The organism is Streptomyces tailanensis (genome assembly GCF_008386495.1).
Lineage (GTDB): Bacteria > Actinomycetota > Actinomycetes > Streptomycetales > Streptomycetaceae > Streptomyces > Streptomyces tailanensis.
This window is the reverse complement of record NZ_VTHJ01000021.1, coordinates 1-57671: the sequence shown is the minus strand read 5'-3', so window position 1 is coordinate 57671 and position 57671 is coordinate 1. Positions and strand designations below refer to the sequence as shown.

Sequence of the window (57671 nt, the reverse complement as noted above, 5' to 3'; positions counted from 1 at the left end):
CCTCCCCTGTCTCTTCGCCTGTCTCTTCGCCGGTCTCTTCGGCGAGCGCGGGCGGCGGCGGGATGCGCTACCGGCTCCTGGAGACCGTCGCCGAGTACGCCGGCGAACGCCTCGCCGAGGCCGGCACCCGCCCCGCCGCCGAACGCGCGCACCTCACGTACTACCGCGAACTCGTCCGCACCACCGACCCGTTGCTGCGCGGCGCGGGACAGCGCGCGGCGATCGACCTCCTGGAGCTGGAGTACGAGAACATCCGCACCGCGCTGCGGCACGCCGTCGCCGGGCGGGACGAGCAGGAGGCGCTCTGCCTGACGCTGTCGCTGGCCTGGTACTGGCAGATGCGCGACCTGAAAACCGAGGCCCGGTACTGGTCCGCCCAGGTCAAGGAGCTCGGCCCGGACCCCTTCACGGCACCCGCGCGCCCGGTCCCGGACCTGCCTGAGCGCATCGTCGACAGCCCGCCGCCGATGCGCCCCGACGTCCTTCAGGAGGCCCGGCGGGCGGTGCATCTGCTCCATATGGCCTGCATGGACATGGAGTTGACGGCCTGGGAAACCCCCGAGGCCAAGGAGAAGATCCGGGTCATCGCCGAGACCTACCGCCCCGGCCAGCCCCAGACCTGCCGCTTCCCGGGTTTCATGTGGTTCTACGCCGTACTGCTGTCCGGCGACATGGAGCGTATGCGGGAGATCCTCGACGAGAACATCACCACGTCCCGTGAACTCGGCCTCACCTGGGAGCTGGCGCAGGCCCTGCAGCTGCGGGCCAACATCCTCGCCAACCGCGGCGACTGGGCGGGCGACGCCACCCGCGACGCCGACGAGGCCCTGGAGCTCTTCGACCGGCTCGGCGACGCCTGGGGCTCTGCCGAGGCGCTCTCGGCACGCGGCGAGGCCCTGGAACGCCAGGGCGACTTCACGCTCGCCGCGGCCACCTACCAGCGGGCCATCGAGTACGCCGAACGGCTCGGCGCCTTCGCCCAGTTGGGTCTCCTCAGCGTCCGCCTGGCCGCCGTGCTCATCGAGGGCGGCGAAGGCGAGCGGGGCGAGAAGATGCTGGTCGACGTGTTGGCGGACGGTCCCCACGCCACCCACGACGCCCTGCCCGCGGCCCGGCTCTTCCTGGCGGTCCGGCTCGGCCGCACCGGGCGCGCGGACGAGGCCCGCGAGCAGATCAGGCTGCTGCGCGAGGACTTCGAGGCGCACACCTTCGTCGTCTTCGCCGGGTACGTCCTCGGCGTCGAGGGTTGGCTGGAGACGGTCTCCGGGAACCACGACGAGGCCCTGGCGTTCATGCGCCGGGCGATGGAGCGGAGCCTGGACCCGCTGACCCTCCTGATCACGCCCCACATGCCCTCCATCCACCTCGTCACCGTCGCCCTCGCCCTGTCGCGCGCCGACGGCGGCTGCCGCGCCCTCGACGCGGCCCGCCTCCTCGGCGCCGCCGACGCGCTGCGCCCGCCCGGCCACTCCCCGAGTCCGCTGGAGGTCGAGAGCCGCGCCGACGCCGAGGCCGCCACCCGGGCAGCCCTGCCGGACGACGAGACGTACGACAGGGCGTACGCCGAGGGCGGCGCCCTCACGGTGGAGGAGGCCGCCGCCCTGATCTGACCGCCGTGTGGCCGTTTGTCGAATACTCGAATATCAGCTCTTCGTGTATCAGCTCTTCGTGCGGAACTTGTGGATCGCGATCGGCGCCATCACCGCCGTCAGGACCACCGACCAGCCGAGCGTGACGAACAGGTCGTGGGCGATCGGTCCGCCGGTCATCAGCCCGCGTGCGGCGTCCGCGAGGGACGACAGCGGGTTGTAGTCGGTGAAGGTCTGCAGCCAGCCCGGCATGGACTGGGTCGGCGCGAAGATCGACGAGCCGAACTGCAGCGGGAACAGCACCAGGAAGCCCATGGCCTGCACGGACTGCGCGTTCTTCATCGTCACGCCCAGCACCAGGAAGATCCACATCAGGGACGAGCCGAAGACGACGGCCAGGCCCACCGCACCGAACAGCCCCGGCCAGCTGGTGATGTCGAAGCCGATGAGGACACCGACGGTCAGCAGGATGGTCGTGGCGACCAGCATGCGCAGCAGCTCGACGGAGATCTTCGCGAGCAGCACCGAGGACCGGCCGATCGGCAGGGACCGGAAGCGGTCCATGACGCCCTTCTGGAAGTCCTCGTTGAAGCCCGTGCCGACGCCCATGGCGATGTTCATGCCCATCATCGCCATCAGCCCCGGCACCACGTACTGCACGTACTGCTCCTGGCCGCCGCCCAGCGCCTGCCCGATGGAGCCGCCGAAGACGTACACGAAGAGCAGCGTGAACACGATCGGCATCAGGACCGCGTCGAACATCGACTCGGGGTCCTGCCGGATCCACAGCAGATTGCGCCGGACGAGCGCACCGGTGTGCCGGGCGTGGGCCCGCAGCCCGATCCGTCCGTCGTCGCTCTTGAGGGGGACGGTGGCGGCGCTCATACGGCGACCTCCTCGTACGCGGGAGCCGGGGCGGCATCCTGGGCCGCACCGGTCTTGTGACCGGTGAGCGACAGGAACACCTCGTCCAGGCTGGGCAGTTCGGTGCTGATCGAGCCGATCGTGATACCGCGTGCGGTGATCGCGCCGACGACCGCGGTGAGCTGCTCGTCACTGAGGATCGGGACGAGCAGGGTGCCGGTCTCGGAGTCCACGGTGGTCGTGGCGAGCCCGGTGATGCCCAGATCGTCCAACTCCATGGCAAGCGGCCGAAGTTGAAGTGCGTCGGCAGGCCGTACCCGGAGCGTGCGACCACCGACCTGCGCCTTCAGCTCCTCGATACCGCCCTTCGCGGTGACCTTGCCCCGGTCGATCACGGTCAGCTCGGAGGCCAGCTGCTCGGCCTCCTCCATGTACTGGGTGGTCAGCAGCACGGTCACCCCGTCACCGACCATGCGCTTGACCTCGGTCCACACCTCGTTGCGGGTGTGCGGGTCCAGGCCGGTCGTCGGCTCGTCCAGATACAGCACGGCCGGGCTTCCGATCATGGACGCGGCGAGGTCGAGCCGCCGCCGCATACCGCCGGAGTACGTGGCGGCCGGGCGCCCAGCCGCCTCGGTCAGCGAGAACCGCTCCAGCAGACCGCTCGCCCGGCTCTTCGCCTCCTTGCGGGGCAGATCGAGGAGCCGCCCGATCATGTACAGATTCTCGAACCCGGACAACTTCTCGTCCACCGAGGCGTACTGCCCCGTGAGCCCGATCACCCGGCGCAGCTGTCGCGGCTGCCGTACGACGTCATAGCCGGCCACGGTCGCGTGCCCGGAGTCGGGCGTGATGAGGGTGGACAGACACCGCACAAGCGTCGTCTTCCCCGCCCCGTTCGGCCCGAGCACCCCCATCACGGTGCCCTCACGCACATCCAGATCGACACCGTCCAGCGCCCTGGTCTCCCCATAGTGCTTGACCAGCCCCCGCACGGTGACAGCGCCCTTCGCGCCGCTGGTTTCCTTGTCGATTCGCGTCATGCGGACGACGGTGTCAGGCTCCGCCGACAGACCACCGACAGACCACCGACAGCTCGCCTACACGGCCGACAGGGCGCCGACAACGGGCGGCAGTGTGTCAATCGGCGGTGAGGGCCGTGACGGAGCGGCTGCTCTTGAACGAGTACCTGTACTTCACGTTGTCGTTCACGTCGGTCGCGATGGCCGCCCACCGGTCGAGGGTGGCCAACCTGTAGCTGGCCTGGCAGTAGTTGAGGGAGTTGTTGCTGTGGTAGAAGCACACCTTGACTTCGCGAGTGGAGTCACTGGGGCTGTTGGTGATCTTCAGGTTGATGTCCTGGCAGGCCGATGAGGTCGTGAACATCTGGCTCACCGTCTGGTCGATGAGCTTCGTGAACTCCACCGCCCCGCCGTAGCAGGTCGCCGCACTCGCCGGACTGCCGGTGGCCAGGCCGAGGCCCAGGCCCGACACGAGCAGTGCGGCGGCGGAGGCGCCGGCTTTGGCGCGGGTGGCGATGGATCGCTTCATGGATTGGTTCCCCCTGGGTATGTCGGTGTCGATGTGACCGTGCGCACACGTCCCCTGCCGCGGGCAGCGGGTACGGGGCGCGGCTCAAGCCTGGCAGGGACCGAGACATGAGGGAGCCTGCAACTCTTGAGGTTGACTCCTGTGCTCTCCCGGCCCCGAGGCGCGCGACCAGCAAAAAGCAGCCCGCCGACGGGGGAAGATCGGCGGGCTGCTGTGGTGGTGCCGCAGTGGCTCAGTGGGCCTCGGGCCTAGTGGCCCTCGGGCTCTAGTGGACGGAGTGCTCCTCCAAGGGGAACGTACCGCCGATGACGTCTTCGGCGAAGGCCTTGGCCGCGCCGGTCATGACCTCGCGGAGGTTGGCGTACTGCTTCACGAACTTCGGTACGCGGCCGCCGGTCAGGCCGAGCATGTCGGTCCAGACCAGGACCTGCGCGTCCGTCTCGGGGCCCGCGCCGATCCCGACCGTCGGGATGTGCAGCACCCGCGTGACCTCGGCCGCCAGCTCCGCCGGAACCAGCTCCAGGACCACCGCGAACGCGCCCGCGTCCTGGACGGCCTTCGCGTCGCGCAGCAGCTGGGCCGCCGCCTCATCGCCCCGGCCCTGCACGCGGTAGCCCATCGCGTTGACGGACTGCGGGGTGAGGCCGATGTGGGCCATGACCGGGATGCCGGACTCGACGAGGAGCCGGATCTGTTCGTGCGACCGCTCGCCGCCCTCCAGCTTGACCGCGCCGACCCCGGCCTCCTTGACCAGCCGGGTCGCCGAGCGCAGCGCCTGCACCGGGCCCTCCTGGTAGGAGCCGAAGGGCAGGTCGCCGACGATCAGGGCGCGGCTGGTGCCCCGTACGACGGCTGCCGACAGCATGGTCATCTCGTCGAGGGTGACGGGCACGGTCGTGTCGTACCCGAGGTGGCAGTTGCCCGCCGAGTCGCCGACGAGCATGACCGGGATGCCGGCCTCGTCGAAAACGGACGCGGTCATCGAGTCGTACGCGGTGAGCATGGGCCACTTCTCGCCGCGCTCCTTGGCGAGGGCGATGTCGCGGACGGTGATACGGCGCGTGCCCTTGCCCCCGTACAGCGCCTTGCTGCCGTCGGAGGGCTTCGTCTGGGCAGCCGAAAGCTGCGTCATGGCTACAGCTCCTTCATGTCATCTCGAGGCACCCTTACGGCGTCCCCGGACCAGCTCCATGGTGGCACCTCGTGCCAGAGAGGGCCAGGGGAGGGGGGCGGTGTGACCGTTCAGGCACCGAGACATGAGAGACGCACCGGCACGTAAGACTCGGGTAAAGGATTTACGATACGAGACGGTGCCGTATCGAAATGCGATCACGCTCAACCGTATGACTACCGCAGTCCCTGACTCCCAGATACCCAGCGGCGCATTGGCGCCGCTGGGTGATTCTCGGTGTGCTGATGCTGAGCGTCTCTGATCGGCTTGGGTTTCCTGGGTCGTCCTGGGTGATCCGGAGCGACGTCGGGTGGTCGGCTCGCGGTGGTGCTCGGCGGGGGTTGGAGTCCCGTCGGGTGTGAGCCGGTGTCCGGCTGCGGGGCGCGGCCGGTGCCGATCGTGTTCGGTTCCTGCTGCCGTCAACGCCGCTGGATACGGCGGGTCTGGCGCGGTGGAGGCCGCCCTGCCGGACGCTTTCCGTTCCGGTGTGGACCCGGACGGGGCAGGGATCCCGCGCCGCTTCCCGGGCGCGGGGTGTTGTGTTGCGGGAGCGGTGTTTCCGGTCCCTGAAAGCGCCGCCGGTATGTTGATCCGGCGACCTGTGAACCAGCTTGACGTCGCGCGCCCCGCGCGCCTCCCCGATCCCGGACGCACCACTCGAATCGGCCACGCCCTGCACATTCGTGCGATCGCCTGGTGTGCGGAGAACCCAGGCATACCGACCCGAATCCCGGGCGGATCGATTCCGTCGGTGTGCTGCTGTCCGTCGTCGGGCTCGTGCTGCTCGTCTACGGCATCATCAAGGGCGGTCAGCTCGCCGACTTCACCGATGTCACGGTCCTCGGCACCATCGCGGCCGGGATCGCGGTCCTTGCCGCCTTCGTCGTGTTCGAGAAGCGCAGCGACCATCCGTCCATCGACATCACGTTCTTCAAGAACAAGGTCTTCTCGGCCGCGATCGGCGTCATCGGCCTGGTCTTCTTCGCACTGATGGGCGTGACGTTCTTCTCCGTCTTCTACACCCAGACCGTACGCGGCTACTCCCCGCTCCAGACCGGCCTGTTGATGCTGCCACTGGCCACCGCCCAGCTCCTCTTCGCGCCGCGCGCCCGGCTGCTCGTCGACCGCTTCGGCAACAGCGCGGTGTGTACGGCGGGCATGGGGCTGATCGCCGCGACGCTGGCCGCGTTCACCGTGCTGGACGCGGACACGCCGATCTGGATCCTCGAAGTGATCTTCTTCGTCATGGGCACGGGCATGGCCCACGTCATGACACCGCTGAGCGTCGTCATCATGCAGGCCCTGCCCCGGGAGAAGGCGGGCTCCGCGTCCGCGCTCAGCAACACCTTCCGCCAGGTCGGCGGCGCCCTCGGTATCGCCGTACTGGGCTCCGTACTGTCGGCCGCCTACCGCGGCGGCATCGAGGGCGAGCTGCCCGCCGACGCCCCGCACACCGCCGCCGAGTCCATCGAGGCCACCCTCGGCTTCGCCGCCCGCCTCGGGCAGCGGGGCGAGGCCCTGGTCGGCCCGGCCCACGACGCCTTCCTGCACGCCATGCACGTCACCGCGCTGTGCGGGGCGGGCATCGCCGCCGTCGGGGCGGTGGTCATGGCGGTGTTCCTGCCGGGGAGGACGAATACCGGCCAACGGGATGAGAAGGAGGCGGAGTTGGTGGCCGCCGACCGCTGATCCTCGGCCACCGGCACCGGGGACAGACCGTTGATCCTCGGCCACCGCGACCGTACCGGGCGCCCTTCATCACCGTATGCGAGATCGCCGTACGCGAGGGAGAATCGCCCCGCACGACGACAGAGAGTGGAGTGGACCGTGAACCTCGTCGAGAGCCGGGCCGGAGATGCCGGGGACGATCGGGTCGGGAGCCCGGTACGCGGGCGGCCCCGGAGCGAGGCCGTGGAGCGTTCCATCATCGAGGGCGTGATGAAGCTCCTCGAAGAGGGAGTACCGCTCTCGGAGTTGTCCATCGAGCGGGTCGCCCGCACCGCCGGCGTCGGCAAGGCCACCATCTACCGCCGCTGGAGCGGCAAGGAGGAACTCTTCCTCGACGTGGTGCGCGCCGCCGAGCCCCCGGACCCGGTGCTGCCCGGCACCTCGATGCGCGACGACCTCGTGGTCCTGCTCGAAGCGACACGCCAACGCGGGCTCCTCAACCGGTCGTCGGCGATCCTGCACAACGTCTTCGCGCAGATGAAGAGCAGCCCGAAGATCTGGAACGCGTATCACGCCACTGTCGTCGCCCCGCGCCGCCGGGCCGGGATCGAGGTGCTGCGCCGCGGACAGCGCGACGGCGAACTCCGTGCTGACGTGGACGTCGACCTCATGGGCGACCTGATCTTCGGCCCCATGCTCGTCCGCACGAGCCTGCGCCCGGACGCGGATCTCCCCGAGGATCTCGCGGAGCGGATCGTCGACACGGTGCTCGAAGGGCTTCGTCCGCCTGCGAGGTGAGTCACAGTCTGCGAGCTGAGTCACAGTCAATGTGCGCGTTTCGTTACAAGCGCGCCGCCCTGCGCGCTGGTTCGGAACTCCGAACTGCGACTTGTTCGTCCTCGTGCTTGTACGGCCGCCGCGGGGCGGCAGGATCGACGGCGATCATCCCCTAGGGTCTTGAGAAACGCGGGGGGACGATTGTGCACGGCAAGTTGTGAGGCGACGGTATGGCGCAGGCGTACATGACGGAGACGGGCGGCGGCGGCACGGAGCCGGGCCGCGAAGGATCCCGGCTTCGGCGCCTGTTCAGTCGGTTGTTCGATGGCTGGAGAGGGGACCGGCGGATCTGGCGGCGCGGGATCGTCGTCGCGGTCCTCGCGCTCCTCATCGCCCTGGTGATGGTGCTGCACGCCCAGGTCCCCAACGCGATCGGCAATCTCGGCAGTCTGACCGAGACGTTCCTGCCCTGGCTGGGCGCGGCGATCCCGCTGCTGCTGGTCCTCGCGCTGGTCCGCAAGTCCGCGACCGCGCTGATCGCGATCCTCGTCCCGACGATCGTCTGGCTGAACCTGTTCGGCGGACTCGTCACCAGCAAGACCGGCGGCGGCGGCGACCTCACCGTCGTCACCCACAACGTCAACGCGGACAACGCCGACCCCTTCGGCACGGCCCGTGACGTCGCCGCCTCCGGCGCGGACATCGTGGCCCTGGAGGAGCTGACCGAGGCCGCGGTGCCGGTGTACGAGGAGGCCCTGGCGGCGACGTACAAGTACCACAAGGTCGTCGGCACCGTCGGGATGTGGAGCAAGTACCCGATGGGCGGCACCAAGGCCGTCGACATCAAGCTGGGCTGGGAGCGCGCCATGCGCTCGACGGTGACGACGCCGGAGGGACCGGTCGCCGTGTACGTCGCCCATCTGCCCTCGGTGCGGGTGAAGCTGGAGGCCGGGTTCACCGCCCGCCAGCGCGACAGGAGCGCCAACGCCCTCGGTGAGGCCATCGCCGACGAACCCCTCCCGCAGGTCGCCCTCCTCGGCGACCTCAACGGCACGATGAACGACCGCGCCCTCAACGCCGTCACCGCCCAGATGCGCTCCACCCAGGGCGCCGCCGGCGACGGCTTCGGCTTCAGCTGGCCGGCGTCGTTCCCGATGGCCCGTATCGACCAGATCATGGTCAGGGGCATGGAGCCGATGGCCTCGTGGACGTTGCCGCAGACGGGCAGCGATCACCTGCCGGTGGCGGCACGGGTGACGATCGACACGTCGGAGAGCTGACGGGGCTGGTCGGGGCTGAGCTCGCCCGGTATCAGCCTCTCCACGCCCCCGGCACACCCTGAAAAGTCATAGGGACCACCCGAGTGGCAAGCCCCGTAGCTTGGCCATGACCGCACGACTGAACACATCCACGGGGGAGCCCACTCGGGCGAGTGGGTCGCGACAGTCCTTGCGCCAGGACTGTGGCCTGCGCGCGGCACCCCCATCAACGACCCAGGGGAGATCGGGACATGAGGACGACGACGAAGCGGCTGACGGCGGTCGCGGGTGGTCTGGTCATGGCGGCGGGCACGCTCACGCTCGGCACCGCGTCGACCGCCGCGGCCGCGACCTGCTACGGAGGCGCGGTCAACAAGACCTTCAACATGGGACAGGACGAGGCCGCGCACACCTTCGGTCGGTACACCACCACGTCACGGTGCAGCGACATCAACCTGAGGTTCACCGACTGGGGCAATGCCAACCCGTTGCTCGTGCGTGTGTGCTTCCACCCGTCCTCCGGCGGCACGACATGCAACTCCTGGAAGGAGTTCACGTCGAAGCACGTGGACGACTGGCGAGTGATCGCCGAGGACGTCAAGGACGGCACCAAGTACAGCATCCAGATGGACTTCGGCAGCAACACGTTCAAGGCCGATCTCGCCCACTGACCACGGCCTGACGGGGGAGGAGACCCGGCTGCCCGCGGTGCAGGTGACCGCGGGCAGCGGGCGTCGTCAGTTGACGATGGACACGACTTCGCAGGCGGCCTCCGCGAGCTGCCGTTCGCCCTCGACACGGGCCCGGCCCAGGCCGGTGGCGGGATCGATGCCGCGTGTGCACAGGCGCCAGGCGGTTTCCGCGTCCAGGTGTACCGAGGCGGCCGGTCCCGCGCCGCCCGGTTCGGATGCCGTCGGCCCGGCGCCGGGCGGTTCGGACAGGGTCCAGCGGTCCGCCGTGGCGGTGGCGGTCCAGCTGCCGCCGCCCGGCCCTTCGACGATCACCTCGACTTGGGTCCCGGCAGGTGCCGTCGTGTTCCGCAAGGTGTGCGGCAGGGCCCGCATGAAGGTGTCCAGGACGGTCGACAGGGCGTGCGGTTCCGGGTCGGTGGCGTGGCCGATGGCGTGGCGGATCTGTTGGCGGTGGGTCCAGTACTCGGTGTACTCCCGGGCGATGTCCAGCCAGGCCGGTGCGGGATCCACTCCTGCCCACGACACCCCCAGGGCAGGGGCGTCCAGGTCGGCCGTGGCGAAGCGGTCGACGAGTTCGGCCCCGGCCGTCGCCAGGGCGTCGATGAGTGGGGCGGGGCTGTCGTCGGCGCGGAGGTCGACCCATTCCTGGTTCGTGCGGTGGATGAACTCCTCCAGAGACTCGCCCGGCGTGAAAATCCGCTCGTATCCGCTCGGGCCGCGACCGAGGCGGCTGTAGAAGTCGCCGAGGATGTGGGCGGCGACGTCATGCACCGTCCAGCGGGGTAACGCCGGCCTGCTCCAGTCGGCGGGCCGCAGTTGCCGCAGGGTGTCGAGCAGTGCCTCCAGCTCGGGGCCGAACAGGGCGCGTGCGTCGATGGGGGTGCCCAGCCAGGAGGTGCTGGACATGCCGTTGGAGACGTTGGACTCGGGACTCATGGCGAAAGCCTGTCAGAGATGAGTTTCCCGATCCGGCGGAGTCTGTCCTTGTGACGGGGCCCTTGTGACGGGGCCTTGTGACAGGAAGGGGCACCCCATGCCGAACACCCCCCAAGCCCACCTCGACCCCCGCTACAGCGACCCCACCGCCACCGCACCCCCCTGGCCGGATACCGAGGAGCTGCTGGCCGGGGCCGAGCTGTTCTGGATCTCGACGGTACGACCCGACGGCCGCCCCCACGTCACGCCCCTGCCCGCGGTGTGGTCGGACGGCGCGCTGCACTTCTGCACCGGCCCGGAGGAACGGAAGGCGAAGAACCTGGCGGGGAACCCGCAGGTCGTGCTGACCACCGGCACGAACACTTGGGACAAGGGCTACGACCTGGTGGTGGAGGGCGAGGCCGTACGCGTGGCCGACGACGACAGGCTGCGCGAACTGGCCGCCGCGTGGGAAGCGAAGTACGGCAGTTTCTGGCACTTCGAGGTACGGGAGGGGTATTTCCACCACGGTCCGGGCCGCGCTCTCGTCTTCGCGGTGGCGCCCCGCACGGTTTTCGGCTTCGGTAAGGGAGAGCCGTTCAGCCAGACCCGCTGGCGGTTCGGCTGACATCCGACGCCGACGAAGGAGTCACGCCCATGGACTTCACTCTCGAAGTGATCCCCCTGCCCGTGAGCGACATCGACCGCGCCCGCGACTTCTACCGGGACAAGGTCGGCTTCCACGTCGACATCGACCAGGAGGTCATGCCCGGCATGCGGATCGTCCAGCTGACACCCCCGGGTTCGGGCTGCTCGATCGCCCTCGGCGACTCCATCTGGGAGATGGCCCAGGGCGCGAAACCAGCCCCCGGCTCCTACCAGGGCCTGCAACTCTGCGTCGCCGACATCAAGGCCGCCCGCGCCGAACTCGTCGAACGTGGCCTCGACGTCTCCGAGCCCGTCCAGTACGCCCCCGACGACGGCGCCACCTTCATGTACTTCAAGGACCCGGACGGCAACGGCTGGGCGATCCAGGAGTACCGCCGCCGCGCCACCGAACCGCTCCGCCAGGTACTGGCCGACCTGGCGGCCCGGGAGCAGTGAGGCGGGCCGCACGTCAGACGGTCCCGGTCGCGGCGTACTGGCAGCCTTCGAGGCGCCGGTACCACCAGGGGTCTCGAAGGGCGTCGGCGAGCGGGTCCGGCAGAGTGCGTGCGAGGTAGCCGACGTCCAGGGGCGCCACCAGGCGTCGCAGCTCGGCACGGGCCCGCGGGGGCAGGTCCCGCAGCACCGTGTCGAGCATGGCGCGGGCGTGTCTGACGTCCCGGAGAGAACAGCCCCGGCACGTGCAGTCGTCCAGGAACGGATAGCGGGGCCGGCGCCCCGGCGGCCGGAGGAAGGCCCGGTACCGCCGCAGCGCGCTGTCGGTGACGCCGGGGAAGACGTAGTAGTCGGTCGAGAGCGCCTCGTACCGGTGGACGGCGAGGCTGGTACGGGCCGAGAGCCCATGGACCCGGTCCGGAGCGGGGCTGTCCCAGTGCCGTGGACGGTGGTGTTGATGCTGCGGTGCGGTGCGCAGCGCGCCGGGCCGATTACGCGGCATCGGCCTTTCGCCGGGGTGCGTTCATGGAGATCATCATGCCGGTCCCGACCGGGTACGCGAAAGGCCCGACCGGTATGCGATCGGCCCCACCGGCACGCGAAAGGGGAGCCCGGACGCAGGGCTCTCCTGCGGCTGGCGGGCCGTGAGCGCACCCCACCTCGTCGCCCTCGGCAGAGCCGGAGCGGGAGCCGCTTGCGAACGCGGCGCGCTGGTTGAGCGCAGTGAAATGATCGCCGTATGAATCAGCCCAGTGCCGGCGCCGCGACCCCGACTTCTCCGTCTGGAAGGGTGATCGTCCTCACCGGTCCACCCGGCGCGGGCAAGAGCACCGTGGCCCGTTTGCTGGCCGACCGGCTGTCGCCCAGCGTCCACCTGCACTGCGACGACTTCTGGCACTTCATCAAGCAAGGTGCGATCGCTCCGTACCTGCCGCAGGCCCACCGGCAGAACGAGACCGTCATCGGCATCCTCGCCAACACGGCGTTCGGCTACGCCGCAGGTGGCTACCAGGTCATCTGCGACGGCATCGTCGGCCCCTGGTTCATCGACGCGTTCCGAACCATGGGTGAGACACGAGGCATCGAACTGCACTACATCGTCCTACGCCCCGATCAGGACACGACGCTGCACCGGGCGGCCGGCCGCAGCGACGACGCCTTGGGCGACCCTGAACCGATCCGTGCACTGCACCAGCAGTTCACCGACATCGAGGCATTCGAAGCCCACGTTCTCGACACGACGCGACTCACTCCGGAAGACACCGCCCGCTCCATCCTGAACGGCCTCGACGAATGTGCCTTCCTGCTCGAACCGAGGTCTCCCCTCCAACGTCGTTGATTCCCCTTGGCATGGGGCTCAGGACGGTCGCTGTCGAGCGCTGCAGGACGACTTGGACGACCTGTTGGGGTCGTGAGTCGTAGGCTTCCCCGGGTGATCGAGACCATCGTCCTCGATGTCGGCGAAACCATCACCCGCGTCCGAGCTGCGCGGGCTCGGCATCAAGGTCATCGACGCCGGGAATCAGACGCGCAGGGCGGGCGAGTTGTTGCGGGGCCTGAACCTGCCCGCCGATCTGATCGCGACGTCCGGCGAATGGGGTGTGGCCAAGCCCGCTCCGGCGTTCTTCGAGCGCGTACTTGAGGTGTCTCGGGCCGCGCCACACGGGACTCTCTACGTCGGCGACCACCCGGCGACGACCTGTACCCAGCCAAAGCCGCCGGTCTCCGTACGGCACATCCGCCGGTGTCCTTGGGGGGCATTTGTGGGCGGACGACCCTGCCGTCGTAGCGGCGGCGGACTGGCGGATCGACTCGTTGGCAGAGCTCACGACGATCGTCACGGGCTGAGGAGCGGGTCAACGCGTCCTACCGGGCGGGGCGTTGCCCACTACCGCGGTGTCGCCCCGCCGAAGTTGACGCAGCGGCAGCTCGCCGATGCCCTCCGTGTCGACCCCGTCAGGCTGCTGAGTGAGTGGTGTGCATCGTGAAGTTGCTGGTCACGGGCGTGGTGTGAGGCGTGGGAGAGATACTCACGCTGGTCGTCGGCCGGTGTCCACGGTGAAGATCGTCTGACCTGTCGGCCGGAGCCGTTCTCGGGTTCTGCTGCGCTCGCCGTTCTGCCGCTCCTACGATCCGTGACCGGTCCGGTACACCGGGAGAGTGCGGGGAGGACGCGGGGATGCAGGAGCTGGAGCGGATCACTGCTCGCCGGAGTGAACTGGACGCGCTCGCCGAGGAGTTGGCAAAGCAGCTGCAGGAAATCCAGGCCGAGCGGGAGGAGTTGGTGATCGTCGAGCATGTCCTGACCAGCCGTAGCCTGTCCCTGACAGTGGTAGGAACGCGATACGTAGCAAAAGCAGTGATCTAGTTAGCCTGCGCAAGACTTGACAGTCTTGCTGCCACGCAGGTCGCCGATCACGACAGCAGATGCCAGGCGCCGGTCGCCTCTTTCCCCACATCCGGCACTGCGCGACGGGTGTGAGCGCCCTGTTGACACGGTCGGAAACGAACAGAACAAACAGAGACTTGACATTCAAGGTCCGGCGTCGAACGCGGTTCGAACTTGGTCGAACCGTGCCCAGGCGCCGGGTCTCGTGCTTCCCCAGCAGAGAGGTCTTTCCTGCATGTCCAGCTTCCTCAGCAGACGACGTATCCTCGCCACGAGCGCGGGTGCCGCCCTCGGTCTCGGCGCCGCCGCGGCTCCGGCCACAGCCTCTCCATCCGCGCCCCGGTACTCCTCCGGCCCCGAGGAGACCAGGACGCTCGACGAGCTGCACCAGGCCGCCCTCGCCGAGGGCGGCAAGCTCGTGCTCTACGCCGGCGGTGACACGCCGAACCAGCTGGACGCCGTCAAGGCGGGCTTCACGCGGCGTTTTCCGGGCATGGACATGACACTGATCGTGGACTACAGCAAGTACCACGGCACCCGTGTCGACAACCAGCTCGCGACCGGCAGCCTCGTCCCCGATCTCGTCCAGCTGCAGACTTTGCACGACTTCGCGCGCTGGAAGGAGCAAGGCCGTCTGCTGCCCTACAAGCCCGCCGGGTTCTCCAAGCTGCACCACCGCTTCCGGGACCCGCAGGGCGCCTGGGTGGCGGGCGCGGTGATCGGCTTCAGCTTTATGTACGATCCGGCGGCGGTCGGTTCGGACGCGCCGCGCACTCCGCTCGACCTGCTCGACCCGAAGTGGAAGGGGAAGATCGCCTCGTCGTACCCGCATGACGACGACGCGGTCCTGTTTCTCTACAAGCTGTACGCCGAGCGGTACGGCTGGGACTGGGTGGCCCGGCTCGCCGCACAGGACGTGCGGTTCGGGCGGGGCACCGATTTCCCCGAGGACACGGTGAGCGGCGGCCAGGCGGCGATCGGTGTCGGCGGGTCGGGGTCCCTGGCGGCGTCGGCGTCGCAGCCCGTGCAGTGGGCGGTGGCCGACGGGCATCCGTTCGTGGCGTGGGGGCAGCGCCTCGCGGTCCTGAGACAGGCCAAGAACCCGACCGCGGCCAAGCTCTACCTCAACTGGCTGCTGTCCGCCCCACGGCAGCAAGCAGCCCGCTTCGGCTGGTCGGTACGGACCGACGTCACTCCCGCGGGCGGGCTGAAGCCGATCTGGGAGTACCCGAACGCCCACCTCGACGGCTTCCCCCGCTTCATGGCCGACCGTGCCGAAGTAGAGCGCTGGAAGCAGACGTTCGCCCTGTACTTCGGCGAGGTCAAGGGCGACCCCACACCGGGCTGGCTCGGGCTGCACCCCGGAGCGTGACCATGGGCGGGGCCGCAGGTCCCACCGGTGGGCTACGCCGCCAGGGCTGCGTCGTTCTCGCGGGGTGTCCGGTTTGATCACCTGATGTCCAAGGTGGCCAAAGGCCCGGCGGGGTTACGGGCGTGGTGGCGGAGGCCGACGGCGATGTTTGGGCGGCCGGTGAGCCGGAGGGGGCCGATGGCCAGTTCTCGAGGGCGGCCATGGCTTGGGGTGTGGCTCCGGTCCTCAGCCTCTCTATGGTCTGACCTGGTCACGTTCGGCGATGGCCTCGGACCGCCTGACCGTTCTACCCACGTCGTAGCGGGTGGCGGGCCGCCGGTTCTTCGATCCAAGTGGCCGTCCGGGACCGGGAGTTGAGGGTTTCGGCGCACGGGTCGGGCAGGCGAGGCGCGGGCGGAGGTTCCTGAACCCCCGGCGGACTCGGGCCGGGGTGAGGCGGCCGGGCCCGGCGGGCTTCTCCCACGGCCGTCGCAAGTCGGTGGCGGCCTGGCGGAGGAGGCGGAGCTGGGTGTGGGCGGCGATGACGCAATGCCGCGAAGTTAGGACTTGCGGAGAAACAAATCGTTGCTTCCCTGAGTGCTGGTCGTTGGCGTGGTATGGGGATGCTGGGCGGGGTTGAGGCGGATCTAGCCGCGAAGTTCGAGGCGTTGTTCCCGCATTTGGACGAGCGTCAGCGCCGGTTGGCCATGGGAGCGGAGGCCCGGTCGCTGGGGCATGGAGGGATCCGGGCAGTGGCCCGTGCAGCCGGGGTGCGTGAGGGCACCGTCTCCCGCGGAGTAGCAGAACTGGAGTCCGGGGTGGCCCCGTTGGATCGGGTCCGCCGGAAGGGCGGGGCCGCAAGCGGGCGGTGGATCTCGATCCCGGGCTGCGGCCTGCCCTGCTGGCCCTCGTCGAGCCGGACGTAAGGGGTGATCCGATGTCGCCGCTGCGCTGGACGACGAAGTCGACCCGCCACCTGGCCGGCGAGCTGACTCGGCAGGGCCATCGCATTTCAGCGGAAACCGTGGCCGACCTGCTGCGCGAGGAGGGCTTCAGCCTGCAGGGCAACGCCAAGACCATCGAAGGCAGGCAACACCCGGACCGCGACGGCCAGTTCCGCTATATCAACGAGCGGGCCAAGGAACACCAGGCCGCCGGGGACCCGGTGGTCAGCGTCGACACCAAGAAGAAGGAAGTGGTCGGCAACTACAAGAACGCCGGCGGCGAGTGGCACCGTGAGGGCGAGCCGGTCCAGGTGCGGACGCACGACTTCCCGGATCCGGAGCTGGGCAAGGCCATCCCGTACGGGATCTACGATCTGGCCGCGAACACCGGATGGGTCAGCGTCGGCACGGACCACGACACCGCCGCGTTCGCCGTGGAGTCCATCCGCCGCTGGTGGAACAGCCAAGGGCGCGGCGCCTATCCGCACTCCCGGCGGCTGCTGATCACCGCGGACGCGGGCGGCTCGAACGGCTACCGCACCCGCGCCTGGAAGGCCGAACTCGCCGCCCTGGCCCTGGAGACCGGCCTGGCAATCACCGTCTGTCACTTTCCGCCAGGTACTTCAAAATGGAACAAAGTGGAGCACCGGCTGTTCTCCCACATCACCATGAACTGGCGCGGCAGGCCCCTGACGAGCCACGAAGTCATCGTGAACAGCATCGCCGCGACGGCCACCCGCACCGGGCTGACGGTGCACGCCGAACTCGACACCACCACCTACGAGACCGCAGTCCGGATCGGCGACCGGCAGATGGATGCCCTGCCCCTGCACCGCCACGAGTGGCACGGCGACTGGAACCACACGCTGCGACCCGAGGCATACGCCCAGGCCAATGACGCACCGGACCCCTTCGACCAACCCAGCCCCGACCTCGCCTGGCTCTGCCACCCCGCCCTGACCGGAATGCCGGCCCACGAGTGGGACACACTGATCACCACGCTCACCGGCCTCCACGAGGACCAGCGAGAAGCCCACCTGGACAAGCGGCGCGGCCACCGGCCCCGTCTGGCGGCTCCCGGCACCGGACGGCGCCCCATGAACCCTCGCCGACCGGCTCCTGGCCACCCTCCTCCACTACCGGCTTGGACTCCCGCAGGTCGCCATCGCCCTCCTCTTCGGCGTCACCCCCGAAACCATCAACCGGCGCATCCGCGACATCCGCCAACTCCTCGGCACGGCCGGACACATCATCCACCCCGCCGACCACCAACTCGCCACCCTGGAGCACCTCTACGACCACACGAGCACGGTAGGCCTCACCGTCCCACACAAGATCAAGACAGCGAGTTAATAATCCGCAACCCCTTAAGGGACGTGGGGTGGTGTCAAGGTGTCGGCCGGGGTGATCTTGTAGGTGTTCGGTGCGGTGCGGGTCAGCAGAGCATCAGCCTGGGGTATCCCGCCTGGCCGAGCCGGCTGGCGGGGCGGCCCAGCCAGGCCCAGTTCCGTTCATGGCCGGGTACGGCCAGGCTGCTGCACCCGTCAAAGGCGACCGTCCGCCAGCGTCGGTAGCTCACTGAGCGCTCAGTGATCGGAGTACCACACATACGGCTGTCCATGAGCAACTGCCCATGCTGTCCTCCACGCTTGCCGTCTGCGAGATTCCCGAGGACGGTCCTGCTCGGCCCCTCCGCGAACTCCGCGCGGCCGTGGACGAGACGGTCACCTGGCGGCTGGCCGCCCAGTACACGCGCATTGCCCGCCCTGCCCGGTCTGCTCGTCGAACTGGCCCGTGCGAGCCTCAGCTGTTCTGGATGCGGCGGGCCGCAGCCACGAGGTTGGCAGGCAGGGCAGGACCAGCGCATGCGTGATCGATCAGCAGGCCGCGGTACGAGTCGTTCGGCAGATTCGGCGCCAGTTCGATGAGTTCGCTCAGTTCGGCGGGCGAGCCGGTAAGTCGTGCTCGGTAGGCGGCTCCGGCCGCGCGAAGTGTGAGCTCAGTCGGCTCGTGCTTCAGTCCCTGATCGATCAGCTGGACCGCCGCGGTGAAGTCGCCCTGTTCGGCGCGCACGTCGGCCAGGTCGAGACAGAGCGACCAGTTGGCCGGGTCCAGGGCAAGAGCGCGCTCGAACGCGGCCGCGGTCTGTTCAGGGTCACCCAGTTTGCGCCACGTACCCGCTCGCACGACTTCCGTCAGCATGATCCGCTCAATGGAGTCGGCCTGGTCGCAGAGGGCGAACGACGCATCGGTGAGACCGCATGCCCGCAGCAGGATCGCCATCTTGGCCAACGCCTCCGGCAACGGCTGGCGGGCAGAGACCGCGTCTATGGCATGGAACCAGGGCCGGAACCGTTCCCGCATGCTTTCGGTGTCCAGACCATGCCCATAGTCCATCGTCCGCATCGCGGCCTCGGCCAGCGCGTCGGAACTCACCACACCGAGAAAACGTTCATCGCTGAACCAGGGGGCTTTGGCCCATGCGATGTCGGGTTGCGCACCCGTAACCGATCCGATCGCCAGCGCCGCGTCGTCCATGTCGTCCTCAAGGAAGCTGATGTACGACTGCGCCAGTACCGCCCTCAACGAGCTGGCGTCCTGAACGACCTGGGCCAGTTCCGACGGCTTGTCCCTCCACAACTCGGCAAGAACCGTATAGGGCTCGGGATTCTCAGGCGCGGAGGCGATGGCACCCGCCAGATAGTGCACGGCTGCCGCTGGGCTGCCCCCGCAGTGCGCCATCACCCGCGCGAGACCTACTCCGGCTGCTACGGCCCGATGCGACACCGTCTGATCCACCCATCTCGAAGAACTACCGTGGGGCCGACGGTTCGCGACCGTCGGCCCCACATGCTTCTGGAGGGAAACCCCTCTGACCAGCGCCTACAGCACCGGCAAGTTCTTCCGCAGCTCGAACGCCGTGACCTCGCTGCGGTACTCCTCCCACTCCTGCCGCTTGTTGCGGAGGAAGAAGTCGAAGACGTGTTCGCCGAGGGTCTCGGCGACGAGGTCGCTGCGCTGCATGAGGGTCAGGGCCTCGCCGAGGTTCTGGGGGAGGGGCTCGATGCCCATGGCGCGGCGCTCGGCGTCGGAAAGGGCCCAGACGTCGTCCTCGGCGCCCGGCGGGAGCTCGTAGCCCTCCTCGATGCCCTTGAGGCCGGCGGCCAGGAGCATCGCGTAGGCGAGGTACGGGTTCGCGCCGGAGTCCAGGGAGCGGACCTCGACCCGTGCCGAGCCCGTCTTGCCGGGCTTGTACATAGGGACGCGGACCAGGGCGGAGCGGTTGTTGTGGCCCCAGCAGATGTACGAGGGGGCCTCGCCGCCGGCGCCCGCCGTGCGCTCGGAGCCGCCCCAGATGCGCTTGTAGGAGTTGACCCACTGGTTGGTGACCGCGGCGATCTCGGCCGCGTGCTTCAGCAGGCCCGCGATGAAGGAGCGGCCCACCTTCGACAGCTGGTACTCCGCGCCCGACTCGTAGAACGCGTTCCGGTCGCCTTCGAACAACGAAAGGTGCGTGTGCATGCCGCTGCCCGGGTGCTCACTGAACGGCTTCGGCATGAACGTCGCCTGGACGCCCTGCTCCAGCGCCACCTGCTTCATGACCAGGCGGAACGTCATGATGTTGTCCGCCGTGGAGAGGGCGTCGGCGTAGCGCAGGTCGATCTCCTGCTGGCCGGGCGCGCCCTCGTGGTGGGAGAACTCGACCGAGATGCCCATCGACTCCAGCATGGTGATCGCCTGGCGGCGGAAGTCCATGCCGACGTTGTGCGGGGTGTGGTCGAAGTAGCCCGAGTAGTCGGCCGGGGTCGGCCGTGAGCCGTCCGTCGGCTTGTCCTTCAGCAGGAAGAACTCGATCTCGGGGTGGGTGTAGAAGGTGAACCCCAGGTCGGAGGCCTTGGCCAGGGCCCGCTTCAGCACATACCGCGGGTCGGCGAAGGACGGGGAGCCGTCCGGCATGAGGATGTCGCAGAACATACGGGCGGTGCCCGGGGCCTCCGCGCGCCACGGCAGGACCTGGAACGTCGACGGGTCCGGCTTGGCGATCATGTCGGACTCGTACACCCGGGCGAAGCCCTCGATGGCCGAGCCGTCGAAGCCGATGCCCTCATCGAACGCCTGTTCCAGCTCGGCAGGGGCCACGGCCACGGACTTCAGGAAGCCCAGCACGTCCGTGAACCACAGGCGTACGAAACGGATGTCGCGCTCCTCCAACGTACGGAGCACGAACTCCTGCTGCTTGTCCATCTTCCGCTTCCATCCATTCCTTGCTGGTCAGGCCGCCTGCTCCCGAGCGACGGGAGACGATCGGGCACCTGAGCATCACACCACAACACCATTTCGTGCGCGTTGCGCACCTTGATCGGGAAACCGACCTCGGGCTGAACGCCCGGCGTACGGCAGGTGTACCGCTGGCTCTGCTGCTCTACCACTGCCCTATCGCTCTGCCGCCCATCTTGCCTGCTCGCGCCGACATCCGTAACGCCTGTGTCATTCTCCGGGCGACGGGACCGGTCCGCGGAGGGAGCATGGAGGCGGGATCCCTCGTTTACGAGAGGGAGCCGATCAAATTACGATCAGCTGGTCCGACCGTCCCATCCGCCTCATCCCCCACTAAGGACTCACGCCATGGCCGCCAAGAACAACAGCAGCGCGGCGCGCAAGGCGCGCATCGAGGAGATGCGCCGTGCCGAGCGCTCCCGGGAGCGCCGGAACCGGATCCTCACGATCGGTGCCAGCGTGCTGATAGTCGGCGGCCTCGTGGTGGGCGGTACGGTCCTGGTCCAGTCCCAGTCCGACGACAGCGGCAGCAACTCGGCGAGCGACTCCAAGGCCACGGGCAAGTGGAAGACCGGCTCGGACGGCGTGAAGACCTGGAGTACCAAGCTCTCCCAGAACCACGTCACCAAGTCCGTGGACTACCCGATGGAGCCCCCGGTCGGCGGCGACCACAACCCGGTCTGGCAGAACTGCAACGGCGACGTCTACGACAAGGCCATCAAGAACGAGAACGCCGTCCACTCCCTGGAGCACGGCGCGGTCTGGGTGACGTACAACAGCAAGGCCTCCGACGCCGACGTCAAGGCGCTCGCGGAGAAGGTCAAGAAGACCCCGTACACGCTGATGAGCCCGGTCGACGACCAGAAGGACCCGATCATGCTCAGCGCGTGGGGCGCGCAGCGCACGGTCACCAGCGCCACGGACCCGAACCTCGACAAGTTCTTCGAGAAGTACGTCCAGGGCGAGCAGACGCCCGAGCCGGGTGCCGCCTGCACCAACGGCGTCTCCTGACGACTGACGACTGACAGTTGACGATTGCTGACCGACGACAGCTGACCGACGACAGCGGCCTGGCACAGTGGGGAACATGAAGCACATCGGTTGGATCGCCTCCGGGGCGGCGGCGGTGCTCGTCGCGGCCGGGGCGATCACATACGCGGTCGCCGACGGCGACGACTCCGGCCTCGCGGCCCCCGCCGCCGACTCCGCGGACGCGGGGTTCGCCCGGGACATGGCCGTCCATCACCAGCAGGCCGTCGAGATGTCGTACATCGTGCGCGACCGCACGGACGACGAGGAGGTCCGGCGGCTCGCGTACGACATCGCGCAGACGCAGGCCAACCAGCGCGGCATGATGATCGGCTGGCTCGATCTGTGGGGCCTGCCGAAGGTGTCCTCGGACAAGCCGATGGCCTGGATGGGCATGGGCGACATGGCCTCCGGCGAGGACGGCGCCCTGATGCCCGGCATGGCCACCAACGCCGAGATGGAGAAGCTCAACACCCTCGACGGCAAGCAGGCCGAGATCTTCTTCCTCCAGCTGATGACCGACCACCACAAGGGCGGCATCCACATGGCGGAGGGCTGCGTCGCCAAGTGCACGGTCGGCGTCGAGAAGAAGCTCGCGCAGGGCATGGTCAACGGCCAGGAGTCCGAGATCACGCTGATGACCGGGATGCTCAAGGAGCGGGGGGCCGCGCCGAGGTCGTCCGCCGGGGAGTCCGGAGATGCCTCGACGGACGAGCCGAGCCCGTCCGCGTCGACGTCCGCGTCGACCGAGGAACACGAGGGGCACTGAGACTCGTGCGGCCCGGCCCCGGCAAGTGTGTCCTCTTCGACGTCGACGGCACGTTGATCGACGCCGTGGACAACCAGCGGCGGGTCTGGGGAACGTGGGCGGGGCGATACGGCCTGGACGCGGCCGAGGTCTACCGGGTGGCCCTGCGGACGCGACCGATGGAGACCTTCGCGGAGGTGGCTCCGGACCGGGACCCGGGGGAGTGCCTGGCCCTGCTGCACGAGCTGGAGGACGACGACGTCCGGTCCGGCGTCTACGGGGCCTTCGCCGGCGCGTCGGAACTGCTCAGCGCCCTGCCGCCGCGGTCATGGGCGCTGGTGACCTCGAACTACGAGCACCGGGTGCGGGGACGGTTCGCGCGTACGGGGCTGCCGGTCCCGCCCGTCCTCGTGGACGCCGCCGCGGTGGACGAGGGCAAACCGTCGCCTGTGCCCTATCTGCTCGCCGCCGAGCGGCTCGGCGTCCGGCCCGAGGACTGCCTGGTCATCGAGGACGCCCCCTCCGGAGTCGAGGCGGGACTGCGGGCCGGCATGACGGTATGGGGGGTCAACACGCCGACCCCGGCACCGGGCGTACACCGCCACTTCCCGGCCCTCAGCGATGCGGCCCCGGAGATCCTCGCCTTCGCCGGCGCTTCTGCCAGGTACTCCGGTTAGGCTCATGGCCGTACGACCTTGATCGGCTGGTTGGCTGATCGGCTTGATGCGACGGGAGGCCGGGGATGATGGCGCCGGGGCGCAGGAGCAGCACGTTCACGCGACTGCTGCGGCACGGTTTCACCGATCCCTCGGCCGCCGAGCGGCTGCTGGAGAGCGTCGAGCTGACGGCCGTACGGAACGATCCGGTGCTGTTGGACGCGCTGGGTGCCACGGCGGATCCGGATCTGGCGCTGCTGGGCCTCGTACGGCTGCTGGAGGCGCAGCCGGACCGTACGGATCGGCGGGAGGTGCTGGACACGCTGATAGCGGCCAAGCCGCTGCGTGACCGGCTGCTGGGTGTGCTGGGCGCCTCGGCGGCGCTCGGGGACCATCTCGCGCGCCACCCGCACGACTGGCGGGCGCTGGTGATGTACGAGCCGCAGGACCTGCACCCGGGCATCGAGGAGTTCGAGCGGGGCCTCGCCGAGGCCACCGACCCGGTGTCGCTGCGGGTCGCCTACCGCCGCTGTCTGCTCTCCATCGCCGCGCGGGACGTGTGCGGCACCACCGACGTCGCCCAGGCCGCCGCCGAGCTCGCCGACCTCGCCACCGCCACCCTCCGCGCCGCCCTCGCCATCGCCCGTGCCGCCGCGCCCGAGGACGCGGCCCAGTGCCGGCTCGCGGTGATCGCGATGGGCAAGTGCGGAGGCCATGAGCTCAACTACGTCTCCGACGTCGATGTCATCTTCGTGGGCGAGACCGCGGACGGGGCCGACGAACAGAAGGCCGTCCGCGCCGCCACCCGCCTCGCCTCGCACATGATGCGGATCTGCTCCGAGACGACGGTCGAGGGCACCATCTGGCCGGTCGACGCCAATCTGCGCCCCGAGGGGCGCAACGGCCCGCTCGTACGGACGCTCAGCAGTCATCTCGCGTACTACCAGCGGTGGGCGAAGACCTGGGAGTTCCAGGCGCTGCTCAAGGCCCGGCCGGTCGCCGGGGACCTCGAACTGGGGGAGGAGTACGTCGCCGCGCTCGAACCCCTCGTCTGGAAGGCCGCCGAGCGCGAGAACTTCGTCGCCGACGTGCAGCGCATGCGGCGCCGGGTCGTCGAGACCATTCCGGTCGCCGAGGTCGACCGCCAGCTGAAGCTGGGGCCGGGCGGGCTGCGGGACGTCGAGTTCGCCGTACAGCTGCTCCAGCTCGTGCACGGCCGCGCGGACACCTCGCTGCGCAGCGGGACCACCCTCGACGCGCTCGGCGCCCTCGCCGCCGGCGGATACGTGGGCCGCGCCGACGCCGCCCAACTCGACGCCGCCTACCGCTTCCTGCGCTCCATGGAACACCGCATCCAGCTGTACCGCCTGCGCCGCACCCACCTCGTCCCCGACGCCGACACCGACCTGCGGCGCATCGGACGCTCGCTCGGTCTGCGCACCGAGCCGGTCACCGAGCTGAACCGCGAGTGGCGGCGCCACGCGGCGGTCGTACGACGGCTGCACGAGAAGCTCTTCTACCGCCCGCTCCTCGACGCCGTCGCCCAACTCGCCCCCGGCGAGACCAGGTTGAGCGCAGACGCGGCCCGGACACGCCTCGTCGCCCTCGGCTACGCCGACCCGGCCGCCGCCCTGCGCCACCTGGAGGCGCTGGCCTCCGGAGTCTCCCGCAAGGCGGCCATTCAACGGACCCTGCTCCCCGTGCTGTTGGGCTGGTTCGCCGACTCGGCCGACCCGGACGCCGGACTCCTCAACTTCCGCAAGGTGTCGGACGCGCTCGGCAGGACCCCCTGGTATCTGCGCCTGTTGCGCGACGAGGGAGCCGCCGCCGAGAACCTCGCCCGCGTGCTCTCCGCCGGACGCCTCGCCCCCGACCTGCTGCTGCGCGCCCCCGAGGCCGTCTCACTTCTCGGCGACGGGGACGGTGGCGCGGGCGGTGCCGGCGGTGCCGGCGGTGCCGGTGGTGCGGGCGGGCTCGAACCCCGCGAACGCGCCCCCCTGGAACAGGAGATCCTCGCCGCCGTCCGCCGCGCCGACGGCGCCGAACAGGCGGTCACGGTCGCGCGCGGCGTACGCCGCCGCGAGCTGTTCCGTACGGCCGCGAGGGACATCGTCGGCTCCTACGGCACCGAGTCGTCACCGGCCGCCGCCGACCAGGGGGCGCTGGTGGACCTGGTGGGCGGCGCGGTGTCCGACCTCACGGCGGCGACCATCGCGGGCACTCTGCGTGCCGTCGTGCGCGACCGCTGGGGCGACACCCTCCCCACCCGTTTCGCGGTCATCGGCATGGGCCGCTTCGGCGGCCACGAACTGGGCTACGGCTCCGACGCCGACGTCCTGTTCGTCCACGAACCCCGGGAGGGCGCCGACGAACAGGAGGCTGCCCGCGCCGCCAACACCGTCGTCGCCGAGATGCGCCGCCTGCTCCAACTCCCCAGCGCCGACCCGCCGTTGCTGATCGACGCGGACCTGCGCCCCGAGGGCAAGTCCGGGCCGATGGTACGGACGCTGAAGTCGTACGAGGCGTACTACCGCCGGTGGTCGCTGGTGTGGGAGTCGCAGGCCCTGCTGCGGGCCGAACCGGTCGCCGGGGACGAGGACCTGGGCCGCCGCTTCGTCGAACTGATCGACCCCCTGCGCTACCCGCAGGGCGGGCTCGGCGACGACGCGGTACGCGAGATCCGCCGCCTCAAGGCCCGCATGGAGTCCGAGCGCCTGCCGCGCGGCGCCGACCCCACGCTCCACACGAAACTGGGGCGGGGCGGGCTGTCGGACGTGGAGTGGACCGTGCAGCTCCTGCAGCTCCGGCACGGCTGGCGCGAGCCGGGACTCCGGACGACCCGTACGCGGGCGGCGCTGGCGGCGGCGTGTGCGGCGGGTCTGGTGAGCGCGGAGGACGCGACGGTGCTGGACGAGGCGTGGGTCCTGGCCACACGGGTCCGTAACGCGGTGATGCTGGTGCGGGGGAGGGCGGGCGACACGTTCCCCTCCGGGGGGCGGGAACTGGCCGCGGTCGGCCGGTACCTGGGTTACGGCCCCGGCCGCGGGGGCGACATGCTCGACGACTACCGCCGCACGACGCGCCGCGCACGGGCCGTGGTGGACGCCCTGTTCTACGCCGACTGACTTCCCTCGCCCCCGCCGCCCCTGGATGGGAATGGGTAGGGGCGGCGGGTGCGAGACTCAGGTCTGGGACTGCCGCGCACGCCGGGCGTAAGCCCGAGCCGCCCGCGCACGGTCACCGCAGCGCGTGGAGCACCAGTGCCGGCGCCCATGCCGCAACAGGTACCGATTACAGGGACTCGACCCACACGCGGTGAGCCGCGAGGCATCGGCCCCGGTCAACAGATCCGCGGCATCCGCGGCCAACACCGCAAGCGCATGGTCGACGAGCTGAGTCGTCGGATGGGAAGCCGCCCGGTACATCCCCCGCCCCGGCTCCCAGTGCAGCAGCGACGCCGCAGGCGCCCGCGTCAGCGCGTCGTTGACGGCCGCGAGGGCGCTCGGCGGAGCCGGCTGCCCGTCCACGAGCGACGCGAACAACGCCCGGATCTGCTCCCGCAACGACCGCAACTGCGCCGCGCACATCTCCCGCATCCCGGCGTCCACCGGAGCGAGCCCGTGCTCGGTGAGCCACCGGTTCGCCGTCCCCGGCGTACCGAGCAGATCCAGGAACTGACCGCCGGGCAGCGCGAGCGCACTGTTGGCGAAATCGAGCGCGGGGTACTGCTCGGCCCCCGGCGCGGGCTCGACGATCACGGCCTCGTTCATGAATCTCATGGTACGGCTTGCCATCATCCGTGAGAAGCGACTACCGTCACTCACGGATAGACCTAACCCCATCCGTGAGAATCTCACGGATGTCCCGCACGTCATCCGTGAGGTGTTTCTGATGACCAACTCCGACATCCGCGTCCTCGGCGGCCCCACCGCCCTCATCCACTACGGCGGCCTCCGCTTCCTCACCGACCCCACCTTCGACGCCCCCGGCGACTACCAGCTCCCCGGCGGCCACACCCTCACCAAGACCGCCTCCTCCGCCACCACACCCGCCGGCCTCGGCCCCGTGGACGTGGTCCTGCTCTCCCACGACCAGCACCCCGACAACCTCGACCACTCCGGCCGGGCCCTCCTCGCCGACGTACCAGTCACCCTCACCACTCCCGGCGGCGCGACCCGCCTCGGCGGCACCGCTCGCGGCCTCGCACCCTGGCAGTCCACGGAGCTGCCCCGCCCCGACGGCGGCACCGTCACCGCGACGGCCACCCCGGCCCTGCACGGCCCCGAGGAACTCGGCACGGAGGAGGTCGAGGCGGTCGCCGGCGAGGTCACCGGCTTCGTACTGACCGCCCCCACCTTGCCCACCCTCTACGTCAGCGGCGACAACGCCTCGCTCACGCTGGTCAAGGAGATCGCCGCCCGCTTCGGCCCGTTCGACACGGCCGTCCTGTTCGCGGGAGCACCCCGGGGCAGCATCTTCGACGGCGCCCTGCTCGTCCTGAACAGCGCTCAGGCAGCCGAGGCCACCGAGATCCTGGGCGCCCGCCGCGTGATCCCCGTCCACTGCGACAGCTGGGGCCACTTCACCGAGGGACGAGACGACGTGACCGCCGCCTTCACCGCCGCAGGGCTGGCTGACCGACTGCAACTGGGGTGAGCCCCGTCACCTGCCGAGGCAGCGCATGTGGCAACGCCCCGTACCAGGCCCGGGCCACCGCGTAACCGAAGGCGAGGCACAGCATGCCGCCCACCGCGTCGAGCCAGAAGTGGTTGGCGGTGGCGACGATGACGACCAGGGTCAGCGTCGGGTACAGCAGGCCCAGCACCCGCACCCATGGCACCGAGGCCAGCGCGAAGATCGTCACGCCGCACCACACGGACCAGCCGATGTGCATGGAGGGCATGGCGGCGTACTGGTTCGACATGTTCTTCAGATCCCCGGAGGCCATGGAACCCCAGGTCTGGTGGACGACGACCGTGTCGATGAAGTTCTCGCTGGTCATCAGGCGGGGCGGGGCCAGCGGATAGAAGTAGTAGCCGACCAGGGCCACCGCCGTCGTCGCGAACAGCACCAGACGCGTCGCCGCGTAACGACCCGGGTGACTACGGTACAGCCACACCAGCACACCGAGCGTGACGATGAAGTGCAGTGTCGCGTAGTAGTAGTTCATGCCGACGATGAGCCATGTGACCGAGTTCACGGCGTGATTGACCGTCTCCTCGACGGCGATCCCGAGGTGGTGCTCCACCTCCCAGATCCAGTCGGCGTTCCTGAACGCCTGGGCCTTCTGCTCCGGCACCGCGTTACGGATCAGCGAGTACGTCCAGTAACTCACCGCGATCAGCAGGATCTCGAACCAGAAGCGAGGGCGGCGCGGGGTCCGCATCCGCTGTGCGAAACCCTGCCCCCGCGCATCCCCCGGCGCATCCGTGACCGACCGCGGAGCGGCCTGCTCCCGGCCTTCCTGCAGTGTCGTCACGGTCGAGTCACCCATGGGCACAGAGTTTGCCAGAAAAGCCATCCCCCACCGATCATCCTCTGGTCGGGTTCAATACGCACGCTCGTCGGGGTACGCCCCAGGGTTCCCTACTTCGCACGTATTGCACCATCCCCCGTTCTCTCCCCCTTGAGGACGAGTTCAGGAACGAGTGCGTTCCACCAGGGAACCCAGAGAACCAGGGGCCGAAGCGGTCGACCCCCGCACCACCAGTTCCGGCATGAACACGAACTCGCTGTGCGGCGCCGGCGTCCCGCCGATCTCCTCCAGCAACGTACGCACCGCCGCCTGCCCCATGGCCGGGACCGGCTTGCGGATCGTCGTCAGAGGCGGGTCGGTGAAGGCGATCAAGGGGGAGTCGTCGAAGCCGACCACCGAAACGTCCCGCGGGACCTGCAGACCCCGCTGACGCGCGGCCCGGATCGCGCCGAGCGCCATCATGTCGCTCGCGCACACCACCGCCGTACAGTCCCGGTCGATGAGCGCCATGGCCGCCGCCTGGCCGCCCTCCAGGGTGTAGAGGGAGTGCTGGACGAGCTCGGCCTCGACGTCCGCCGCGTTCAGCCCCAGCTGGTCCCGCATCGTACGGACGAAGCCCTCGATCTTGCGCTGGACCGGGACGAAGCGCTTGGGCCCCAGGGCCAGACCTATCCTCGTGTGCCCCAGCGACACCAAGTGCGTCACCGCGAGGTTCATCGCCGCGCGGTCGTCCGGTGAGATGAAGGGCGCCTGCACCTTGGGGGAGAAGCCGTCCACCAGCACGAACGGCACGCCCTGCGCCCGCAGTTGCTCATAGCGCTGCATGTCCGCGGAGGTGTCCGCGTGCAGTCCGGAGACGAAGATGATGCCGGCGACCCCGCGGTCGACGAGCATCTCGGTCAGCTCGTCCTCGGTGGATCCACCGGGGGTCTGGGTGGCGAGGACCGGGGTGTACCCCTGCCGGGTCAGCGCCTGGCCGATGACCTGGGCCAGGGCCGGGAATATGGGGTTCTCCAGCTCCGGGGTTATCAGGCCCACCAGGCCCGCGCTGCGCTGCCGCAGCCGTACCGGCCGCTCGTAGCCCAGGACGTCGAGGGCGGCGAGGACGGACTGGCGGGTGGTCGCGGCGACGCCCGGCTTCCCGTTCAGGACGCGGCTGACAGTCGCCTCGCTGACCCCCGCCTGGGCTGCGATGTCGGCAAGCCGTGTGGTCACAGCACTGGACTGTACCGGCCGGGTCTCCGCTTGCCCACCGGCCCGGCGCCGGGTGCGGGCGGGGATGCGGCCCGCTGCGGGCTGCTGCGTCATCGCGGTCCCTCGTGATTCTGGTCGGTGTCCGGTGCCCCGCGTCCGCAAGGCGCTGACGGGGTGATGATTCCCGCCGCCGCAAGGGATGGCAAGAGATTGCAGAGTCTTGCACACCCCCTCCCGTACGCGCCGATCACCTCTCTCGTATGCGCTGATCGCCTGGAAACCCAAGCGCCGTGAGGGCCCCGCACAGGTCACGACGGGGTAACCATCCGCGTTTCTTGCACTTTTTTGCTGCAAGACCTTTCGTGTCGCTTACATCGCTGTTACGTTCGGCCACGCCCGGCGGCGGCGACGGCGCCCCGGCACTCGGCAGCAGCGGCGGACGGGGCCCTCTGCCCAGCACACGGGCTTTCACCCTCAAGGAGATCTCATGCGGCGTGGCATAGCGGCCACCGCGCTGGTGGCGTCGATCGCCCTCACGGCGACGGCCTGCGGCGGAAGCGACAGCGGCGACTCGGCCGATGGTCCGGTCACCATCACCTGGTGGGACACCTCCAACGCCACCAATGAGGCACCGACGTACAAGGCCTTGGTCAAGGAGTTCGAGGCCGCCAACAAGGACATCAAGGTCAAGTACGTCAACGTGCCCTTCGACCAGGCGCAGAACAAGTTCGACACCGCCGCCGGTGCCTCCGGCGCCCCGGACGTGCTGCGCTCCGAGGTCGGCTGGACCCCCGCCTTCGCCAAGAAGGGCTTCTTCGCGCCGCTGGACGGCACCGAGGCCCTCGCGGACCAGGACAAGTTCCAGGACAGCCTGATCAAGCAGGCCCAGTACGAGGGCAAGACGTACGGTGTCCCGTTCGTCACCGACACCCTCGCGCTGGTCTACAACAAGGAGCTCTTCGAGAAGGCCGGCATCACCGAGGCCCCGAAGACCTGGGACGACCTGAAGAAGGCCGCCGCCACCATCAAGGACAAGACCGGCGTCGACGGCTACTGGGGCTCCACCCAGGGCTACTACGCCCAGACCTTCCTCCACGGCGAGGGCACCGACACCGTCGACGCCGCCGGCAAGAAGATCACCGTCAACTCCGCCGAGGCGAAGAAGGCGTACGGCACCTGGCTGGACCTCTTCGACGGCAAGGGCCTGCACAAGGCCGACACCACCGCCGACGCCTACGCCCACATCCAGGACGCCTTCGTCAACGGCAAGGTCGCCGCGATCATCCAGGGCCCCTGGGAGATCACGAACTTCTACAAGGGCAGCGCCTTCAAGGACAAGGCCAACCTGGGCATCGCCACCGTCCCGGCCGGCTCCACAGGCAAGGCGGGCGCCCCGACCGGCGGCCACAACCTCTCCGTCTACGCCGGCTCGGACAAGGCGCACCAGGAGGCGTCGCTGAAGTTCGTCAACTTCATGACCTCGGCGAAGTCCCAGGAGACCATCGCCCTGAAGAACTCCACGCTGCCCACGCGCGACGACGCCTACACCGCCGAGGTCAAGGCCGACCCGGGCATCGCCGGCTACCAGACCGTCCTCGCCGCCGCCCAGCCCCGCCCCGAGCTGCCCGAGTACAGCTCCCTGTGGGGCCCGCTCGACACCGAGCTGCTCGCCATCGCGGGCGGCAAGGAGTCCCTGGACAAGGGCCTGAGCAACGCGGAGACCGCGATCGCCAAGCTGGTCCCGGACTTCAGCAAGTGACCCCGAGTGGCCGCCGCATCCTCCGGCAACGGGGGTGGGATGCGGCGGCCACCGGCCCGCACCCGCCCGCTCAACCCCAGTGATCTTCCAGTGATCTTCCAGAAGGTGTCGAACGATGACAGTCGCCATCGACCGCGCGACCGGCAAGCGCCGCGGTGAGCCGGGCGGGCGCCCCGGCCCGCTGACGCGTCTGAAGCAGGGATACCAGCGCTACTGGTACGCGTACGCGATGATCGCCCCCGTGGTCGTCGTACTCGGCGTCCTCGTGGTGTACCCCCTGGTACGCGGCTTCTATCTCACCCTCACCAACGCCAACAGCCTCAACTCGGCGCGCAGGATCGGCGTCAACGAGATCGAGGCCACCTACGAGTTCATCGGCCTGGACAACTACGCCGACATCCTGTGGGGGCCGACCTCGTACGACCGCTTCTGGTCGCACTTCATCTGGACGATCGTCTGGACCGCGCTCTGCGTCACCCTGCACTACGTCATCGGCCTCGGCCTCGCGCTGCTGCTCAACCAGAAGCTGCACGGCCGCACCCTCTACCGGCTGATCCTGGTCCTGCCCTGGGCGGTGCCCACCTTCGTCACCGTGTTCGGCTGGCGGTTCATGCTCGCCGACGGCGGCATCATCAACGCCGGCCTCGAAACGCTGCACCTGCCGACCCCGCTGTGGCTGGAGGACGTCTTCTGGCAGCGGTTCGCCGCGATCATGGTCAACACGTGGTGCGGGGTGCCGTTCATGATGGTCTCGCTGCTCGGCGGCCTCCAGTCCATCGACACCTCGCTCTACGAGGCCGCCGAGATGGACGGCGCGAGCGCTTGGCAGCGCTTCCGGTACGTCACCCTGCCGGGCCTCAGAACGGTCAGCTCCACGGTCGTACTCCTCGGCGTCATCTGGACGTTCAACCAGTTCGCCGTCATCTTCCTGCTGTTCGGCGACACCGCCCCCGAGGCGCAGATCCTCGTGACCTGGGCGTACTACCTGGGCTTCGGGCAGCAGCCGCGTGACTTCGCGCAGTCGGCGGCCTACGGCATCCTGCTGCTGGCCATCCTGATCGTCTTCACCTCCGTCTACCGCCGCTGGCTGAACCGCGATGAGCAGCAGCTCGCGATCTGAGGCAGGAGCCACCATGAGTACGACCACTGTTGAGACCAAGGCTTCGGCGGGCCGCCGTACGACCGCGGACCCGGGCCCGGCCGCGCCCCGCGGGCAGCGGCGGCGGGGCGAGGTCGGCTTCGCGGGCGCCTTCGTCTCCCACGCGATCCTCACCGGGGCGAGCCTGGTCGCGCTCTTCCCGATCGGCTGGCTGGTCTACCTGTCCCTCGGCCCGGACAAGGACGACTACCTCCACCCCGAGCGCATCTTCGGCAAGATGACGTTCGACAACTACACGTTCGTGCTCCAGAAGACGTCGTTCTTCGACTGGCTGGTCAGCACGCTCGTAGTCTCGCTCGGCACCACGGTCATCGGCGTACTGATCGCCGCCACAACCGGTTACGCGGTCTCCCGCATGCGCTTCCCGGGTTACCGGAAGTTCATGTGGGTACTGCTGGTCACACAGATGTTCCCGGTAGCCGTACTGATGGTGCCGATGTACGAGATTCTCTCCGAACTCCAGCTCATCGACAGCTACCTTGGTCTCATCCTCGTCTACTGCTCGACGGCCGTGCCGTACTGCGCCTGGCTGCTCAAGGGTTACTTCGACACGATCCCGTTCGAGATCGACGAGGCCGGACGCGTCGACGGGCTGACCCCCTTCGGCACGTTCGCGCGGCTGATCCTGCCGCTCGCCAAGCCGGGACTGGCGGTCGCCGCGTTCTACAGCTTCATCACCGCGTTCGGGGAGGTCGCCTTCGCCTCGACATTCATGCTGTCGGACACGAAGTACACCTTCGCGGTCGGCCTGCAGAGCTTCGTCAGCGAGCACGACGCCCAGCGCAACCTCATGGCCGCCACCGCGGTCCTGGTCGCGATTCCCGTCTCCGCGTTCTTCTACGTGGTGCAGAAGAACTTGGTGACGGGCCTGACGGCGGGCGGCACGAAGGGCTGACGGCCCTTCTGGAAACAGACTCCCGTACGCCTTGCCGTACGGGTGGCGGCCGCGGTGTCCTCCCTCAGAGGGGGGACCCCCAGACCCCGCTGTCACCGCGGCCGCCTCGTCAACCGATCCGAGACTTTTGATGACCCCAACTCCGTTACGAACTCCCTTACGTACCAAGGACGTCATGAGCCAGCACTCCGCCACCGACCCGGCCGACAACTCCGCTCTCGCCACCGTCGCCTCCCGCCGCGACTGGTGGCGCGACGCGGTGATCTACCAGGTCTATCCGCGCAGCTTCGCCGACAGCAACGGCGACGGCATGGGCGACCTGGAGGGCGTACGTTCCCGACTCCCGTATCTGCGTGATCTGGGCGTCGACGCGGTCTGGCTGTCGCCCTTCTACGCCTCCCCGCAGGCGGACGCCGGCTACGACGTGGCCGACTACCGCGCCGTCGACCCCATGTTCGGCAACCTGCTGGACGCCGACGCACTGATCCGCGACGCCCACGACCTGGGCCTGAGGATCATCGTCGACCTGGTCCCGAACCACTCCTCGGACCAGCACGAGTGGTTCAAGAGGGCGGTGGCGGAGGGCCCTGGCTCGCCGCTGAGGGAGCGCTACCACTTCCGCCCGGGCAAGGGTGTCGACGGCGAACTCCCCCCGAACGACTGGGAGTCGATTTTCGGCGGCCCGGCATGGACCCGAGTGACGGAACCGGACGGCACGCCGGGGGACTGGTACCTGCACCTCTTCGCGCCCGAACAGCCCGACTTCAACTGGGAACACCCGGCGGTGGGCGACGAGTTCCGCTCCATCCTCCGCTTCTGGCTGGACATGGGCGTGGACGGTTTCCGCATCGACGTGGCCCACGGCCTGGTGAAGGCGGACGGCCTCCCCGACCTGGGCGCCCACGACCAGCTGAAGCTGCTGGGCAACGATGTCATGCCGTTCTTCGACCAGGACGGCGTGCACGAGATCTACCGCGAATGGCGCCTGGTGCTGGACGAGTACGCGGGAGACCGCATCTTCGTGGCGGAAGCCTGGACCCCGACGATCGAACGCACGGCGAACTACGTCCGCCCCGACGAACTCCACCAGGCCTTCAACTTCCAGTACCTGAGCACGGAGTGGGACGCGGCCGAGCTGCGCGTCGTCATCGACCGCACTCTGGACGCCATGCGCCCGGTGAACGCCCCCGCGACGTGGGTGTTGTCGAACCACGATGTGACGAGGCACGCCACGCGCTTCGCGAACGAGCCGGGCCTCGGCACCCAGATCCGCCTGGCCGGAGACCGCGAACTGGGCCTGCGCCGCGCCCGCGCCGCCTCACTGCTGATGCTGGCGCTCCCGGGTTCGGCGTATGTCTACCAGGGCGAGGAGTTGGGCCTGCCGGACGTAGTCGACCTGCCGGACGAGGTCCGCCAGGACCCCGCGTACTTCCGCGGCGCCGGCCAGGACGGCTTCCGCGACGGCTGCCGGGTCCCGATCCCCTGGACCCGTACAGGCTCGTCGTACGGCTTCGGCCCGGGCGGCTCCTGGCTCCCGCAGCCCCCGGAATGGGCCGACCTGAGCGTGGAGTCCCAGACGGGCGAGCCGACCTCAACCCTGGAGCTCTACCGCAGTGCGCTTGCGGTACGGCGGGAACAGCCGAACCTCGGCGCGGGCGACTCGGTGGAATGGCTGAAGTCCCCGAAGGGCGTCCTCACCTTCCGCCGCGGCGACTTCGTCTGCGTCGCGAACACCACGGGCGAGGCGGTCCGGATCCCGACGTACGGCCGTGTCCTGATCGCGAGCGGCGAGCTGACTGTGGTGGACGATGAGGCGAAGCTGCCGGGGGACACGACGGTTTGGTGGACGATGGCTTGACAAGCCATCTGTGTTGCATTCCAGTGCCTGCCGCTCGTTTTGGGTGGCAGGCACTGTTTCTCTTGCTGGTGAGGCAAGCTGCCACCGGGAATGCGTGGGCCCCATCGTGGAAGCCACGTCGATCACGACTACGGCTTCATCACTTCCTGCTATTCCGCCTCATCGCAGACCGAATGATCTTTAGAATTTCCAGACCGCGTTCATGGAGGAGAGTGACCGTTGCGCCAATAGCCGTAGCCGCCCCAAGAGCCACAGTAATCAGGGTGGTAATGAGCTCGGCATCCATCACACTGGCTCCCGCTCGCTGAGATATGTCGTAAATCCGGCACTTAGCAGTGTGATGATGAGCAAGAAGAATGAATTTCGACCGAGCACTGCGGAGTCAATATTCTTGTCGTCTGCGCCGGCGGCAAGAAATGTTGCAAACAGTAGGACGGCGACGTTCAGGAGCGTCCAGAATAGAGGGACATTCTTGGCCCGCATATGTGCTTGCGCGATCGCCGAAGCTGCTAGTCCCATGCATACAATGTACAAGTCGGCTCGGGCGCAAAATTCGAAGAAGCCCGGAGCCTGGTGATTCTTGAGAGAAGTCTCTTGGACTAGCTGTGCAATCGGTGGAAGGACGGCGAAAACAACTGCGCACATGAACCACGTGCCAAGCTTCTGTAAAGGTGTGTACCCAGAGGCCGGAGCTCCTCCTGGCGTCGGGCCTGTGCCAACAGTGCCGGGATTTCCACCTTGAGGTGGGATGGGAGGATTGGTCGAATTTGCCCCTTGGGGCGAGAAGGGTGCAGGTGGAGTGGACAACTCGTTGAGGCCCCCGATTCGATGCTCTTTCTTCGATTCCACACTTACTGTAACCAGGCCGGCCCCGCCTCGACTTTTGAGGATAGGAACGGGTGGGACATGTGTTCCGGTGGTAGATAGGTGGCTTCACAGCGGTACGCCACCGTGTGGTGGAACCGGTCAGGCGGCCTGTCCCACCATCTTGGCTGTGCTCCAGAGTCGTGCTGAGCGTACTCAAAGAGGCGCTGTGCAGGGTCCGATGGCGTATGAAGTTGCCTACTCACGCGTTGCCCCCTCCGGCCACAACACGCGCACAGGGACCCCGTTCCGCTGGGCGTAGGACACCACGTCGGCCGTGCCGCCGTATCCCCACGCCGGCTTCCCGTCCCATACGGCGAGGAGTTCGTCGGCCAGGCCGACGAGGATCTCACTGCCTGCCATGTGCGCCTGAGAGTCCGAGGCAGCCATGCCGGTGTGGTGCACTTCCGCCGCGTGGCGCATTAACTGCTGGGCCTGCTCGGCCCGTTGTCTGGTCGGCGACAGGACCACGAAGTCGTCGCAGTACCTCACCAACACCCCCAGCCGGCGGCCCTCGTCCTGCCATGCCTCGTCGAGGACGTGCAGGGCGATGTTGGCCGGCAGCGGGGAAATCGGTGAGCCCTGTGGGGTGCCCGCCCCGGTCGGGGAGGGCACCCCGCCCTCCGGGACTCCCCTCCGCAGCCAGGTCCGGATCAGTTTCAGCATCGGTCGGTCCACGACATGCCGGGGCACCTGGGCCATGAGCGCGTCGTGGTCGATCATGCCGAAGCAGTTCCGGATGTCGGCCTCGAAGACCCATTCCCGCCGTTGGTTCGCCGCAGCGCGCACGGCCTCGCACGCGTCGATCGCGGACCGCTTGGGCCGGAATCCGTAGCTCGCCTCGGTGAACTGGGCCTCGAAGACCGGTTCCAGGACCAGCTTCGCGGCCGACAGCCAGGGGCCGCGTGCGGTCAGGCAAGGGTGCATCCGGTCCCAGGCGAGGGCCTCGGCCGTGCCGTAGCGGGTGGTGTCGCAGGCGGTGGCCTGGTCGGGGGTGTGCCAGGAGGTCGGCTTGGAGAAGGTGAGGACGCCGCCGTGCTTGCGGGGCTGCCCGCCGCGCGGGGTGGAGCGTCGTGGGCCGGCGTTGCGGAGCATGACCCGGTCCGAGCGCAGCCTTCCGACCAGCTCGACGGGCAGATCCGCCAGGACGTAGGCGAGGCGGGTGACGTCGTAACCGGAGTCCATCACGACGAGGATGTCCGCGTCGCCCGGCTGCCACTGTCCGGCCCGCACGAGCCGGGTGACCACGTCACGGAGCTGGGCGGTGGTCACCGCGGTGGCGTCGTCGGCCGGCCTCAGGCGGATCGCGTCCAGCACGGCGGTCCACGAGGTGCGCCCGGTCTCCAGGCCGCGACGAAGGAGTAGGGCCGGCAACTGAGTGATAGAAGCTTCAATGACGTATGCCTCCTATGGATGCCGACACGGCCATCCAAGCAAGATCAACAAGGCCGAATCCAAGGAGTAAGACGCATGGAAAGCACCAACACCTTCTTCGCCCTCGAGGACGGCCTTCCGGCCGTCAACAAAGCTGGGGAGCCACCAGGGCGGCGCCTCCCAGCAGCGTGGTGACGGCGAGGAAAAGCGCCGAAGGTCTCGTCTGGAGGGTCTTGAAACGGGTGAGGGCCTTCTGGCCCGGTGTGGATTGCGACATCTCCACCTGGTGACAGAAAGGCCCTCATACCGTAATGCACCCCTGACCGAGACCGGACGCCTGCGCCTGGCCGGGCACCGTCCCGGTACGCCCTGGTACCCCCTCGACGTCCGGGGCCCTGCGCGCGTCGCGCAGCCCTGGCGACCCGCCCCGCCGCACGTCAACCGCAGGCGGAATGGGCGACCGCCGGGTGAGTAACCAACACGATTTTTCCTTGGAGGAACTTGTCATGCCTGAATCGCTTCGCCGCTCCAACAAGCACGCCCGCGGCACAAAGCGCAAGCGCACGATCATCATTGGCCTGGGGGCGGCCATGGCCGTGACCGGAGGAGTCCTGGCTGTGCCGGCCGCGATGGCGGCCCTGGAGTCATCCTCGGACGGCTCCCCGGCGTTCCAGCTCAAGGACGCCGAGAGCTTCGACACCGACGCCCTGATGGCCAAGCTCTGCCCCGGCCCCACTTCCACGACGCCTTCTCGGGACTTCAGCTTCTGGTTCATGGACGACGAGACCGGCGAGTTGTTCGAGGACACACTCGACGGGGTCGGGCGACCCGAGTTTCGGGACAGCGATCCCAAAACTCACAGGTTCCACGGTTACTGCGAGTACCCCGTAAGCGACACCGAGGACTTCAACGGCGAACCGGTCCAGGTCGGCGAGGACGTTCCCAACTGCGGCGACAAGGTTCAGACAGCGGAAGGCCACACCCTCAGCATCGCCAACTCCAGCGAGATCACCCACAGCGTCAGCGTGGGGGCGAGCTTCGACTTCTCGATCATCAAGGACGTGTTGGGGATCGGAGGTTCAGCCGAGGTGACCAACTCCTGGTCCTTCGGCCAGTCGGTGAGCCGGAGCAGGACACGCGACATCCAGGTACCTCCGCAGACCGTGGGCTTCCTCGAGCGGGTCCCAAAGATGCGCACCGTGACCACGCAGCCGAACTTCTTCATCGAGAGGTGGCAGGTAATAGACTCGGGGAACTTCGAGGACCCGACCTTTGGCTGGAAGGGGCAGGGCTTCGAGAAAAGCCGGATCACCTCCAGCGGGTACGAGATCTCCGCGACCGCGGACGTGCTGGACGACGAGGGGTTCCCCGCCGGACCGATCCGTGCAGACGACCGGCCGGTGACAGCGGCTGACTGCGACTGACACGGCACCGTGCGATGGCCCTCCGGAGCACGGAGGGCCATTGGGGCCCTCGGCCGCCCCGCAGGAGTTGGTCCACTCGGTGCGGCTGCTCTCCTCCGGCGGGACCGTGTTCTCGTCCCGCGCGGCGGGCACCGTGGTCGACGGCTGGCTGTGCGCTGGACGGCATGGCGGCCCCGATCCGCGTATCGCCGACCTCACCGTACGGGAGCGAGAGGTGCTCGCGCCGCTCCGCGAAGGGCTCTCCGAACGCCTAGATCGGCCGGCGGCTGCTGGTGGTTGGAGCGCGACCTCAAGGGCGCCCGGCACCTCCAGGACTTCGCCAACGGGCGGATCACCTACGCGGACCTCCCCGGCGGGCAGGGCTATTTGCGGATCTCCGGGTTCTGCGGGTACGCCGGAGAGGACGCCGCCTACGCCACCGAGCTGGCCGAGCTCGACAGGGCGCTGGACGGTCCTCAGCCATGAGCGCACCAAGCGCCTGAAAGGCCTGATCATCGACCTGCGGTCAAACCGCAGCGGCCCTGGAAGTCGCTCTCCCAGGTCGACCCGGGCGTGATGCTCGCGTATGCGCCACAAACCGCACGAGACCCTGCACTTCACCACCGCCCTCGACCTGATCGCCGACATCACCGGCGCGATCGTCACCGCCGACGCCCTGCACACCGTCGCCGACCACGCCCACTACCTGCACTCACGCGGCGCCTTCGGCCTCTTCCCCGTCAAGGAGAACCGTGCCGCCCTGTTCACCCAGCTGGACGCGCTCGACTGGGACGAGACCACCAACGCGGCCATCGCCGTGCACCGCACCGAGGAGACCAACTCAGGCCGCCACGAGATCCGCATCGTGCGCGTGCAGCCCCTCACGCCGGGGCAGGTGAACTTCCCGCACGCCACCCGGGCCCTGCTCGTCGAGCGGTACACCACCGGACGCGGCGACGGAAAGATCCACGCGGATGCCGAACTCGGCATCACCACCGCCCCGTCCCACATCGCCGGCACCGCCGTCCTCGCCCGCTGCGTACGCGGCCAATGGGCCATCGAGGCCCAGCACTTCGTCCGCGACGTGACCTTCGGCGAGGACACCCGCCGCGCCCGCACCGGCAGCCTGCCCCGGGCTCTCGCGACCTTCCGCAGCCTGGCGATCTGGAATGCAACCCCTCCGGGCAATGGGCGTGGCTGGAACCGGAGACCGGGCTCCCGATGGTGGCGGCCACGGTGGATCTCCTGGAGAGGAAGAGGGCATGAGCGACAAGGAGCTTAGGGAAGGGCTCGTCGAGCGGCTGACCGACAGCGGACATCTGCGCACCCACCCTTGGCGGGAGGCCGTGTCTGCCGTTCCGCGTCACGAGTTCCTGCGTGGGGGTTTCTTCCAACAGGTCGAGGGGTCGCCGGATTCGGTCACATCAGGTAGCCCCACATCAACGCCCCTCGTCGTGAGGAGATTTCATGCCGATGAAGAAGGTGTGTCCCAAGGGTTGACCGTTTAACAAGTGGACTCGTACCTTCTGGTCGGTTGAAAGTTTTCAGTAATCTTGCAGCAAGAAACGGCAAAGGATCTGGCGCGAACCCCCCTCAGATCCCTTCATCGGACCCTTCAACGGAGAAGGACCCCACATGGCCAGCAAAACCCTCTCCGGCGCGCTCGCCCTCGCCGCGGCCGCGTCGATCGCGATCGTCGTCACCGCCGGCGGCGCGTACGCCTCCCCGCCCGGCACCAAGGACGTCACCGCCGTCCTGTTCGAGTGGAACTTCGCCTCGGTCGCCAAGGAGTGCACCAACACCCTCGGCCCCAACGGTTACGGCTACGTCCAGGTCTCGCCGCCCGCCGAGCACATACAGGGCTCGCAATGGTGGACCTCGTACCAGCCCGTCAGCTACAGGATCGCCGGACGCCTCGGTGACGCCACCGCCTTCAAGAACATGGTCGACACGTGTCACGCGGCCGGCGTCAAGGTCGTCGTCGACACCGTCATCAACCACATGTCCGCCGGGAGCGGCACCGGCACCGGCGGCTCGTCGTACACGAAGTACAACTACCCCGGGCTGTACTCCTCCTTCGACTTCGACGACTGCACGGCCACGATCAGCGACTACACCAACCGTACGAACGTCCAGAACTGCGAGCTCGTGGGGCTCGCGGACCTGGACACCGGCGAGGAGTACGTCCGCTCGGCCATCGCCGGGTACATGAACAGACTCCTCGGCCACGGCGTCGACGGCTTCCGTATCGATGCCGCCAAGCACATCCCGGCCGCCGACCTCGCCAACATCAAGTCCCGGCTGAGCAACCCGAACGCGTACTGGAAGCAGGAGGCCATCTACGGCAGTGGTGAGGCCGTGCAGCCGAGTGAGTACACGGGGAACGGGGACGTGCAGGAGTTCCGTTACGCCTTCGACCTCAAGCGGGTCTTCAACAACGAGAGTCTCGCCTATCTGGAGAACTACGGTGAGGGCTGGGGCTACATGAGCAGCTCGGTCGCCGGTGTCTTCGTCGACAACCACGACACCGAGCGCAACGGCTCCACGCTCAGCTACAAGGACAACGCGAACTACACGATGGCCAACGTCTTCATGCTGGCCTATCCGTACGGCGCGCCCGACATCAACTCCGGCTACGAGTTCTCCTCCACCGACGCCGGGCCGCCCAACGGCGGTAACGTCAACGCCTGCTGGCAGGACGGCTGGAAGTGCCAGCACGCCTGGCCGGAGATCATGCGCATGGTCGCCTTCCGCAACGCCACCCGTGGTGAGTCCGTCACCAACTGGTGGGACAACGGCGCCGACGCCATCGCCTTCGGACGCGGCAGCAAGGGCTACGTCGCCATCAACCACGAGTCGGGCAGCCTCAGCCGTACGTACCAGACGTCCCTCCCGGCCGGCACGTACTGCAACGTGCAGAACAACACGACGGTGACCGTGAACAGTTCGGGTCAGTTCACCGCCACCCTCGGCGCCAACACGGCCCTCGCGATCTATGCGGGGAAGTCCAGCTGCTGAGCAATCCCTGGTGCGCGTGAAGCCCAACTCCACCTGGTGAAGGCGCCTGAAAGAATTTACCGTCTGTTTCAGGACTCTTGCTGAAAAGCCTTCGTCGGCGATACGGTCACGCGGGGTCGGACCCGAAGAGCCGTACACCGCAAGGAGTCCACTGCAGTGATACCGAGATGGCCCATGCCGTCGAGGCGTCGTACCGCCCACGCTGGACGAGTGACCGCGGTCGCCGCAGTCACCGTGACCGCGCTGACCGCAGCGTTCGTCCAGCCCCTGGCCGCCGGAGCCGCGACCCCGCCCGCACCCCCGTCCGACGCGAAGCTGGCCGCCGAGCCCGCCCGTCACGACCTCACCCGGGAGCAGTTCTACGGAACGTCCGCCAAGGTGAAGAGCAATTCCGACAGCCAGATCACCGTCATCGTCCCAGCCGGTTCGTCGATCGTCCTCAAGGCCGCCGACAAGCTCACCAAGCCCACCACCAAGCCGTCCGTCACCCTGAAGGCCCCGGCCACCGGCGCCACCGGCACCGTCGACATCACCGCCGACGATGGGGGCACCTCCCGCTTGAGCGAAGCCGAGAGTGGGGGAGGCGGACAGCTCAAGCGTGTCGTCTTCGCCGCCCAGATCGGCAACGGCAAGTGGCGGACCCTCGGCTCCGCCGACCACGCCCCGTACAAGGTCACCCAGACCATCGGCGAGGACGTACCGGCCGGAACCGCCTTGCGGTACTAGGCCGTTGTGATCGACTCGGCCGGACGTACGGCGAGTGCCACGGCCACCTCCACCACCGGCACCCCGCCCGCCCCCGAGATCCCGACCGCCTCCTCGCGCGACTACGCGATCGTCCACTACAAGCGCGCGGACGGCGACTACACCGACTGGCGGCTGTACGCGTGGGGCGACATCGCCGACGGCGAGGGGACGACCTGGCCGGAGGGCCACGACTTCATCGGCCGTGACGCGTACGGAGCCTTCGCCTACGTCAAGCTCAAGCCCGGCGCCTCGAACGTCGGTTACCTCGTCATCGACAAGGACGGAAACAAGGACGTCTCCGCCGACCGTTCGATCGACGTGACGAAGACGGGTGAGATCTGGGTCGAGCAGGGCAAGGAAGCCGTCATGACGGAGTGGCCCGACTACCCCGCCCAGGACACGTCCAAGGCCGTCCTCCACTACCACCGCGCCGACGGCAACTACGACGGCTGGGGCCTGCACGTCTGGACCGGTGCCGCCACCCCCACCGACTGGTCGAAGCCCCTGGAACCGGTGAGGACCGATGCCTATGGCGCGGTCTTCGAGGTGCCACTCACGGACGGCGCCACCAACCTCAGCTACATCATCCACAAGGGCGACGACAAGGACCTCTCCGCCGATCAGTCGCTCGACCTCAAGGCGGGCGGCCACGAGGTGTGGCTGTTGAACGGGCAGAAGAAGTACCTGCTGCCCCAGTCGGCGGGTTCGGCCGCCGCCCTCGACCTGACCACCTCCAAGGCGGTCTGGATCGACCGGAACACCCTTGCCTGGAACGGCAACGAGACCGCGGCTTCCACTCAGCTGCTGTACTCCCGCACCGGCTCGATCAAGGTGAACAACGGCGCGCTGACCAGCACCGACGAGCGTTGGCTCTGCCTCACCAAGTCGGCCCTCACCGACGCCCAGAAGGCGAAGTTCCCGCACCTCAAGTCGTACACCGCCTGGACCGTGGATCCACGTGACCGCGACCGGGTCCGCGAGGCCCTGCGCGGCCAGCTGGTCGCCTCCCAGCGGGCGGCGAACGGCGCGGTGCTCGCGGCGACCGGCGTGCAGATCGCCGGCGTACTCGGCGATCTCCACGTCGGCGCGAAGGACGCCGACCTCGGCCCGACCTTCCGCGACGGCCGCCCCACGCTCGCCGTCTGGGCGCCCACCGCCCAGCAGGTGTCCCTGGACCTCGATGGCACCAGGGTGGCCATGAAGCGGAACGGCACCACCGGCGTCGGTACGACCCGTACCGCTACCACCGTCCCGGAGGGCTCGTATGTGAGCGATCGGGACGGGACGCGGCGGACGGTCGGGTTCCGCGAGATGGTGAAGGCGGCGATGTCGCCGACGACGCCCGGTTCGTCCCGGCCACGAAGAACATGGCCGGGACGGGCATCGCGACCTTCTCCGACCGGGCGCGGGACGCCGTACGCGGCGGCGGGCCCTTCGACGCCGACCCGGGCGTCCAGGGGTTCGCCTCCGGCCTCTATACCAACCCCAACTCCTCGGACAGCAACGGCACTTCGGCCGAGCAGAAGGCCCGGCTCCTCCACTACCAGGACCTCATCAAGGTCGGCCTGAGCGGCAACCTCGCCGACTACCGGTTCACCGACACCAGCGGCAAAGAGGTCAAGGGCTCCGAGGTCGACTACAACGGCACCGCCGCCGGATACGCGGCCGCCCCCGGCGACGCCCTCGCGTACGTCGACGCCCACGACAACGAGTCGCTGTTCGACGCGCTCGCCTTCAAGCTGCCCGCCGGGACGAGCGCGGCCGACCGCGCCCGTATGCAGGTCCTCGCCATGGCGACGGCCGCGCTGTCCCAGGGCCCGGCCCTCTCCCAGGCGGGCACCGACCTGCTGCGTTCCAAGTCGCTGGACCGGAACTCGTACGACAGCGGTGACTGGTTCAACGCGATCCACTGGGACTGCCGGGACGGCGGCAACGGTTTCGGGCGTGGGCTGCCGCCGGCGGCCGACAATCAGTCCAAGTGGCCTTACGCCAAGCTCCTGTTGACCTCCGTCGCGGTCGGCTGCGAGCAGATCGAGGGGGCCTCGGCGGCGTACCAGGACCTGCTGCGGATCCGTACGACGGAGAGCGACTTCTCCCTCGACACGACCGGGCAGGTGCAGTCGAAGCTCTCGTTCCCGCTGTCGGGGAAGGACGAGACGCCCGGTGTGATCACCATGAAGCTCGGCGACCTCGTGATCGTCTTCAACTCCACCCCGCAGAAGCGGAATCAGACGGTGGCGGATCTGGCCGGGACGGGATATGCCCTCCACCCGGTACAGGCCGGCGGCGCGGACTCTACCGTCAGGAACGCGTCATACGAAGCGGAATCGGCCACGTTCGCCGTTCCAGGGCGGACCGTGGCGGTCTTCGCACGATCCGACCGGTAGGGCGATAACTTGGGTGGTGCAGGTGGGAGAGGGCCTGCGCCACCCAAACCGCAGGGCACAGCCGTAGGACAAAGCCGCAGGCCAAAGCCCGCACGGCAAAGCCGTAGGGACAAAGCCGCAGGGACATGCCATCCTCATGAGTCTCATGGCCGACGAAGCAAGCACCACGGTCCTGGTGGTCGACGACGCGGCCGCCAGCCGTTACGCGATGGGCGCGGTGCTGCGCCGGGCCGGGCACAGCGTCATCCCCGTCGCCAGCGCCCGCGAGGCGCTCGCCGAACTCGACCTGCGGCTGCGCTCGGGAGCCCTGCCCGACGTGGCCCTCGTCGACGTCGGCCTGCCCGACATGAGCGGCTTCGAACTCTGCCGCCTCCTCAAGGCCCAGCCCCCGATGGCCGCCCTGCCCGTGGTCCACTTCTCCGCGGCCGCCGTCGCCCCCAGCGACCGCTGCCGGGGACTGGACGCGGGCGGCGAAGCCTATCTGACGGTGCCCGCCGAACCCGAGGAGATCCAGGCGGTCGTACGGGCCGCCGTGCGCGGCGCCCGTATGCGCAACGGCGCCGAGGCCCTCGTCCAGCGGCTCACGCTCCTGTCCGAGACCATCGTCGACGTCCAGGCCGCCCGCACCCTGGCGGAGCTGGCCGGCGCCGCCGCCGAGGGGGCCGCCCGGCTCACCCGGTCGCCCGCCGCCGTGTTCGTGCTCGGCGAGGACGGCGACCTGTACAGCGGCACCTCCCGGGCCAGAGCCCGCACCACCCTCCCCGACGCCGGCGCACACGAGGCCGTGGCCCGGCTCATCCGCCGCCTCACCGACGGCAACCCCGGGCCGCACGACACCGTCGTCCCCGCGCCCCTGTGGCCGCCGGGCTTCTTCCGGCCCGGCGTCACCGAGGACGCCCGACTCGTGCTGGCCCGCACTGAGGGCGGCGCCCCCGTGTGCGTCGCCACGCCCGCGCGCGGCATACGCGCCACGTCTGCCGACACCGCCGGGCTCGTCGCCCGGCTCGCCCAGGCCGCCGCGCTGGCCGCGCAGCCGCTGCTCATGTACCAGGTCGAGCGCCATGTCGCGCTCACCCTCCAGCACAGCTTCCTGCCCAAGCGGGTGCCGGAGTTCCCCGGCCTCGACGTCGTCGTCCGCTATGTGCCGGCCTCCCGGCAGACCGAGATCGGCGGCGACTTCTACGCGGCCGTCTCCACCCCCGGCGGGACCCTCACCGCCGTCGGCGACGTCGTAGGGCACTCGCTGGAGGCGGCCACCGTGATGGTCGAGATCCGGCACGCCCTGCGCGCGTACGCGGTGGAGGACCCCGACCCCGCGGAGGTCGCGCGACGGCTCGACCGGATGCTCCAGCACTACCACCCCGATGTCACCGCCACGGTCTGCCTCGCCCTCGTCGAGCCGGACAGCGGGCACGTCCGAATCGCCAACGCGGGTCACATACCACCGCTCATCGTCCACGAGTCCGGCGTCGCCGAGTATGTGCAGGCCGCCGGGCCGCTCCTCGGGCTCGGCCTCGAACGGCCCGAGCCGACGGAGACCGTGCTCGGGCCGACCGACCGGCTCCTCATGGTCACCGACGGGCTCATCGAGACCCGGGGGATCGACCTGTCGTCCTCCCTGGAGCAGCTGCGGGCCGCCGCGACGGACGCTCCGCTCGGGATGGACTCCCTGTGCGACACGCTGCTGCACTGCTTCGGGCGGGACCGGGAGGACGACATCGCGATGCTGGCGTTACGCCTGCGGCTAGGCTGAACCGGATTGCCTTGTTGTGGAACAGCTTGTCGTGGAGGGCCCCATGCCGCAGATCACCGTGGACTACTCGTCCGTACTCGCCGATGGTTTTGACCGCCCCGGGTTCGCGCGGGCCCTGCACGAAGAAGTCGTACGGACGGCTGCCGCGAAGCCGGAAGCGTGCAAGACGCAGTTCCGGGCGACCGAGGGCACGACGGTCGGTCCCGACGTGACCGGGCATGCGATCGTGCACGTCACGTTGGGGTTGCTGGCCGGGCGGACCGATGAGACCAAGGTGACGCTGACCGAGAACGTGCTCGGGCTGCTTCGGGAGTACGTGAAGGTGGGGGAGGGGCTGGCGCTGCACGCGTCGGCGGAGGTGCGGGACCTTGATCCCTCTTACCGGAAGTTCGACGTCTGAGCGTCGCCGACTAAAAGCTCAACCGGCGGAGTATCGCCGCCATCTCCTCGTCGTACGCGGCGCTCACGGTCGTGAGCGCCGCGAAATCCTGGACCAGCTGGGCCTCCAGCTCCTCCCTCGGGATGCGGCGGCCCTCCAGCCAGATCAGGGCCGTCGACTCGACGAGGGAGATCCAGGAGCGGACGACGAGTTCCAGGCGGGCCGGTGGTGGGGTCGTGATGTCGAAGTGCGAAAGGATCTGGACATACGCGGCCTGGCGTACGCCGTCGATGAGGGCGTTGGTGCGGGAGGAGCCGACCGCCGGGCCGCCGCGCATCAGGGCGGAGAAACCGGGGCCGTGGTCGTCGACGAAGTCGAAGAAGCGGCGCATGACCCGCAGCAGGCGCGCCCCCAGCGGGCCCTCGTGGGGCTCGACGAAACGGCCCGCGAGATCCTCGGCCGCGCGCTTCAACGCGGCCTCGTACAGGCTGAGTTTGCCCGGGAAGTAGTGGTAGACGAGCGGCCGTGAGATACCGGCCGCCGCCGCTATCTCGTCGATCGAGACCTCGTCGGGCGAGCGCTGACTGAAGAGTTCGAGGGCGACGCCGATCAACTGCTGCCGCCGCTCCTCCACACCCATCCTGCGGCGCACACCGGTAGTCATGCGAACACCTTACCGATCGATTCCGGCCTCTCATGGGCCGGATCGAATCGAGCAGGGGTGTGCGGAGGCGGTGGTGTGCAGAGGCCGTCGTGTTCAGAGGCCGTTGATCTCCCGGCCGTTCGCCAAGGTGCCCTTCAACTCCGCCCGTACGCCGTCCTCGGCGGGTACGGCCAGCAGGTTGCCCCGGTACGAGCCGTTCACGCCGCCGGTCAGTTCGAGGGAGACGGTGTCCTTGCTGCCGGCGGCGAGCAGGTAGGAGTCGCCCGCCGCGGACTTCCACGGGGCGGCGGCCAGGACGTGGGGTGCGGTGGGACCGCAGGTCGGTACGTCGGCGGCGGTCGCGGTCACATAGGCGCCGCGGGCGGTGCGGAACAGGGTCAGCACCCGGGTCCCCGCGCCCCGCCAGGTCTCGGACCGGGTGCACACCCAGTCGGCGTCGCCGCTCGCGTCGGGCAGCGGTTGCCGGGCGAACTGCCAGGCGTTCAGGGTGCGCACGCCCTGCGACCGTACGGCGGCCAGTGAGCAGGCGAAGGGCGCCCAGGTGGCCGGCACGCCCTTGGCCTCCCGGCCGGAGGAGGAGGAAGACGGGCGTCCGGCGGTGAGATGCGCCGGGGTCACCTCGGACAGGTCGGTCAGCAGCCGCGTACGTCCCGTCGTGTCGGTCAGCTGAAGCACCTCCCACGACTTGCAGTCCCCGGTACGCACCGCCGGACTCGGGAACGGCGCCGTCACCCCGTCCTTCGACAGCGCGAGCGCCGACACTTCGCCCGTGGGCCGCGTCAGATCCCGTACGGCCGCCTCGCGCACCCAAGGGGCCGTCAGATAGCGGACGTTGCCATCGGCCCGGCCTACGACGAGGGCGCTCGCGTCGGCGCCGGTCGCACCGTCGGCCCGGGTCAGGTCGAGGGCGGCGACGGTGGTGTCGTCGAGGGGTTCGGCGTAGCGGGCGACGCGGAGGCCGTCGTACAGCATGACCACGCGGGCGTTGTCGACCTTGCCGGCGTAGAGCAGTTGGGGCGGGCCCGGCGGAGGGCCGGCGGGGGTGCCGGGGGTCACGGAGACCTGGACGGACTCGCCGGGGCGGGCCCATACGGCGAGGGCGCGCCGGAGCAGTGCCTTGTCGGCGGTGAGATCGCCGCGCGCGGGCCAGGTGGAGAAGTCGGTGCGGCCGGTCGTCTGCCAGGCGGTCGCCGTCGCCGTCGTCAACTTTCCCGGATCCAGGGCGGCTTGGGCGGCCGGGTTACGGGCGTACGGGGGCGCCGCCGCGTCGCCGGGGCCCCACGCGTCCCCGGGCAGCCCGAGGACCGCCCCGCACGCGACCAGCGCGGCCGTGCCGGCCAGCGCGGCCCGCACATGCTGGCGGCGGCGCATCAGATCGGTCGGGCGGGCGTGCAGCGAACACGGATCGAACTCGGGGGAGGCGAGCAGGGCGTACAGCCGCGGCGGCACGGAGTTCGCCTCCGTCAGCGCGGCCGCCGGGTCATCGACGCCGGCCTCCTCCAGCAGGGTCCTGATCGCCGGGTCGGGGAGCTGCTCCAGGCCGCGCAGTACATAGGCGGCGCGGGCCGGGGAGGAGAGGGCCGACAGGCGCTGGTCCAGGGCGAGTTCGTCGGCGCCGCCCGAGCGGGGGAAGAGGCGCAGGCCCCACACCTGCGGCAACAGGGGCGGCAACTGGGACCGCTTCGGCCAGGCCTTGCGGCGCGAGGGGAGGCCCGCCTCCAGCGCGGTGCGCACGACCTGGAGGCGGATGAAGGCGTACCCCGGGTTGCGCTCCCGGCCCGTCGCCTGCGCCGGGATCAGGGACGTCGTCGTGCGGCCCCTCGGCAGTGCGCGCTGCGTGAGCGAGTGCGCCGTCAGCACGCGCCGGTTGCGGCCCAGCGTCGGGGGCAGCGTGAGGTACGCCAGGCGGACCAGGCGAGGGTAGTGCTCGACGAGCGCGGCCTCCGCCTGCTCGACATCCACCGCCGACTCCTGGACGTGAGAAGCTGCGGGGCGTGGGGCGACATCCTGTGACTGCACGTTCAACAAAACGAGCGAATGGTCCGATGGTCACCTCACCGCTCCGCTCGGGTGGGGCCGGGGCGCCTTGGAGCTCGGGTCCCACGGCAGTAGGGCGAGTGCGGGTGGGTGGGGCTTGTCGCGCAGTTCCCCGCGCCCCTGAAAAAACGGGGCTGCGCCCCGGTTTTTTCAGCGGCCCGCAAGGGCCGTGCTTTTCAGGGGCGCGGGGAACTGCGCGAACAACCCCCACCCACCCGCACTCGCCACTCCACCGACCGGACCGAGCTCTCAGGCGACCATCCACCCACTGAACTCGACCGTCCCCCGCGCCCCGCTCCCCCCGTTCGTCGCGCTCATGAACATCCCCACGTCCTGCGCCTCGGCGGCAGCCCCCGGCACGCTCACCGACGCCACCACCCGCCAACTCGAGCCCTCGTCCGTGGAGCACGAACCCGTGTACGCCCCGGCCCCCGTCAGGGTCAGCCGCAGCAGCACCGGCGCCTTGATCCCCGTGATCCGGCGGTACGTGTCCAGCGTCCCGTCCCCGGTGCTGTCGTAGGACAGGACCACCCCGTTCGCCGGAGTGACGGCGAGGTTCAGGAAGCCCGGCGACCCGGCCGTACCGAGGCTGTTGCGCACGATGATCCCGGCCCGCGCCCAGTTCCCCGTCGCGGCCTGCGCGTCGACGCGGAGGGTCGCCGAGACCCCGTCGGCCAGGGCCCCCGCCCGGTACGCGGTGCCGAACTCCGTCGTGCCCCGCCAGAGATCCGCCCCCGCCCCGTCGATCGAGAAACGGTCGCCGAGCTGACCAAAGACGGCACCGTTGTTCGTGTACGTACGCCACTCCGCGTCCAACGGCCCCGCCTCGAACAGCGTCCCGTCGAAGCGCCCGTTCACCCGGTCCTCGCCGCGCGGCCCGTACTGGACGGTGATCGTGTAGGGGAGCGGCCGCAGAGGGCGGTCCAGCGGCGTCCCGGGCGCATCGGCGCGCCAGCTCACCGTGCCCGACCCCGCCGCCGGGACGGTCGCGATCGACGTCGGGCCGTCCGGTTCGGCCGTTCCGTCGAAGCCGGTGAGGGCGAAATCCACGCGCCCCGTCGCCCGCAGCCCGTTCACATTCCGGAACTCCGCCGACACCCGCGCGTTTCCGCCGGGCGGCATGACCGGCGGTTCAGCCCTGACGGTCAGGCTCCCCTGGTACGGCGCCCGCGCCAGCACATCCCGCACCCGCACCGCCAACCCGTACGCGTCCCCCACCGGCCGCAGCGGATAGTCCTTCCGCTCCCGCGTCCACGGCTCCTCGAACGCGAACCAGTCCACGGCCGCCGGAGCGGTCCCGGTGGCGAGCGCGTCCTCCAGGGTGTCGAGCCACTTCTGCCAGCGCGGGACGTAGAAGTCGGCCATGAGGCCGTTCCACTCCCGGTTGCCGTACTCGTGGAGGTTGCCGGTGTCGGACGTGGCCCGCCCGCCCCACACCGTGATCAGGACCTTCGCCGTGCGTTCGAACTCGGCCCGCTCGGCGTCGTTCGTGGCGAGCAGCCGCGCGTCGTTCAGCCACGGGCCCAGCAGGAACGCGGCGTTCGCGCCGGTGACCTCGTCCGACAGCCGCATAAGCCGCAGCCAGAGGGTGGACAGGGCGCGGAACGTCTCCAGGTCCCCCCGCCGGTACGCCGCCCGCAGCTGCGGCAGGTACTGGCGGCTGCGGTGCGCGAGCGCCTGCCGCGCCACATCCACCACGTCGTACCGGTAGGCCGCGTTGCCCCGCAGTCCGCCCGCCACGCCCAGCAGCCCGGCGAGGGCCGCGTCGAAGCGCCCGGGGTCGTACGTCAGCGCGCGCGGCGCGTACTCCGCGGCGCGGCCCGCGGCGAGGTCGGGGCGGGCGCAGAAGAGGGAGTCGTGGGGGTCGCTGCGTTCGACGGCCTGTTGCTGGTACGCGGTGTCGTGCAGGGCCCGCCAGGCCCGGCGCGCCGAGTCGTCGCGCCCGCCGTAACGGAAGTCCGCGTACGACGAGAACCAGGCGGCCCGGTCGAGCTTCGCCGGGCTCCACGCCAGTTCGGAGAAGAGTTCGAAGGTGGCCGGGTCCCGGTCCGTGGCCTCCGGCATGAACGCCGTACCGGCCAGCGCGCTGTCCGCCTTGTCCCGCCAGGCGAAGAACTTCTCGTTCCAGAGGTGCGCGCGGGCCCCGATCGTCGTCCGGCCGCCGAAGTTGGGGATGGTGCCGAAGCAGTACGGGGTGCCGCCCCAGTCGCGTTCGCGGTCGGTGACGCTGGTGTAGCGGTCGGAGACGCCGTCGACGATCAGCATCTTCGACTTGTCGATGGCGTCGAGGAGTTCGGGCAGCGGGTTCTCCTGCCAGCCGAGGATCACCCAGGTGGCGCCGGGGTGGGCCTTCTGCAAGGCCCGTTCCACGCCCTGCGCCGCGTCCGGCACCGGTACTTCACCCGGCGTGCCGCCCTCGTGGAGCAGGTCCATCTTGAAGTGGGCCGCCTCCCCGAACACATCCTCTGTGTGGCCGTAGAAGGAGGCGGCGACCTGAGCAAAGGAGTCGGTGCGCGGATCCAGCCAGTCGGGGCGCTCGAAGCCGTGCCAGATGCCCTGCGGGACGACGTGCGCGTCACCGCCGTTGCGCTCGACGAACTCCTTGGGGGCGTGGCCGTAGTAGCCGGGCAGGACGGGGGACATACCCAGCTCACGCAGCCGGTCGGCGATACGGCGGCCCAGCGCGGCCCGGTGTGCGATCAGCTCGGGGGAGAGCGGGCCGCCGTAGCCGGAGAGGTTCTGCAGCAGCCACCACGGCTGGTGCGAGGGGGCGGGGAGCCAGGCGCGGGACTCCTCGTCGGAGTAGCCGAAGTCCTTCAACAGCCGGTGGTACACGGCCTCCATGCCCGCGATGACCAGGACCTCGTTACAGCCGTGCGCGGCCAGGAGGTCGATCTGGTGTTCCCAGTACGGCCAGTCCGCGTACGGGGCGGTGTAGCCGTCGTTGGTGTCGTTGAGGGCGAAGCGGTGGGGGAGGGCCGTGGATCTCTCCAGGGGCCGGGCGGGCGCGGGGAGGCGGCGCGGCAGGTCCAGTTGGCTGCCGTTCCAGGCGAGATGGGCGCCGCAGACGTACTTCAGGTACCAGTGCACGCCCATGAGCAGCGTGGCCGGTGTCGTGGCCCGCACCTGGATACGCCCGGTGGTGCCGGTGACGCGGAAACGGTCGGTCGTACCCTGCCTCTCGACGAGAGTGAGCCGGAACTGGTCGGCGTGGCCGGGCAGCAGCCGATTGAGCGCTGCGCGCGCGGGAGCCGTATCGAAGGCAGGGCCCTGGCCGGGGCTCTCAGCGGCGTGGACCGGGACCGTCAGTCCCAGCGTGGTCCCGAGGCCGATGGCACCGGCCGAGCCCAGCACCGAGCGTCGCGACGGAGAGTTCATGACTGTGTGCCCCCTGTGTCGACAGATGCGGCACGCTAACCGGACCGACGCCTGTGCTCAACGGTGCGTACGGAGCTGGCGAGTTCATGTCGCCGGAATGGACCGGAGGTACGACAGATGAAGATGACGCACGAGAGGCTTGCGGTACGCGGGCTCGCCATGAGCGCGGCCGGTGCGGCCGCCGCCCTGCTGGTGCTGACCGGCTGCGGATCGGGCTCGGCCGACGAGGGGGACGCGATCCCCAAGACGGCCACCGGGACCCTGGAGTCCATCGCGGGTGAGGTGGGCTGCAAGCCGGACATCCAGACGGACGCCGACACGATCCGGCAGGCCCTCTGCACCAACACCGACGGCGACTTCGACGGCAAGTTCGTCCTCGCGACCTTCGCCACCGACCGCGGTCAGGCGGAGTGGCTGGCCAGCGCCAAGGACTACGGGGGCTACTACCTCGTCGGCCGCAAATGGGTCGCCATCGGCAAGGAGAAGACGGTCACCGGACTGCAGAGCACGCTCGGCGGGGAGATGCAGGAGGGGTCCGAGCACATGAACCCCGGCGGCAGCCACAACAACAGCGGCGGCCACGAGGGCTGACCGCGCGGGTCGCGGATCCACGGGTCGCGGATCCAGGGCGAACGAAAGCCGACGGTGGGAGATCCCACCGCCGGCTTCCTCGTTACTGCTTCAGGACTACTGGCAGTCCTGGCCGCTGTTGATGCAGTCGACCACCTGGTTCATCGTGTTCTCGTCGAAGAAGTTGATGAAGTCGTTGTGGTCGGTGATCGCCTTGTGCAGCTGGTCCGGGAAGCCGTCCACCGCGAACGGGTTCACGACCTGTCCGTTCTGGATCTGCGGGGCAGGAACGTCGTAGACCAGACGGGCCTGGAGCTGGGGGATGGCCTGGAAACCGTTGGCGCAGCTACCGTCGGCCTCGACGAAGTCCACGTGCGTACGGTGGTTGGCGCTGTCGATGTTCTGGCCGTCCCAGCAGCTCTGGAAGAAGGACGTCCGCACCACGGAGCTGCCCTCGGGGCAGATCGGGTACTTGTCCGTCAGCTGGCGGTCCTCGAAGCCGGTGCAGCTCCAGTTGGTGTTGGCGTTGGCGAGGCCGTTGGTGAAGGCCTTGGCGTCACCGGTGATGATGCGCAGGGCCTGCGGCATCGCGACGACATCGCTCTTCTTGTTGCCGACGAACTTCAGCTGCGCCTCGCTGGCTTCGAGGATCCTGCCGATGTTGCCTTCCGCACCGCCACCGAGGTCGTTCGCGTCGAACTCCTGCGTACCGTCCTGCAGGCGCAGCACCGGCCAGTAGTACGACGACTTGTCGCCCTGGTTCTGGCAGCTGGTGTCGGCCTGGAGGAACTGCTGGTCGCTGGTGAAGGCGTTGTTGTCCTGGTTGCCGACGTAGTCGTGCGTGTGCTGGGCACCGTTGTCGACACCCGGAGCGACGATGATGTTGTCCGAGTTGTGGTTGTCGTTCCCGTTGGTGCCGCAGCTCGTCGTGAAGGTACCCGTCGAACCACCGTCACCGTTCGCGGCGAGACCGTTGCCGTTGACACCCTGCGGGCCGCCGTTGGGCTGGACGGTGGTGATGTCGACGAAGTCGTCCGCCACCGGCCCGTTGACGACCTGACCCTGGTCCTGGCCGTTGTCCTGACCTTGATCCTGGTCCTGACCCTGGCCCTGGCCGTTGTCCTGGTTCTGGTCCTGACCCTGGTTGTTGTTGCCGTTCTGGCCGTCGCCCCGGCCTCCGTTGCCGCGGCCTCCGTTGTTGGTCTGGTTCTGGTCCGCGACGCCCTGGCATGTGGCGAGCTGGTCCATGCCCTGCGGAACCTGGCCGCCCGCGTTCCGGATGTTGATGCTGATCCGGTCGAGGGTGGCGACTCGCTTGGACTTGAGCGGGCCGATGATGGCGTTGTTGACGAAGCCGGCATCCCCAGCCTGAGCCTGGCGGGTGTCCGCCAGGCGCTTATAGGCATCGGTGACCTGCTGGTCCAGCAGTGCCAGCTCCTTGGCGACGCCCGCGCGCGCCTTCTCGGGCACGCTCGTCAGCTGCTGGCCGACATCCGGGCAGTCGATGGTGGCCACCTGCGCGGAGGCCAGCGTGCTGTTCTGGTTGGACTTCGACTCGCCCGCTGAGGCGTAGAAGTTCGCCCAGACCAGACCGCCGCCCGCGACCGCGAGCGCCGCGGATGCGGCAATGGCCCGAACGGCCAGCGGCGAACGTCGTTTGCGTGTGTTGCGTCCCATGGAACTCCTCTGACTTCCTTGCGGGGCATCGAGGCGCCCGACAGGAGTGAAGCGGCGCCATTCCATACGCAGGGAGTCCCAGGAGTGTTCAGACGACTCAGAAATTGATGAGAGATTCGCGAGACAAACCGGTTTCAACACCCCACGAAATACGAGGAGTTGATGATCCCTCACCCCGTGTGTGTGACTGGGGCCCCTGGGGGCGCCTGGGAAGGGGGTGTTTCGGCGGCCTTGGCCAAGATACGGGAGAACAGCCCGCAGCGTGCTGATTGGCGCCATGCGTAGCTGCGGGCAATCGTGCCGCTGGGGCGATGGGGGCACCTCCCGCTCATGGGGGTCCCTCCCGCTCGAGCGAAGCCGAGAGTGGGGGAGAAGCCGAGAGCGGGGGAGGGTGGGCGCAGCGGCACCCGGCAAGCGCCGGTGAGCGAAACCCCGCCCGAGCCCAGCCCCGGCGCCGGGTGCCGTCCCAACTGCCGTCAGCACAAGGTCAACGGCCCACCGGCGGGGCGTACTTGTACCCCACCCGCCGTACCGTCTGGACCGCCTGCCGGAACTCGGCCCCCAGCTTCCGGCGCAGCCGAGCGATGTGGACGTCGACCGTCCGCCCGTCGCCCACATGCCCGTAACCCCACACCGTGGTGACCAACTGGTCGCGAGTGTGCACCCGGTGGGGATGCGTGACGAGATGCGCGAGCAACTCGAACTCCAGATACGTGAGATCGAGCGGTCGCCCGTCGACCTCGGCGGTCCGCCGCACGGTGTCGACGCGGACCAGCTCGCCCCCGGCGTCGCTGTCCCTGACGCCGACAGACCCGTCGGCCGGTACGAGGACCAGGTAGCCGATCATCGGCGGCTTGCCCGGCAGCGTGGGCAGGGCGTGCTGAGGAGCGGGCAGCCAGGTGGCCCCCGGGGGCAGGAAGTCCGCGATGTCGATCACCTCGTCCGCGCCCACGGCACGCAGACGGTGCCGAGGGGAACCCGTGGACGAGAGGGCGGCGGTCAGCTGGGCGGTCGAGAGGGAACGAGAGGTCGCCATGAGAGGTCAGCTCTTCGCGCGAGAGGTCCGTCTGGGAGGCCTCGGCGGCCGAGTTCGTGGTCGGACCCGCCGAGGGACGTACGTCGTTCGCGCCGACCGAAGGCCGGGCCGGGGTATGCGGCTGTACGGCGTTAGAGGGCCGGCGCGTTCATCGCGCGACAACACACCCGGTCGAAGTCATGGTGCTGACGGGAAGGCCAGAACGGCTCGAGGTCATGACGACCCGTCGCGCGGTACTCCTGGATGCTGGCCATGGCCCCACTGAAGCAGACCGTTCCTAAAGACTGAGCGGGAGTGAGTCCTGTTGCCAGAACTCATGCTCAGCCGAACGCCCCGAACGGTGTTGGGCGTTCTGGTCCCCCGCGTTCGCTCCGCATCCGGCGTGCACGGATCGTGTCCGTGGTCCGGGGATGCGGGGGCGGGTTCCCTCACGTCCCGGAGCCACCGGTGCGGCCTGGACGGTCCGATGCCCCGCACGATCACTCTGGTCGTGCGGGGGCGGTGCCGTCCGTCGCCGGATCGGGTGCCCCAGGGCGCGCCTTCCGATCGCCACCGCTGCTGCCTGGTGGCGAGTGGGTTTCCTGTTCTTGGTGGTGAGGGGCTTTTGCCAGTGCTGGGCGCCCCAGCGGGAGGTGTAGGCGGGGTCGACGGCGATGACCGGGATGCCGAGTTCGGCCGCCATGCTGACGAGTCTGGCCCGCAGCCTGCTGACCGGCAGGCCGGAGATCAGCTTGCGGAAACGCTTCCGGCGGCCGTGCTTCTCCCGGGTCTTCTCCGCCTGGAAGTCGAGGTCCTCGACCGCGATCGCCAGACCGTGGCGCTGGGCCCAGTGCAGCAGGCGGATCAGGGCGTGGCGGACCTGGGCGTCGCGATGGGCGGTGGTGCCGGACAGGTCGTAGCCGAAGCGGAGCGGTTCACCGACGGGATTGCCATGGGCATCCAGGCGCCAGGCGGCCAGGTGGTCGGCGTTGGTGTCCACGCCGACCAGGCCGTCCGAACGGGCCGTGGCCAGCGGCACCGTCTGAACCGGGGGGATGGTCCAGGAGGCAGTCAGGTACCAG

The 57671-nt window shown here is 69.2% G+C and carries 43 protein-coding genes and 10 pseudogenes (1 of these 53 running past the window's edge); 31 read left to right on the top strand and 22 right to left on the bottom strand.

Annotation, left to right across the window (positions count from 1 at the left end):
- Positions 1–1610 carry the 3' end of an AfsR/SARP family transcriptional regulator gene (locus tag F3T56_RS19035; RefSeq protein WP_149826379.1) on the top strand. 1918 nt of this gene lie to the left of the window's left edge, so the window shows 1610 of its 3528 coding nt (coding positions 1919–3528); its start codon lies off the left edge, out of view; the stop codon is at positions 1608–1610.
- Positions 1611–1658: 48 nt separating this feature from the next.
- On the opposite strand, the gene F3T56_RS19030 is transcribed toward F3T56_RS19035, so the two are convergent.
- The 4 genes from F3T56_RS19030 to panB form a co-directional block, all read right to left on the bottom strand.
- Complete coding sequence (locus F3T56_RS19030; RefSeq protein WP_149826378.1) at positions 1659–2474, bottom strand: ABC transporter permease; 816 nt, start codon at positions 2472–2474, stop codon at positions 1659–1661.
- Complete coding sequence (locus F3T56_RS19025; RefSeq protein WP_149826377.1) at positions 2471–3496, bottom strand: ATP-binding cassette domain-containing protein; 1026 nt, start codon at positions 3494–3496, stop codon at positions 2471–2473. Before F3T56_RS19025 ends, F3T56_RS19030 begins: the two co-directional genes overlap by 4 nt.
- 97 nt (positions 3497–3593) lie before the next feature.
- Positions 3594–4004 carry a hypothetical protein gene (locus F3T56_RS19020; protein WP_149826376.1) on the bottom strand — a complete coding sequence of 137 codons (411 nt, stop codon included), beginning with the start codon at positions 4002–4004 and terminating at the stop codon, positions 3594–3596.
- A gap of 265 nt (positions 4005–4269) precedes the next feature.
- Positions 4270–5136 (bottom strand): 3-methyl-2-oxobutanoate hydroxymethyltransferase, encoded by an 867-nt coding sequence (panB, locus tag F3T56_RS19015; RefSeq protein WP_149826375.1) that lies wholly within the window; start codon positions 5134–5136, stop codon positions 4270–4272.
- Between the two features lie 747 nt (positions 5137–5883).
- Here panB and F3T56_RS19010 point away from each other — a divergent pair.
- The 4 genes and pseudogenes from F3T56_RS19010 to F3T56_RS18995 form a co-directional block, all read left to right on the top strand.
- Positions 5884–6864 (top strand): annotated as a pseudogene (locus tag F3T56_RS19010) (MFS transporter); the annotation flags it as partial.
- A 138-nt stretch (positions 6865–7002) separates the two neighbouring features.
- Positions 7003–7641, top strand: a complete 639-nt coding sequence (locus tag F3T56_RS19005; RefSeq protein ID WP_246203695.1) for a TetR/AcrR family transcriptional regulator — start codon at positions 7003–7005, stop codon at positions 7639–7641.
- Between the two features lie 209 nt (positions 7642–7850).
- A complete protein-coding gene (locus tag F3T56_RS19000) occupies positions 7851–8900 on the top strand; it encodes an endonuclease/exonuclease/phosphatase family protein (protein WP_149826374.1) in 1050 nt (349 codons plus the stop codon).
- Between the two features lie 230 nt (positions 8901–9130).
- The gene (locus F3T56_RS18995; protein WP_149826373.1) at positions 9131–9550 is read left to right on the top strand and encodes a hypothetical protein; all 420 of its coding nucleotides are present in this window, start codon (positions 9131–9133) and stop codon (positions 9548–9550) included.
- A gap of 66 nt (positions 9551–9616) precedes the next feature.
- Here F3T56_RS18995 and F3T56_RS18990 read toward each other — a convergent pair whose 3' ends face one another.
- Positions 9617–10507, bottom strand: coding sequence for a maleylpyruvate isomerase family mycothiol-dependent enzyme (locus tag F3T56_RS18990; protein WP_246203694.1), 891 nt, complete (start codon positions 10505–10507; stop codon positions 9617–9619).
- 97 nt (positions 10508–10604) lie between these two features.
- On the opposite strand from F3T56_RS18990, the gene F3T56_RS18985 reads away from it, so the two are divergent.
- On the top strand, positions 10605–11114 hold the full coding sequence (locus F3T56_RS18985) for a pyridoxamine 5'-phosphate oxidase family protein (RefSeq protein ID WP_149826372.1): 510 nt from the start codon (positions 10605–10607) through the stop codon (positions 11112–11114).
- 29 nt (positions 11115–11143) lie between these two features.
- Positions 11144–11590 carry a VOC family protein gene (locus tag F3T56_RS18980; RefSeq protein ID WP_149826371.1) on the top strand — a complete coding sequence of 149 codons (447 nt, stop codon included), beginning with the start codon at positions 11144–11146 and terminating at the stop codon, positions 11588–11590.
- Between the two features lie 13 nt (positions 11591–11603).
- Here the strand turns inward: F3T56_RS18980 and F3T56_RS18975 are convergent, their stop codons facing one another.
- Positions 11604–12089 (bottom strand): hypothetical protein, encoded by a 486-nt coding sequence (locus tag F3T56_RS18975; RefSeq protein WP_149826370.1) that lies wholly within the window; start codon positions 12087–12089, stop codon positions 11604–11606.
- Positions 12090–12326: 237 nt separating this feature from the next.
- Here F3T56_RS18975 and F3T56_RS18965 point away from each other — a divergent pair, with 237 nt between their 5' ends.
- The 4 genes and pseudogenes from F3T56_RS18965 (at position 12327) to F3T56_RS18950 (ending at position 15348) form a co-directional block, all read left to right on the top strand.
- Complete coding sequence (locus F3T56_RS18965) at positions 12327–12926, top strand: AAA family ATPase (protein ID WP_149826368.1); 600 nt, start codon at positions 12327–12329, stop codon at positions 12924–12926.
- 139 nt (positions 12927–13065) lie between these two features.
- Positions 13066–13435: pseudogene (locus F3T56_RS50100) on the top strand (HAD family hydrolase); the annotation flags it as partial.
- A gap of 331 nt (positions 13436–13766) precedes the next feature.
- Entirely contained in the window at positions 13767–13955 is a 189-nt protein-coding gene (locus tag F3T56_RS18955) for a hypothetical protein (protein WP_149826367.1), read from the top strand.
- A 256-nt stretch (positions 13956–14211) separates the two neighbouring features.
- Positions 14212–15348, top strand: a complete 1137-nt coding sequence (locus F3T56_RS18950; protein ID WP_149826366.1) for an ABC transporter substrate-binding protein — start codon at positions 14212–14214, stop codon at positions 15346–15348.
- A gap of 234 nt (positions 15349–15582) precedes the next feature.
- On the opposite strand, the pseudogene F3T56_RS47930 reads toward F3T56_RS18950, so the two are convergent.
- Positions 15583–15873: pseudogene (locus F3T56_RS47930) on the bottom strand (NF041680 family putative transposase); the annotation flags it as partial.
- A gap of 71 nt (positions 15874–15944) precedes the next feature.
- On the opposite strand from F3T56_RS47930, the pseudogene F3T56_RS18940 reads away from it, so the two are divergent.
- Positions 15945–17624 (top strand): annotated as a pseudogene (locus tag F3T56_RS18940) (ISAzo13 family transposase).
- A gap of 450 nt (positions 17625–18074) precedes the next feature.
- On the opposite strand, the gene F3T56_RS18930 reads toward F3T56_RS18940, so the two are convergent.
- Both F3T56_RS18930 and F3T56_RS18925 read right to left on the bottom strand, forming a co-directional pair.
- Positions 18075–18980, bottom strand: coding sequence for a tetratricopeptide repeat protein (locus tag F3T56_RS18930; RefSeq protein ID WP_149826365.1), 906 nt, complete (start codon positions 18978–18980; stop codon positions 18075–18077).
- 174 nt (positions 18981–19154) lie between these two features.
- The gene (locus F3T56_RS18925) at positions 19155–20516 is read right to left on the bottom strand and encodes a glutamine synthetase family protein (protein WP_149826364.1); all 1362 of its coding nucleotides are present in this window, start codon (positions 20514–20516) and stop codon (positions 19155–19157) included.
- 381 nt (positions 20517–20897) lie between these two features.
- On the opposite strand from F3T56_RS18925, the gene F3T56_RS18915 reads away from it, so the two are divergent.
- From F3T56_RS18915 to F3T56_RS18900, 4 genes are all read left to right on the top strand, one after another.
- Positions 20898–21560, top strand: coding sequence for a thioredoxin-like domain-containing protein (locus F3T56_RS18915; protein WP_149826362.1), 663 nt, complete (start codon positions 20898–20900; stop codon positions 21558–21560).
- 76 nt (positions 21561–21636) lie between these two features.
- On the top strand, positions 21637–22347 hold the full coding sequence (locus tag F3T56_RS18910) for a DUF305 domain-containing protein (protein WP_246203693.1): 711 nt from the start codon (positions 21637–21639) through the stop codon (positions 22345–22347).
- Complete coding sequence (locus F3T56_RS18905; protein WP_149826446.1) at positions 22344–23003, top strand: HAD-IA family hydrolase; 660 nt, start codon at positions 22344–22346, stop codon at positions 23001–23003. Before F3T56_RS18910 ends, F3T56_RS18905 begins: the two co-directional genes overlap by 4 nt.
- A gap of 65 nt (positions 23004–23068) precedes the next feature.
- Positions 23069–26107 (top strand): bifunctional [glutamine synthetase] adenylyltransferase/[glutamine synthetase]-adenylyl-L-tyrosine phosphorylase, encoded by a 3039-nt coding sequence (locus F3T56_RS18900; RefSeq protein ID WP_149826361.1) that lies wholly within the window; start codon positions 23069–23071, stop codon positions 26105–26107.
- Between the two features lie 57 nt (positions 26108–26164).
- Here the strand turns inward: F3T56_RS18900 and F3T56_RS18895 are convergent, their stop codons facing one another.
- Positions 26165–26761, bottom strand: a complete 597-nt coding sequence (locus F3T56_RS18895) for a CGNR zinc finger domain-containing protein (RefSeq protein ID WP_149826360.1) — start codon at positions 26759–26761, stop codon at positions 26165–26167.
- A gap of 112 nt (positions 26762–26873) precedes the next feature.
- Between F3T56_RS18895 and F3T56_RS18890 the strand changes: the two genes are divergently transcribed.
- Complete coding sequence (locus F3T56_RS18890) at positions 26874–27638, top strand: MBL fold metallo-hydrolase (RefSeq protein ID WP_149826359.1); 765 nt, start codon at positions 26874–26876, stop codon at positions 27636–27638.
- Here F3T56_RS18890 and F3T56_RS18885 read toward each other — a convergent pair.
- Positions 27598–28476 (bottom strand): phosphatase PAP2 family protein, encoded by an 879-nt coding sequence (locus F3T56_RS18885; protein WP_149826358.1) that lies wholly within the window; start codon positions 28474–28476, stop codon positions 27598–27600. The two genes, F3T56_RS18890 and F3T56_RS18885, sit on opposite strands and share 41 nt — an antisense overlap.
- A 144-nt stretch (positions 28477–28620) precedes the next feature.
- The gene (locus tag F3T56_RS18880; RefSeq protein ID WP_281291862.1) at positions 28621–29673 is read right to left on the bottom strand and encodes a LacI family DNA-binding transcriptional regulator; all 1053 of its coding nucleotides are present in this window, start codon (positions 29671–29673) and stop codon (positions 28621–28623) included.
- A gap of 466 nt (positions 29674–30139) precedes the next feature.
- On the opposite strand from F3T56_RS18880, the gene F3T56_RS18875 reads away from it, so the two are divergent.
- From F3T56_RS18875 to F3T56_RS18860, 4 genes are all read left to right on the top strand, one after another.
- Positions 30140–31411 (top strand): extracellular solute-binding protein, encoded by a 1272-nt coding sequence (locus F3T56_RS18875; protein WP_149826356.1) that lies wholly within the window; start codon positions 30140–30142, stop codon positions 31409–31411.
- 115 nt (positions 31412–31526) lie between these two features.
- Positions 31527–32531, top strand: coding sequence for a carbohydrate ABC transporter permease (locus tag F3T56_RS18870; protein ID WP_149826355.1), 1005 nt, complete (start codon positions 31527–31529; stop codon positions 32529–32531).
- A 13-nt stretch (positions 32532–32544) separates the two neighbouring features.
- Positions 32545–33465 (top strand): sugar ABC transporter permease, encoded by a 921-nt coding sequence (locus F3T56_RS18865; protein WP_149826354.1) that lies wholly within the window; start codon positions 32545–32547, stop codon positions 33463–33465.
- 175 nt (positions 33466–33640) lie between these two features.
- Positions 33641–35323 carry a glycoside hydrolase family 13 protein gene (locus F3T56_RS18860; protein ID WP_149826353.1) on the top strand — a complete coding sequence of 561 codons (1683 nt, stop codon included), beginning with the start codon at positions 33641–33643 and terminating at the stop codon, positions 35321–35323.
- Between the two features lie 285 nt (positions 35324–35608).
- Here F3T56_RS18860 and F3T56_RS18855 read toward each other — a convergent pair whose 3' ends face one another.
- The 4 genes and pseudogenes from F3T56_RS18855 to F3T56_RS49305 all read right to left on the bottom strand — a co-directional run bounded on the left by F3T56_RS18855 (position 35609) and on the right by F3T56_RS49305 (position 37838).
- Positions 35609–35842, bottom strand: a complete 234-nt coding sequence (locus F3T56_RS18855; RefSeq protein WP_149826352.1) for a hypothetical protein — start codon at positions 35840–35842, stop codon at positions 35609–35611.
- A 543-nt stretch (positions 35843–36385) separates the two neighbouring features.
- Positions 36386–37057: pseudogene (locus F3T56_RS50095) on the bottom strand (reverse transcriptase domain-containing protein); the annotation flags it as partial.
- A 114-nt stretch (positions 37058–37171) separates the two neighbouring features.
- A pseudogene (locus F3T56_RS50090) lies at positions 37172–37459 on the bottom strand (transposase); the annotation flags it as partial.
- 247 nt (positions 37460–37706) lie between these two features.
- Entirely contained in the window at positions 37707–37838 is a 132-nt protein-coding gene (locus F3T56_RS49305) for a hypothetical protein (protein WP_281291861.1), read from the bottom strand.
- A gap of 229 nt (positions 37839–38067) precedes the next feature.
- Between F3T56_RS49305 and F3T56_RS18845 the strand changes: the two genes are divergently transcribed.
- The 9 genes and pseudogenes from F3T56_RS18845 (at position 38068) to F3T56_RS18810 (ending at position 47269) form a co-directional block, all read left to right on the top strand.
- A complete protein-coding gene (locus tag F3T56_RS18845) occupies positions 38068–38985 on the top strand; it encodes a hypothetical protein (protein ID WP_149826351.1) in 918 nt (305 codons plus the stop codon).
- A 285-nt stretch (positions 38986–39270) separates the two neighbouring features.
- Positions 39271–39505, top strand: a pseudogene (locus tag F3T56_RS18840) (S41 family peptidase); the annotation flags it as partial.
- Positions 39506–39550: 45 nt separating this feature from the next.
- Positions 39551–40069, top strand: a pseudogene (locus F3T56_RS46230) (ISAs1 family transposase); the annotation flags it as partial.
- A 59-nt stretch (positions 40070–40128) separates the two neighbouring features.
- A pseudogene (locus F3T56_RS47925) lies at positions 40129–40230 on the top strand (ATP-grasp ribosomal peptide maturase); the annotation flags it as partial.
- Entirely contained in the window at positions 40227–40472 is a 246-nt protein-coding gene (locus F3T56_RS18830) for a hypothetical protein (protein ID WP_149826350.1), read from the top strand. The pseudogene F3T56_RS47925 and the gene F3T56_RS18830, both read left to right, overlap by 4 nt.
- A gap of 127 nt (positions 40473–40599) precedes the next feature.
- A complete protein-coding gene (locus F3T56_RS18825; RefSeq protein WP_149826349.1) occupies positions 40600–41982 on the top strand; it encodes an alpha-amylase in 1383 nt (460 codons plus the stop codon).
- Between the two features lie 360 nt (positions 41983–42342).
- Positions 42343–45116: pseudogene (locus F3T56_RS47920) on the top strand (alpha-1,6-glucosidase domain-containing protein); the annotation flags it as partial.
- Between the two features lie 145 nt (positions 45117–45261).
- Entirely contained in the window at positions 45262–46869 is a 1608-nt protein-coding gene (locus F3T56_RS18815) for a fused response regulator/phosphatase (RefSeq protein WP_149826348.1), read from the top strand.
- A gap of 43 nt (positions 46870–46912) precedes the next feature.
- Positions 46913–47269 (top strand): 5-carboxymethyl-2-hydroxymuconate Delta-isomerase, encoded by a 357-nt coding sequence (locus F3T56_RS18810; protein WP_149826347.1) that lies wholly within the window; start codon positions 46913–46915, stop codon positions 47267–47269.
- A gap of 10 nt (positions 47270–47279) precedes the next feature.
- Here F3T56_RS18810 and F3T56_RS18805 read toward each other — a convergent pair whose 3' ends face one another.
- From F3T56_RS18805 to F3T56_RS18795, 3 genes are all read right to left on the bottom strand, one after another.
- Positions 47280–47912, bottom strand: coding sequence for a TetR/AcrR family transcriptional regulator (locus F3T56_RS18805; RefSeq protein ID WP_149826346.1), 633 nt, complete (start codon positions 47910–47912; stop codon positions 47280–47282).
- A 93-nt stretch (positions 47913–48005) separates the two neighbouring features.
- A complete protein-coding gene (locus F3T56_RS18800) occupies positions 48006–49931 on the bottom strand; it encodes a hypothetical protein (RefSeq protein WP_149826445.1) in 1926 nt (641 codons plus the stop codon).
- A 267-nt stretch (positions 49932–50198) separates the two neighbouring features.
- On the bottom strand, positions 50199–53327 hold the full coding sequence (locus F3T56_RS18795) for an alpha-N-acetylglucosaminidase (protein WP_149826345.1): 3129 nt from the start codon (positions 53325–53327) through the stop codon (positions 50199–50201).
- A 117-nt stretch (positions 53328–53444) separates the two neighbouring features.
- Here F3T56_RS18795 and F3T56_RS18790 point away from each other — a divergent pair, with 117 nt between their 5' ends.
- Positions 53445–53918 (top strand): hypothetical protein, encoded by a 474-nt coding sequence (locus tag F3T56_RS18790; RefSeq protein ID WP_172639012.1) that lies wholly within the window; start codon positions 53445–53447, stop codon positions 53916–53918.
- Between the two features lie 96 nt (positions 53919–54014).
- Here F3T56_RS18790 and F3T56_RS18785 read toward each other — a convergent pair whose 3' ends face one another.
- The 3 genes from F3T56_RS18785 to F3T56_RS18775 form a co-directional block, all read right to left on the bottom strand.
- On the bottom strand, positions 54015–55574 hold the full coding sequence (locus F3T56_RS18785; protein WP_149826344.1) for a DUF1996 domain-containing protein: 1560 nt from the start codon (positions 55572–55574) through the stop codon (positions 54015–54017).
- A 487-nt stretch (positions 55575–56061) separates the two neighbouring features.
- On the bottom strand, positions 56062–56610 hold the full coding sequence (locus tag F3T56_RS18780; RefSeq protein ID WP_149826343.1) for a winged helix-turn-helix domain-containing protein: 549 nt from the start codon (positions 56608–56610) through the stop codon (positions 56062–56064).
- Positions 56611–56887: 277 nt separating this feature from the next.
- Positions 56888–57671 (bottom strand): IS200/IS605 family accessory protein TnpB-related protein (locus tag F3T56_RS18775; RefSeq protein ID WP_149826342.1); only part of this gene is annotated, 784 nt, incomplete at its 5' end.

Bases quoted from the DNA above. Each gene is read 5' to 3' on its own strand.
- F3T56_RS18870 (WP_149826355.1), top strand. From the start codon at position 31,527: ATGACAGTCGCCATCGACCGCGCGACCGGCAAGCGCCGCGGTGAGCCG.
- panB (WP_149826375.1), bottom strand. From the start codon at position 5,136: ATGACGCAGCTTTCGGCTGCCCAGACGAAGCCCTCCGACGGCAGCAAG.
- F3T56_RS18790 (WP_172639012.1), top strand. From the start codon at position 53,445: ATGAAGATGACGCACGAGAGGCTTGCGGTACGCGGGCTCGCCATGAGC.
- F3T56_RS18805 (WP_149826346.1), bottom strand. From the start codon at position 47,912: ATGACTACCGGTGTGCGCCGCAGGATGGGTGTGGAGGAGCGGCGGCAG.
- F3T56_RS18965 (WP_149826368.1), top strand. From the start codon at position 12,327: ATGAATCAGCCCAGTGCCGGCGCCGCGACCCCGACTTCTCCGTCTGGA.
- F3T56_RS18895 (WP_149826360.1), bottom strand. From the start codon at position 26,761: ATGAGATTCATGAACGAGGCCGTGATCGTCGAGCCCGCGCCGGGGGCC.
- F3T56_RS18815 (WP_149826348.1), top strand. From the start codon at position 45,262: ATGGCCGACGAAGCAAGCACCACGGTCCTGGTGGTCGACGACGCGGCC.
- F3T56_RS19000 (WP_149826374.1), top strand. From the start codon at position 7,851: ATGGCGCAGGCGTACATGACGGAGACGGGCGGCGGCGGCACGGAGCCG.
- F3T56_RS18785 (WP_149826344.1), bottom strand. From the start codon at position 55,574: ATGGGACGCAACACACGCAAACGACGTTCGCCGCTGGCCGTTCGGGCC.
- F3T56_RS18810 (WP_149826347.1), top strand. From the start codon at position 46,913: ATGCCGCAGATCACCGTGGACTACTCGTCCGTACTCGCCGATGGTTTT.
- F3T56_RS18915 (WP_149826362.1), top strand. From the start codon at position 20,898: ATGGCCGCCAAGAACAACAGCAGCGCGGCGCGCAAGGCGCGCATCGAG.
- F3T56_RS18985 (WP_149826372.1), top strand. From the start codon at position 10,605: ATGCCGAACACCCCCCAAGCCCACCTCGACCCCCGCTACAGCGACCCC.
- F3T56_RS18860 (WP_149826353.1), top strand. From the start codon at position 33,641: ATGAGCCAGCACTCCGCCACCGACCCGGCCGACAACTCCGCTCTCGCC.
- F3T56_RS18825 (WP_149826349.1), top strand. From the start codon at position 40,600: ATGGCCAGCAAAACCCTCTCCGGCGCGCTCGCCCTCGCCGCGGCCGCG.
- F3T56_RS18890 (WP_149826359.1), top strand. From the start codon at position 26,874: ATGACCAACTCCGACATCCGCGTCCTCGGCGGCCCCACCGCCCTCATC.
- F3T56_RS18780 (WP_149826343.1), bottom strand. From the start codon at position 56,610: ATGGCGACCTCTCGTTCCCTCTCGACCGCCCAGCTGACCGCCGCCCTC.
- F3T56_RS19030 (WP_149826378.1), bottom strand. From the start codon at position 2,474: ATGAGCGCCGCCACCGTCCCCCTCAAGAGCGACGACGGACGGATCGGG.
- F3T56_RS18865 (WP_149826354.1), top strand. From the start codon at position 32,545: ATGAGTACGACCACTGTTGAGACCAAGGCTTCGGCGGGCCGCCGTACG.
- F3T56_RS18925 (WP_149826364.1), bottom strand. From the start codon at position 20,516: ATGGACAAGCAGCAGGAGTTCGTGCTCCGTACGTTGGAGGAGCGCGAC.
- F3T56_RS18980 (WP_149826371.1), top strand. From the start codon at position 11,144: ATGGACTTCACTCTCGAAGTGATCCCCCTGCCCGTGAGCGACATCGAC.
- F3T56_RS18950 (WP_149826366.1), top strand. From the start codon at position 14,212: ATGTCCAGCTTCCTCAGCAGACGACGTATCCTCGCCACGAGCGCGGGT.
- F3T56_RS18990 (WP_246203694.1), bottom strand. From the start codon at position 10,507: ATGAGTCCCGAGTCCAACGTCTCCAACGGCATGTCCAGCACCTCCTGG.
- F3T56_RS18855 (WP_149826352.1), bottom strand. From the start codon at position 35,842: ATGGGACTAGCAGCTTCGGCGATCGCGCAAGCACATATGCGGGCCAAG.
- F3T56_RS18955 (WP_149826367.1), top strand. From the start codon at position 13,767: ATGCAGGAGCTGGAGCGGATCACTGCTCGCCGGAGTGAACTGGACGCG.
- F3T56_RS18910 (WP_246203693.1), top strand. From the start codon at position 21,637: ATGAAGCACATCGGTTGGATCGCCTCCGGGGCGGCGGCGGTGCTCGTC.
- F3T56_RS18900 (WP_149826361.1), top strand. From the start codon at position 23,069: ATGATGGCGCCGGGGCGCAGGAGCAGCACGTTCACGCGACTGCTGCGG.
- F3T56_RS18875 (WP_149826356.1), top strand. From the start codon at position 30,140: ATGCGGCGTGGCATAGCGGCCACCGCGCTGGTGGCGTCGATCGCCCTC.
- F3T56_RS18830 (WP_149826350.1), top strand. From the start codon at position 40,227: ATGAGCGACAAGGAGCTTAGGGAAGGGCTCGTCGAGCGGCTGACCGAC.
- F3T56_RS18885 (WP_149826358.1), bottom strand. From the start codon at position 28,476: ATGGGTGACTCGACCGTGACGACACTGCAGGAAGGCCGGGAGCAGGCC.
- F3T56_RS49305 (WP_281291861.1), bottom strand. From the start codon at position 37,838: ATGTCGCAATCCACACCGGGCCAGAAGGCCCTCACCCGTTTCAAGACC.
- F3T56_RS18795 (WP_149826345.1), bottom strand. From the start codon at position 53,327: ATGAACTCTCCGTCGCGACGCTCGGTGCTGGGCTCGGCCGGTGCCATC.
- F3T56_RS19025 (WP_149826377.1), bottom strand. From the start codon at position 3,496: ATGACGCGAATCGACAAGGAAACCAGCGGCGCGAAGGGCGCTGTCACC.
- F3T56_RS19020 (WP_149826376.1), bottom strand. From the start codon at position 4,004: ATGAAGCGATCCATCGCCACCCGCGCCAAAGCCGGCGCCTCCGCCGCC.
- F3T56_RS18845 (WP_149826351.1), top strand. From the start codon at position 38,068: ATGCCTGAATCGCTTCGCCGCTCCAACAAGCACGCCCGCGGCACAAAG.
- F3T56_RS18975 (WP_149826370.1), bottom strand. From the start codon at position 12,089: ATGCCGCGTAATCGGCCCGGCGCGCTGCGCACCGCACCGCAGCATCAA.
- F3T56_RS18995 (WP_149826373.1), top strand. From the start codon at position 9,131: ATGAGGACGACGACGAAGCGGCTGACGGCGGTCGCGGGTGGTCTGGTC.